The sequence below is a fragment of the Pseudomonas sp. p50(2008) genome, from assembly GCF_015351605.1.
GTDB lineage: Bacteria > Pseudomonadota > Gammaproteobacteria > Pseudomonadales > Pseudomonadaceae > Aquipseudomonas.
Map to the genome: position 1 here is coordinate 56528 of NZ_JACMYF010000006.1, position 57671 is coordinate 114198.

General features: G+C 59.3%; 54 protein-coding genes (2 of these 54 running past the window's edge). 19 read left to right on the top strand and 35 right to left on the bottom strand.

What is annotated here, in order from left to right:
* The 5 genes from phnE to phnX all read left to right on the top strand — a co-directional run.
* Positions 1–490: the 3' portion of a phosphonate ABC transporter, permease protein PhnE gene (phnE, locus tag H7698_RS17480; RefSeq protein WP_194692273.1), read on the top strand. The gene continues 329 nt to the left of window position 1, outside the view; 490 of the gene's 819 nt are visible here — the last part of the coding sequence; its start codon lies off the left edge, out of view; its stop codon occupies positions 488–490.
* 136 nt (positions 491–626) lie between these two features.
* Positions 627–1718, top strand: coding sequence for an iron-containing alcohol dehydrogenase PsrA (gene psrA / locus H7698_RS17485; RefSeq protein WP_194692274.1), 1092 nt, complete (start codon positions 627–629; stop codon positions 1716–1718).
* 134 nt (positions 1719–1852) lie between these two features.
* Entirely contained in the window at positions 1853–3148 is a 1296-nt protein-coding gene (locus H7698_RS17490; RefSeq protein WP_194692275.1) for an MFS transporter, read from the top strand.
* Between the two features lie 33 nt (positions 3149–3181).
* Positions 3182–4054 carry a LysR substrate-binding domain-containing protein gene (locus H7698_RS17495; RefSeq protein ID WP_194692276.1) on the top strand — a complete coding sequence of 291 codons (873 nt, stop codon included), beginning with the start codon at positions 3182–3184 and terminating at the stop codon, positions 4052–4054.
* Between the two features lie 86 nt (positions 4055–4140).
* Complete coding sequence (gene phnX / locus H7698_RS17500; protein WP_194692277.1) at positions 4141–4968, top strand: phosphonoacetaldehyde hydrolase; 828 nt, start codon at positions 4141–4143, stop codon at positions 4966–4968.
* A gap of 67 nt (positions 4969–5035) precedes the next feature.
* Here the strand turns inward: phnX and uraH are convergent, their stop codons facing one another.
* The gene (gene uraH / locus H7698_RS17505) at positions 5036–5446 is read right to left on the bottom strand and encodes a hydroxyisourate hydrolase (RefSeq protein ID WP_194692278.1); all 411 of its coding nucleotides are present in this window, start codon (positions 5444–5446) and stop codon (positions 5036–5038) included.
* A 10-nt stretch (positions 5447–5456) separates the two neighbouring features.
* Entirely contained in the window at positions 5457–5960 is a 504-nt protein-coding gene (locus tag H7698_RS17510) for a GlcG/HbpS family heme-binding protein (RefSeq protein ID WP_194692279.1), read from the bottom strand.
* Between the two features lie 147 nt (positions 5961–6107).
* Between H7698_RS17510 and H7698_RS17515 the strand changes: the two genes are divergently transcribed.
* A complete protein-coding gene (locus H7698_RS17515; RefSeq protein ID WP_194692280.1) occupies positions 6108–6779 on the top strand; it encodes a heavy metal response regulator transcription factor in 672 nt (223 codons plus the stop codon).
* The gene (locus H7698_RS17520; protein ID WP_194692281.1) at positions 6776–8158 is read left to right on the top strand and encodes a heavy metal sensor histidine kinase; all 1383 of its coding nucleotides are present in this window, start codon (positions 6776–6778) and stop codon (positions 8156–8158) included. The genes H7698_RS17515 and H7698_RS17520 overlap by 4 nt, the downstream gene beginning before the upstream one ends.
* On the opposite strand, the gene H7698_RS17525 is transcribed toward H7698_RS17520, so the two are convergent.
* The 3 genes from H7698_RS17525 to H7698_RS17535 all read right to left on the bottom strand — a co-directional run bounded on the left by H7698_RS17525 (position 8155) and on the right by H7698_RS17535 (position 9935).
* Positions 8155–8460, bottom strand: a complete 306-nt coding sequence (locus H7698_RS17525) for an antibiotic biosynthesis monooxygenase family protein (RefSeq protein ID WP_194692282.1) — start codon at positions 8458–8460, stop codon at positions 8155–8157. The two genes, H7698_RS17520 and H7698_RS17525, sit on opposite strands and share 4 nt — an antisense overlap.
* 54 nt (positions 8461–8514) lie before the next feature.
* Positions 8515–9477, bottom strand: coding sequence for a zinc-dependent alcohol dehydrogenase family protein (locus tag H7698_RS17530; RefSeq protein ID WP_194692283.1), 963 nt, complete (start codon positions 9475–9477; stop codon positions 8515–8517).
* Between the two features lie 155 nt (positions 9478–9632).
* Positions 9633–9935 (bottom strand): ArsR/SmtB family transcription factor, encoded by a 303-nt coding sequence (locus tag H7698_RS17535; RefSeq protein ID WP_162439784.1) that lies wholly within the window; start codon positions 9933–9935, stop codon positions 9633–9635.
* 289 nt (positions 9936–10224) lie between these two features.
* On the opposite strand from H7698_RS17535, the gene H7698_RS17540 reads away from it, so the two are divergent.
* The 6 genes from H7698_RS17540 to H7698_RS17565 all read left to right on the top strand — a co-directional run bounded on the left by H7698_RS17540 (position 10225) and on the right by H7698_RS17565 (position 19043).
* Positions 10225–12054, top strand: coding sequence for a DUF1302 domain-containing protein (locus H7698_RS17540; RefSeq protein WP_194692284.1), 1830 nt, complete (start codon positions 10225–10227; stop codon positions 12052–12054).
* Positions 12055–12065: 11 nt separating this feature from the next.
* A complete protein-coding gene (locus tag H7698_RS17545; RefSeq protein ID WP_235992899.1) occupies positions 12066–13442 on the top strand; it encodes a DUF1329 domain-containing protein in 1377 nt (458 codons plus the stop codon).
* Between the two features lie 161 nt (positions 13443–13603).
* On the top strand, positions 13604–14524 hold the full coding sequence (locus tag H7698_RS17550; protein WP_194692285.1) for a LysR family transcriptional regulator: 921 nt from the start codon (positions 13604–13606) through the stop codon (positions 14522–14524).
* Between the two features lie 172 nt (positions 14525–14696).
* Complete coding sequence (locus tag H7698_RS17555; protein ID WP_194692286.1) at positions 14697–15995, top strand: MFS transporter; 1299 nt, start codon at positions 14697–14699, stop codon at positions 15993–15995.
* A gap of 193 nt (positions 15996–16188) precedes the next feature.
* Entirely contained in the window at positions 16189–17277 is a 1089-nt protein-coding gene (locus H7698_RS17560) for a M14 family metallopeptidase (protein WP_194692287.1), read from the top strand.
* Positions 17278–17396: 119 nt separating this feature from the next.
* Positions 17397–19043, top strand: coding sequence for a CapA family protein (locus H7698_RS17565; RefSeq protein ID WP_194692288.1), 1647 nt, complete (start codon positions 17397–17399; stop codon positions 19041–19043).
* A gap of 209 nt (positions 19044–19252) precedes the next feature.
* On the opposite strand, the gene H7698_RS17570 is transcribed toward H7698_RS17565, so the two are convergent.
* Positions 19253–20737: an MFS transporter gene (locus H7698_RS17570; protein WP_194692289.1), complete on the bottom strand. Its 1485-nt coding sequence runs from the start codon at positions 20735–20737 to the stop codon at positions 19253–19255.
* A gap of 230 nt (positions 20738–20967) precedes the next feature.
* Here H7698_RS17570 and H7698_RS17575 point away from each other — a divergent pair, with 230 nt between their 5' ends.
* Complete coding sequence (locus tag H7698_RS17575; RefSeq protein WP_442966301.1) at positions 20968–21513, top strand: GNAT family N-acetyltransferase; 546 nt, start codon at positions 20968–20970, stop codon at positions 21511–21513.
* Between the two features lie 32 nt (positions 21514–21545).
* Here H7698_RS17575 and H7698_RS17580 read toward each other — a convergent pair whose 3' ends face one another.
* Positions 21546–21881 carry a hypothetical protein gene (locus H7698_RS17580; RefSeq protein ID WP_162439785.1) on the bottom strand — a complete coding sequence of 112 codons (336 nt, stop codon included), beginning with the start codon at positions 21879–21881 and terminating at the stop codon, positions 21546–21548.
* Positions 21882–21957: 76 nt separating this feature from the next.
* On the bottom strand, positions 21958–22935 hold the full coding sequence (locus H7698_RS17585) for a DMT family transporter (protein ID WP_194692290.1): 978 nt from the start codon (positions 22933–22935) through the stop codon (positions 21958–21960).
* Between the two features lie 92 nt (positions 22936–23027).
* On the opposite strand from H7698_RS17585, the gene H7698_RS17590 reads away from it, so the two are divergent.
* Positions 23028–23936: a LysR substrate-binding domain-containing protein gene (locus tag H7698_RS17590; RefSeq protein WP_194692291.1), complete on the top strand. Its 909-nt coding sequence runs from the start codon at positions 23028–23030 to the stop codon at positions 23934–23936.
* Positions 23937–23965: 29 nt separating this feature from the next.
* Here the strand turns inward: H7698_RS17590 and H7698_RS17595 are convergent, their stop codons facing one another.
* The 12 genes from H7698_RS17595 to H7698_RS17650 all read right to left on the bottom strand — a co-directional run bounded on the left by H7698_RS17595 (position 23966) and on the right by H7698_RS17650 (position 38306).
* Complete coding sequence (locus H7698_RS17595) at positions 23966–24793, bottom strand: DMT family transporter (protein ID WP_194692292.1); 828 nt, start codon at positions 24791–24793, stop codon at positions 23966–23968.
* 170 nt (positions 24794–24963) lie between these two features.
* Complete coding sequence (locus H7698_RS17600; RefSeq protein WP_328803749.1) at positions 24964–25659, bottom strand: tRNA (adenine(22)-N(1))-methyltransferase; 696 nt, start codon at positions 25657–25659, stop codon at positions 24964–24966.
* 156 nt (positions 25660–25815) lie between these two features.
* Positions 25816–26457, bottom strand: coding sequence for a LysE family translocator (locus tag H7698_RS17605; RefSeq protein WP_194692294.1), 642 nt, complete (start codon positions 26455–26457; stop codon positions 25816–25818).
* Positions 26458–26519: 62 nt separating this feature from the next.
* Positions 26520–27404, bottom strand: a complete 885-nt coding sequence (locus H7698_RS17610; RefSeq protein WP_194692295.1) for a sugar phosphate isomerase/epimerase family protein — start codon at positions 27402–27404, stop codon at positions 26520–26522.
* 14 nt (positions 27405–27418) lie between these two features.
* Positions 27419–28117: a hypothetical protein gene (locus tag H7698_RS17615; RefSeq protein WP_194692296.1), complete on the bottom strand. Its 699-nt coding sequence runs from the start codon at positions 28115–28117 to the stop codon at positions 27419–27421.
* A 73-nt stretch (positions 28118–28190) separates the two neighbouring features.
* Entirely contained in the window at positions 28191–29996 is a 1806-nt protein-coding gene (locus H7698_RS17620; RefSeq protein ID WP_194692297.1) for a thiamine pyrophosphate-binding protein, read from the bottom strand.
* 18 nt (positions 29997–30014) lie between these two features.
* Positions 30015–31544 (bottom strand): GMC family oxidoreductase, encoded by a 1530-nt coding sequence (locus H7698_RS17625; protein ID WP_194692298.1) that lies wholly within the window; start codon positions 31542–31544, stop codon positions 30015–30017.
* Between the two features lie 415 nt (positions 31545–31959).
* Positions 31960–33129, bottom strand: a complete 1170-nt coding sequence (locus H7698_RS17630; RefSeq protein ID WP_194692299.1) for a Gfo/Idh/MocA family protein — start codon at positions 33127–33129, stop codon at positions 31960–31962.
* A 49-nt stretch (positions 33130–33178) separates the two neighbouring features.
* A complete protein-coding gene (locus tag H7698_RS17635; RefSeq protein WP_194692300.1) occupies positions 33179–34429 on the bottom strand; it encodes an MFS transporter in 1251 nt (416 codons plus the stop codon).
* A gap of 261 nt (positions 34430–34690) precedes the next feature.
* Entirely contained in the window at positions 34691–36181 is a 1491-nt protein-coding gene (locus H7698_RS17640; RefSeq protein WP_194692301.1) for a CoA-acylating methylmalonate-semialdehyde dehydrogenase, read from the bottom strand.
* Positions 36182–36224: 43 nt separating this feature from the next.
* Complete coding sequence (locus H7698_RS17645; RefSeq protein ID WP_194692302.1) at positions 36225–37385, bottom strand: iron-containing alcohol dehydrogenase; 1161 nt, start codon at positions 37383–37385, stop codon at positions 36225–36227.
* 135 nt (positions 37386–37520) lie between these two features.
* Positions 37521–38306, bottom strand: coding sequence for an IclR family transcriptional regulator (locus tag H7698_RS17650; protein ID WP_194692303.1), 786 nt, complete (start codon positions 38304–38306; stop codon positions 37521–37523).
* A 235-nt stretch (positions 38307–38541) separates the two neighbouring features.
* On the opposite strand from H7698_RS17650, the gene H7698_RS17655 reads away from it, so the two are divergent.
* A complete protein-coding gene (locus tag H7698_RS17655) occupies positions 38542–39408 on the top strand; it encodes a helix-turn-helix transcriptional regulator (protein ID WP_194692304.1) in 867 nt (288 codons plus the stop codon).
* 126 nt (positions 39409–39534) lie between these two features.
* Here H7698_RS17655 and H7698_RS17660 read toward each other — a convergent pair whose 3' ends face one another.
* The 14 genes from H7698_RS17660 to H7698_RS17725 all read right to left on the bottom strand — a co-directional run bounded on the left by H7698_RS17660 (position 39535) and on the right by H7698_RS17725 (position 56253).
* Positions 39535–41175, bottom strand: a complete 1641-nt coding sequence (locus H7698_RS17660) for a GMC family oxidoreductase (protein WP_194692305.1) — start codon at positions 41173–41175, stop codon at positions 39535–39537.
* 93 nt (positions 41176–41268) lie between these two features.
* Entirely contained in the window at positions 41269–42564 is a 1296-nt protein-coding gene (locus H7698_RS17665) for an ABC transporter substrate-binding protein (protein WP_208525754.1), read from the bottom strand.
* Positions 42565–42685: 121 nt separating this feature from the next.
* On the bottom strand, positions 42686–43789 hold the full coding sequence (locus H7698_RS17670; RefSeq protein ID WP_194692306.1) for an ABC transporter ATP-binding protein: 1104 nt from the start codon (positions 43787–43789) through the stop codon (positions 42686–42688).
* Positions 43790–43794: 5 nt separating this feature from the next.
* Positions 43795–44634, bottom strand: coding sequence for a carbohydrate ABC transporter permease (locus tag H7698_RS17675; protein WP_208525765.1), 840 nt, complete (start codon positions 44632–44634; stop codon positions 43795–43797).
* Positions 44635–44686: 52 nt separating this feature from the next.
* Complete coding sequence (locus H7698_RS17680; protein WP_194692553.1) at positions 44687–45604, bottom strand: carbohydrate ABC transporter permease; 918 nt, start codon at positions 45602–45604, stop codon at positions 44687–44689.
* 107 nt (positions 45605–45711) lie between these two features.
* Positions 45712–47220 (bottom strand): thiamine pyrophosphate-binding protein, encoded by a 1509-nt coding sequence (locus H7698_RS31735; RefSeq protein ID WP_235992907.1) that lies wholly within the window; start codon positions 47218–47220, stop codon positions 45712–45714.
* A 54-nt stretch (positions 47221–47274) separates the two neighbouring features.
* Positions 47275–47418, bottom strand: a complete 144-nt coding sequence (locus H7698_RS17690) for a hypothetical protein (protein WP_194692309.1) — start codon at positions 47416–47418, stop codon at positions 47275–47277.
* A 476-nt stretch (positions 47419–47894) separates the two neighbouring features.
* Positions 47895–49178: a histidinol dehydrogenase gene (gene hisD / locus H7698_RS17695; RefSeq protein ID WP_194692310.1), complete on the bottom strand. Its 1284-nt coding sequence runs from the start codon at positions 49176–49178 to the stop codon at positions 47895–47897.
* 211 nt (positions 49179–49389) lie between these two features.
* A complete protein-coding gene (locus H7698_RS17700; RefSeq protein ID WP_194692311.1) occupies positions 49390–50388 on the bottom strand; it encodes a 3-hydroxybutyryl-CoA dehydrogenase in 999 nt (332 codons plus the stop codon).
* Complete coding sequence (locus H7698_RS17705) at positions 50388–51494, bottom strand: NAD/NADP-dependent octopine/nopaline dehydrogenase family protein (RefSeq protein WP_194692312.1); 1107 nt, start codon at positions 51492–51494, stop codon at positions 50388–50390. Before H7698_RS17705 ends, H7698_RS17700 begins: the two co-directional genes overlap by 1 nt.
* Positions 51495–51589: 95 nt before the next feature.
* Positions 51590–52564: an AraC family transcriptional regulator gene (locus H7698_RS17710; protein ID WP_194692313.1), complete on the bottom strand. Its 975-nt coding sequence runs from the start codon at positions 52562–52564 to the stop codon at positions 51590–51592.
* An 85-nt stretch (positions 52565–52649) separates the two neighbouring features.
* Positions 52650–54005, bottom strand: coding sequence for a spinster family MFS transporter (locus H7698_RS17715; protein WP_194692554.1), 1356 nt, complete (start codon positions 54003–54005; stop codon positions 52650–52652).
* Positions 54006–54165: 160 nt separating this feature from the next.
* A complete protein-coding gene (locus tag H7698_RS17720) occupies positions 54166–55413 on the bottom strand; it encodes an OprD family outer membrane porin (protein WP_194692314.1) in 1248 nt (415 codons plus the stop codon).
* A gap of 498 nt (positions 55414–55911) precedes the next feature.
* A complete protein-coding gene (locus H7698_RS17725) occupies positions 55912–56253 on the bottom strand; it encodes a hypothetical protein (protein ID WP_194692315.1) in 342 nt (113 codons plus the stop codon).
* Between the two features lie 215 nt (positions 56254–56468).
* On the opposite strand from H7698_RS17725, the gene H7698_RS17730 reads away from it, so the two are divergent.
* The 3 genes from H7698_RS17730 (at position 56469) to H7698_RS17740 (ending at position 57527) form a co-directional block, all read left to right on the top strand.
* A complete protein-coding gene (locus H7698_RS17730; RefSeq protein ID WP_162439796.1) occupies positions 56469–56726 on the top strand; it encodes a hypothetical protein in 258 nt (85 codons plus the stop codon).
* A gap of 87 nt (positions 56727–56813) precedes the next feature.
* Positions 56814–57113, top strand: coding sequence for a hypothetical protein (locus H7698_RS17735; RefSeq protein ID WP_194692316.1), 300 nt, complete (start codon positions 56814–56816; stop codon positions 57111–57113).
* Positions 57114–57206: 93 nt separating this feature from the next.
* Positions 57207–57527, top strand: a complete 321-nt coding sequence (locus H7698_RS17740) for an isochorismate lyase (protein ID WP_194692317.1) — start codon at positions 57207–57209, stop codon at positions 57525–57527.
* 46 nt (positions 57528–57573) lie between these two features.
* Here the strand turns inward: H7698_RS17740 and gstA are convergent, their stop codons facing one another.
* Positions 57574–57671, bottom strand: the final stretch of a protein-coding gene (gstA, locus tag H7698_RS17745; RefSeq protein WP_162439799.1) for a glutathione transferase GstA. Its footprint extends 532 nt past the window's final position; 98 of the gene's 630 nt are visible here — the last part of the coding sequence; its start codon lies off the right edge, out of view — the gene reads right to left on this strand; it ends in the stop codon at positions 57574–57576.

Below are 57671 nucleotides of genomic sequence, written 5' to 3' on the forward strand. Positions count from 1 at the left end.
GGTCTTCCATACAACCCGGCAATTTCTGAATTTCACTCGCAGCATCAATGAACTGATTCTGGCCCTGATTTTTGTCTCGGCAGTAGGCCTTGGGCCTTTCCCCGGCGTGCTGGCGCTGGCGTTGCATGGCGTGGGCATGCTCGGAAAATTCTTTGCCGAGAGCATCGAAGAGATCGACCAAGGCCCGATCGAAGCGCTTCAGGCGACCGGTGCACGGCCATTGCAGGTCATCGTTTTTGGGGTTCTGCCGCAGGTCATCACCGCCTGGATTGCAGTGGTGCTGTACCGCTTCGAAGTCAATTTACGTTCGGCAACGGTACTCGGCATGGTCGGTGCCGGCGGGCTCGGATTCGAGCTGGTGAGCAGCCTGAAGCTTTTCAAGTATCAGGAAACGGCCACCTGCATCATCGTCATCACGCTCATGGTGATTGTCGCTGACGCAGTGTCGGGGCGATTGCGCAACGCGATCCAGCGTGGCGCTCACAGCTGAACACTTGCCCGGCAAACACGCACATTGAATCCAGTATCGGCTCAGCCGATTAACGCCTGCGAATTATCGATTTGAGCTGTTGTTGAAGCGCCCCGAGTATGGGGCCACTTCCAACAACAAAAACCAAGGACCCGCCATGATCGCCCGATTCCACAATCCAGTTGATACCCGATTCGGCTGGGGCAGCCTGCATCAACTTGCCGACATCACTGAACACCAGACAGTCGCCCTTGTGACCTTCCCCGAAGCGCGTGGGCTGGGTTTGGTCGATCGCATCCAGGACCTGCTGGGCGACCGCCTGGTGTATGTGATCGAAGATGTCCAGCCTAACCCTGACGTGGCCCAGCTGCGTGATACCTATGAACGTTTCTGGCAGGAAGCCGGCGACTGCCACGCGGTCATCGCCGTCGGTGGCGGCAGTGCCATCGATACCGCCAAGGCGTTGATCGTGGGCACTGAGTCGGGGCACTTTGATGAGTTGCTCGCGTTGCTGGCCACCGGCAAACCCTTCGTCCCGGCGCGCAGCAAAATACTGATCGCGGCGCCTACTACGGCGGGTACCGGCAGCGAAGTGACACCTTGGGCGACGATCTGGGATTCGGCCAGCCACAAAAAATACTCGCTGCACCTTGATTGCACCTGGCCCACAGTCGCGATTGTCGACCCGCAGCTGATGCTGACCGTGCCTGGCGGCGTCACCGTCTCTACCGGGCTGGATGCCTTGTCGCATGCGCTGGAATCGGTCTGGAACATCAATGCCAATCCGGTTTCGGACACCTTCGCCATCTCCGCCATTGCGGACATCCTCGAATGCCTGCCGCTCCTGCGTCGTGATCTGTCCAACAAGGAGCTGCGTTCTCGCATGGCTTTGGCCGCCCTCAAGGCAGGCTTGGCGTTTTCCAACACCAAGACCGCCCTCGCCCACTCCATCTCCTACGAGATGACGCTGCATTACGGCCTGCCGCACGGCATCGCCTGCTCCTTCACATTGCCGCTGGTGCTGGGCCTGGCCTGGGGTCACGACGCTGCACGCGACCGCACCCTGCAACGAATCTTCGGTGACAACCTGGACAAAGCCCAGGATCAGCTGCGTGAATTCCTGCACAGCCTGGGCGTGAAAACCGAGTTTTCCGACTATGGCGTAACGGCAGAGCAAGCCGAGCAAATGATTCTCTTCGCCATGCAAGGTGCTCGGGGCAAAAACTTTATCGGCTCTAAAGCCGCGTAGAGCCCACCCGGCACCGAACACCCGACAAGCACTGTCAGCGGCATGACGAGCCGCGACGATTTCCTGCACCCCTCAGAAAAGAGTGCATCCGCCGACACCAATAGGTGAGAGCGAACAATAATAAGGAAAAGATCATGAATCGTGCTCAAACCATGCCTGCTCTCGCTGAACGCACCGCCTCATTCCGAGTCGCTCAATGGCGCATGTTGCTGGCGGCGATGTTCTGCTATCTGTTTTTCTACACCGGTCGGCAAACCTTCGGCTTCGCCATTCCGGGCATTCAGGCCGAATTCGGTTTTACCAAGGAACACCTCGGATGGGCATCGGCCGCCATGCTGTGGGCGTATGCCATCGGTCAGGCCATCAACGGTAACCTGGCCGATAAATATGGCGGTCGCCGCATCATGACCGCCGGTGCCGTGTTGTCCTGCGCCGCCAACTGGGTGACCAGCTTCGCCAGCAATTTCGCCGCACTGATCCTGCCCTGGGGCATCAACGGTTATTTCCAGGCATTGGGGTGGGCACCGGGCAGTCGACTGATCTCCAACTGGTGGAGTGCCGGTGAGCGCGGCAAGGTGTATGGCTTGTATGTGTTCGCCGCCGGGTGCGCCTCGGTCCTGTCCTATGTGACCTCGATCGTAGTGCTCGAGGTGATGCACCTGGAGTGGCGCTGGATCTTTCGGCTGCCCGTGCTGTTGATGCTGGCGGGCGGGATCATCTTCTATCTGGTGGCACGGGAACGTCCGCAGGACATGGGCTTCGAGCCACCCGCAGACACCGGGGTCGCTAACGCCGATGACAAGAACCACGAAGTGGCCCATGGCGAAGTCGAGACCTCTGCCCAACGCTACAAAGCCGTCCTGAAAAACTTCCGCCTGATCATTGCCGCGGTGTCCCTGGGTTTCCAGAACGCCGCTCGCTATGGCCTGATCGTCTGGGTACCGGTGCACTTTCTGGGTGCCGACTGGAAGACCGGCGACAGCATGATCGATCCGAAGTGGATCACCGTTGCCCTGCCGGTCGGCATGGCCATCGGCGCGCTGAGCAATGGCTGGATTTCGGACAAGCTGTTCGGCTCCAAACGCTACCTGGCAATCATGCTCTACATGGTGCTTGGCGCCGCCACTAGCCTGTGGATGTGGACCCTTGCACCGCACAGCGCCACTGGACTTATCGCGTTGTTCCTCTGCGGCTTCTTTGTCTATGGCCCGGCATCGAGTTTCTGGGCGCTCTGCCCTGACCTGGTCGGAGCCAAGCGTGCCGGCACGGCAACTGGCGTGATGAACTTTTCGTCCTATCTGTTCGCCGGCCTGGCGGAACCCCTGATCGGCAGTATGCTCGACAGTACGGGCAATACGTCGTTGATCTTCGTCGTGGTCACGACCGCCTGCCTTTGCAGCGCAGTGGTCGCGCTGTTCATCCGGCGTTGAGCACAGGTTTGCGGCTCAGGAACAGGAACTTTTATGTACCAGTACCACAAGTGGCTACGTTCTTTTCATGCGGTAGCGAAGACCGGCAGTTTCACCCTCGCCGCCGAGTACCTGAGCGTCGGCCAGCCGACAGTCAGCGAGCAGGTCAACGCGCTGGAAAAGAAATTTTCCGTAGAACTGTTCCACCGTCGCGGCCGCTATATCGAAATGAGTTCGGCGGGCCACAAGCTGTATGCGATCACCCAGGGCCTGTTCGGCCAAGAGGATGAAGCCGTGCAACTTTTACAAAGCTTCAAGCTACGCAAGACAGGCATGTTGCGCTTGGGGGCCGTGTCCCCGCCCATCGCCATGAACCTGACGTATGAACTGATGCAGCGCCACCCCGACATCGAACTCGAGACCTCGTTTTCACCTGAAAAGGAGACGCTGGACCGGCTCTTCAACTTCGACATTGATGTGGCAATTCTGGCGTTGTCCGAATTTGATGAGCGTTTTGATACGCAGCTTTATCGGCGCTACCCGATCATTGCCGTCGTGCGCGAAGACCACCCCTGGGCCAGTCAGAAAGAGGTGCACGTCGAGCAGATCAGCAACGAGAAATGGGTGCTTCGGGAGAAAAGCTCACGCACTCGTCAGCTGGTGGAAGAAAGCTGCAAGCGCCTCGACGTTTCGCTCAACTGCGTGATGCAGTTGAACAGCCGCGAAGCCATCGTGCACGCCATCGCCAAGGGCATCGGCATCGGGTTTGTCTCTGCCGTCGAGTACACCGAAACCCCCGGTACAAAACCGATCACGTTTGTAAATCACCCGCTTTCCATCGACTACCACCTGTGCTGCCTCGGTATTCGCAGAAACCGGCCAATGATTTCGGAGTTGTTCGACGCGGGTTCAACCGTCGTTATTTGATTCTGTAAGGCACTTCAGCACTCGATACGCCTACTTCTCACTGTTGAGAGGGACGGCCTTCCCCTACCCAAACGTGGAGATTCACCATGCATTACCAACAACCTGCACAACTGCAAGCCGTGGTCCTGGACTGGGCAGGCACCGTCGTCGATTTCGGTTCCTTCGCCCCTACGCAAATCTTCGTCGAAGCCTTCGCTGAGTTTGGCGTCGCGGTTTCGCTTGAGGAAGCGCGCGGCCCCATGGGCATGGGTAAGTGGGACCACATCCGCACGCTGTGCAACCAGCCACAGATCGCCGAACGCTACCGCGCGGCGTTTGATCGCCTGCCGACCGATGAAGACGTCACCGCACTGTATGAACGATTCATGCCGCTGCAAATCGAGAAGATCGCGCTGCATTCGGCGCTGATTCCCGGTGCTTTGAACACCATCGATGCGCTGCGCGAACAGGGTTTGAAAATCGGTTCCTGCTCGGGTTATCCGGCGGTCGTCATGGAAAAAGTGGTGGAACTGGCGCGCCACAATGGCTACGTCGCCGACCACGTGGTAGCGACCGACGAAGTGCCTAATGGCCGCCCACACCCGGCCCAGGCCCTGGATAACGTGATCGCCCTGGGCATCAGCGACGTCGCCGCTTGCGTCAAGGTCGATGACACCTGGCCCGGCATCCTCGAAGGCCGCAGCGCCGGCATGTGGACCGTGGCGCTGACGTGCTCGGGCAATGCCCTGGGTTTAACCTACGAACAGTACAAGGCATTGCCCGCCGACCAACTGGCAGAAGAACGCAACCGCATCATCAAGATGTTCGAAGGCGCTCGCCCGCACTACCTGATCGACACCATCGTCGATTTACCGGCGGTCATCGAAGACATCAACTCGCGTCTGGCGCGCGGTGAAACCCCTCAAGGTTCCTGAGCCTGCCAGGGCAATGACAGTGGCCGTCCCGGCGGACGGCCACGACTCAAAACCTGTCGCCAGCCCCTCAATTCCCACGGTAAGTGGAAAAGCCATACGGGCTAAGCAGCAACGGAATGTGGTAGTGCGGGACCGTGCCGTCTACTTCGAAAATGACCGGGACTTCCGGAAAGAAGCTGGCGATCTTGTGGGCGGTGAACCACTCACCGGTTTTGAACGTAACGCGGTAAATGCCTTTCTCCAGCGCCCTGCCCTCTGGATAGAACGCCGGGATACGGCCTTGCTCGTTGGTGGATGCGGTATTGAGCATCTCCCAGCCCTGGCCATTCTTCTTTTCCAGGGTCACGTTAACGTCCGGGGATGGCAGTCCGTCCTGCAGGTTCAGCACGTGAACGCTCAGGGGATTGGCCGCTGCCGATGCCAGCGAGGACAGAACGCTCAATACGGCGCCTGCAAAAAACAACTTCAATACGTTCATGTTCATCTCTTCAGTGAGTGGTCGGTAGGATTTTTGCAATGGCGGCCAGTGCGCAGCCTTCGTCGAATGCAGCTCCGCCGGCACCCGCGACACCGAGCGCGCCGATAACTTCTCCCTCGAACAGCAACGGCACACCGCCGCCGAGCAGCAGTAGCTCACTTACTGTGTTGAGGTTTTCGGCGTCCGCCGTACTGCGGGCACGCTCGGCCAGTAGCCGGGTGGGCGTCTTGGTCGACAGGGCGGTATAGGCCTTGCGTTGTGCCGCCAGGGTGTTGTGCGGGCCGACGTTGTCGTCGCGTTGCAGGGCGACCAGATTGCCGCCACGGTCGACGACCGCCACCACACCTGTTCTCCCCTGCGCATGGCAGGCCGACAACGCCGCATTGGCCAGATTATTGGCCGTCGCCAGCGTGACATCCTTGCGCTGCGCAACCTGAGCATCGGTGGCCGCAACGGCAAACGTAGAGCTCATCGCCAATGCGAGCAGCCATGGGGTTGATCCGGTGATACGCATGTTTTTTCCCTTGTCTGAGCCTGACTGGCCAACAGGCCGGGATAATGAACCGCTTGTTCCGTCAGAATGATTGCCTGCGGATTACCAATTTGTAATGTGCAAACACGGCAGATCGGCCTAGCCTGTATCCCGGTTCCGGAGGAAAAAATGCGTATCCTTGTCGTTGAAGATGAAGCGAAAACTGCCGACTATCTGCACAAAGCGTTGAGTGAGTCCGGCTATGGGGTGGAGATCGCCCTGAATGGTGTGGATGGCCAGCATCTGGTACAGGAAAGTGAATACGACCTGATCATTCTTGACGTGATGCTGCCTGGCCTGGACGGTTGGCAATTGCTGCAGATCATCCGGCGCAAATGGCAGACGCCGGTGTTGTTTCTCACCGCTCGCGATGCCATCGATGATCGGGTCAAGGGGCTTGAACTGGGCGCCGATGATTACCTGGTCAAACCCTTCTCCTACGCAGAGCTCCTGGCCCGCGTGCGTACCTTGCTGCGCCGGGGTCCGCCTCGGGAGGTCGAGCAGTTTCAGGTGGCCGATCTGAGTCTGGATCTGTTGCGGCGCAAGGTCACTCGCAACGGCCAGCGCCTCACCCTGACCAACAAAGAATTTGCACTGCTGCATCTGCTGCTCAATCGCGAGGGAGAGGTGCTCTCGCGCTCGCTGATCGCCTCGCAGATTTGGCAGATGAACTTCGACAGCGACACCAACGTGGTGGACGTGGCCATCCGCCGACTGCGGGCCAAGGTCGACGACCCTTTCCAGCTCAAGCTGATCCATACCGTTCGCGGTATTGGCTACCTGCTTGAGGTGCAATCTTGAAACTAATGCCCCGCGCCCTGAGTCTGCGCCTGGCCGCCATGTTCGCCCTGGTCAGCATGTTGTTGATGGGCGCTATCGGGTTCTACCTTTATCAATCGTTGCAGCGCGAAATTGCATGGCGCGATGACCAGGCTTTGCTCGGACGCTTGCAACGCATGCAAGCGTTGATCAGCGACAGCGACAGTATCGAAGCGCTGCGCGGCCGGCCCAAGCTCTACGAAAACATGCTGGGCAATCGTGACAACCTGCTGTGGATTGTCGATGACGCTGGCAAGGTGTTGATCGAAATCAACCCTGCCCATTTGCCCCTGCCCTCCTTGCAGGCGGCCCCTGTGGCGCAACTGGGTGACGGTCCCTACGCTGAGCCCGTCCGGCTTGCCTGGCTGAATGTGGTCAACGGCGACCGCCCTCTGACCCTGATTGCCGCCAAGCTGCTGAGTGAGCGAGAACAGATGCTTGGCGCTTACCGACTCAAACTTTGGCTGGCCCTGTCCGTCGGCGCCCTGCTCGCCTTTGCGCTCGGTGGCTGGGTGAGTCAGCGCGGCTTGCGCCCGGTGCGCCAACTGGCTGCGCGGGCGGCTGGTATTGATGTTCAGCATCTGCATCTGCGGCTGGATGACTTCAATGAAGTGAGCGAGCTGCGAGTGCTCAGCAAAGCCCTCAATCAGATGCTGGCGCGCCTGGAAGACGGGTTTGCCCAGCTCTCCCGCTTCTCGGAAGACCTTGCCCATGAGATGCGCACGCCGTTGAGCAACCTGATGGGGCATACCCAACAGACCCTCAGGCACGGTCGCACGATTGAGGAGTATCAGAACCTGCTGGTGTCCAATCAGGAAGAGTACGAACGTCTGGCGCGGATGATCGACAGCATGTTGTTTCTCGCACGTACCGAGCAGTCGCATATTTCGATCAAGCCCGAACAGTTCGACCTGCACGATCTCAGCACGCAGTTGTGCGACTACTTCGAAGGCGTGGCGCAGGAGCGCGACATTCAGATTATCGACCACACCTGTGGTGAGTTGATGGCCGATCCGATCCTGGTCCGCCGAGCAATGGCCAACCTGCTTGCCAACGCCCTGCGCCATGCTACACCCGGTACTGAAGTGACCCTTGCAAGCGTCACATGGGAAGACCGGCTCGAGCTCAGCGTGCACAACCAGGGCGAGCCGATTGCCCCGCAACACCTGCCGCGTTTGTTCGAGCGCTTTTACCGGTGTGATCCATCGCGTAATCAACCGGACGATTCCGGTGGCCTGGGCCTGGCAATCGTCCGCTCGATCATGCACATACACGGTGGCGGCGTGAGCGTTGACAGCGCTGAAAGTGGCACTCGCTTTTGCCTGGAATTTCCGCTGAAAAAAGGCTCGTCCGGATCTTAGGCACCTGCAGGAAACCCGGCGCCCTCAATGTGATAAACCATCGGCTCACTGGAAAAATAATCCTCCAGTCCCATCATAAACAGCCGATGGTCTTCACTCGCTTCGAAGCCCGGTGTGTGATCCTCGAGTGATTGCCATTGCACGATCAGGTTGAATTGCTCGGGCGTTTCGATCCCTTGCGCGAGCATGTGGCCGCCGTAACCCTTTGCGCGGCAGAGCAGCGGCGCGACCTCGGCAAATGCCCGTCTGAAGGCTTCAATGTGTTCTTTGTGAACGGGGAGCAGCGCGATTTCATAAATCATGGCGTTCCTTGAATTCAGGTTTAACGATTGAAAAAACACAGGGTCGAGGTGAGCCTAGGGCGCGATTGAAATCGCGATCTTCCCCTGGATACCGTTGTTGGGAGTCTCCAGCCGGGCATGGGCGAGCGGAATATCGGCAAGCGAATAGACCGCGCCAACGTGTGGCCGCAACTGACCGCGCTCAATCAACGCGCTCAACTCATCCAGCTTGCCGCGGTTCTGTCGGGTGAACACGAAGTGATAACTCGCGTTCTTGCCCCAGGCCTGAACGACGTTTTGTGGCTGTGCGATGTCCACAATCGAGACCACGCGGCCCAGTTGTGCGAGCACGTCGGGGCTGCGCGACAACGTGTTGCCGCCAATGGTGTCGAACACCACATTGACGCCGTGGCCACCGGTCTCCCGATTGATGGCGTCGACATAATCTTCCTTCTCATAGTCGATGATCACGTCAGCACCTAACCCTCGTACGAACTCGGCGTTCGCGTCGCGCACGGTCGTGAACACCCTGGCGCCCATGGCTTTGGCCAGCTGGATCGCCACATGACCGACGCCTCCCGCGCCGCCGTGCACCAGGATGCTCTCCCCTACCCTGAGCGCCGCTCGCACGACCAATGCTTCCCACGCCGTCCCGCCCACCAGGGTCAGGCTCGCCGCATCGAGATGGCTCAGCGAAGGGGGCTTCTTCCCGACAATGCTTTGGTCAGCAACGTGGTACTCGGCATAGCTCCCCGGGCCGTCGAATATTTGCGGGGTGTACCAGACTTCGTCGCCTGGAACGAAACTCGTCACACCCGGGCCGACGGCTTCGACAACGCCCGAGACGTCATGCCCGGTAATGGCCGGCAGTTGCACCAGGTCAGGGTAATCGCCTCGTCGAACCTGGAAATCCAAAGGATTGATGGAGGTGGCGTGGACCCGCACCAGGACTTGTCCCGCGTGAGGTACTGGTTTTGGCACGTCGCGCAGTTCGAACGATTCCGGGCCACCAAATGATGTAAGTATCAGCGCTTTCATTGTGCATCCTCGTTTCGACAAAAAGGGATATCGAGATTTTTCGATATACCAGGGTAAAAAAACGGGCCGTTCTTTCCCTATGGTTTCAGCATCTTGTGCGTCCTTGTTTCGATAAAACGGGATATCGGGATTTACCGATTTATTAGCGTAAAAAATTACAGCTCCTTCCCGATGATCTCGGCAAGCAAACGGATGGTCGCTTCATTGCGCTTGTAGTACGTCCACTGACCGATGCGCCTGACTTCGACCAGGCCCGCTCGTTGCAGGGTCGCCAGATAGTCAGACACCGTCGACTGCGACAGCCCGACGCCTTCCTGAATACTGCTGACGCAGACGCCCACCGTATGAACGTCACCTTCGTCCTGAGGAGGAAAGTGCTTCACGGGGTCCTTCAAACCTTTGAGGATTTCAAGTCGCGTACGGTTTGAGAGGGCTTTGAATATTTCGAGTAATTCCATGGGGCGATAATATCGAGATTTACCGATATGTCAATGCGGAAAATCAAGCTACGCGACGAACAACATGCGGGGTCGCATGACGCCGAGCCGGTAGCGACCGGATTGACGCGCGCGCCTAAAAGTTATCCCGGCCTCACCTTTGGCTATAGCCATAAGTTTTTTTCAGAAGGCAGAACGCCGGATGCGCCCTAGGATGCCAACGCAATTGTCCTCGGACAGTTACCCAGTGATGAGCCGTGTGGCGACAGTCCCGGCCTTCCTTGCACAGCATGTTCAGGCGGAGAGCCTTATGAATAAAACAACAAAAGGCGCAGGGGATTTTCGCCCTCATGCCCTGGCACTGGCGGGTGCCCTTTTCGCACTACCGGCACAGGCCGCCAGCTTCAATATCGGGGAAATCGAGGGGCGTTTCGACTCGTCACTGTCCATCGGGTCCAGTTGGGCCATGGACGACGCCGACGCGAAGTTCATCGGCAAAGCCAACGGCGGTCGCGCGTCCACACGCACGAGTGACGACGGTCGCCTCAACTTCAAAAAGGGCGAGACGTTCTCGAAGATCTTCAAGGGCGTACATGACCTGCAGCTGAGCTATGGCGAAACCGGCGTGTTCCTGCGCGGCAAGTACTGGTACGACTTCGAGCTCAAAGATGAGCACCGTCCGCTGTACGACATCGATGACAGCGGACGTGACCGTGCGGCCAAGGGATCAGGATTCGAATTGCTGGATGCCTTCGTTTACCACAACTACTTGTTGGGCGATTTGCCCGGCAGTGTGCGCGCCGGCAAACAGGTGGTGAGCTGGGGCGAGAGCACCTTTATCGGCAACAGCATCAACGCGATCAACCCCGCCGACGCGGCCTCGCTGCGCCGTCCCGGTTCGGAGATCAAGGAAGGCCTGATCCCGGTGAATATGCTGTACGTCACCCAGAGCCTGACGGAAAACCTGTCGGTGGAAGCCTTCTACCAACTGGAATGGGAAAAGACCGTTCTCGATAACTGCGGCACCTTCTTCGGCGGCGATACCGCGCCCAAGGGCTGCGACTACGGTATGACCACAAACGGCAGCGACTTTGACCGCGATGGCCCCGCGTATGGCTGGGTACCCCGTGGCGCGGATCAGGACGCTCGTGACAGTGGCCAGTTCGGCGTGGCGCTGCGCTGGATGGTGCCGGAGCTCAACGACACCGAGTTCGGTTTCTATGCCCTGAACTATCACAGCCGCACACCGGAAAGCATGTGGACCGCCAGCAATGCCACCGGCGTCGGTGCCATTCTTGGCGCCCCGGGCCCTTCCACCGCCAGCTACTACCTGAAGTACCCGGAAGATATCCGTCTGTTCGGCATCAGCTTCGCCACCACCACCCCCGACGGCACCGCGTTGTCCGGTGAGATCAGCCACCGGCCAAACATGCCAATGGCACTCAACGGCACCGATACTTCCACAGCGGCGAGCATCGGCCAGCTCTACACCTTGGGCAACATGAACGGCCTGGCCATCTTTGACACCGACTGGGCAGACAACCGCTATAGCAGCCTGGTCCAGGGTTACAAGCGCATGCCTTTCACCCAGGCCCAGATCAGTGGTGTACACACATTCGATCAGGTGCTGGGGAGCGACCGTCTGACGCTGATCGGCGAAGTCGGCTACAGCCATATCGGCAACCTCGGTTCGGCCGACGGCTCTGACCTGCGTTTCGGTCGCAGCAGCGTCTACGGCATGGGTGCGCTGCCCTCTTCTGCCTCTGCCAGCCTCCCCGGCGTTGGCACGATACGCGGCGAAAGTCTGTGCAAGGCCGTGCTCAATTCCGCCAATCCCGACCAGTGCACCGACAAGGGGTTCTACACCCAGAACTCCTGGGGCTACCGGCTGCGCGCCGTGCTGGATTTCAACAACGCCATCGCCGGCATCAACCTCAAGCCGAACCTGGCGTTCGCCCATGACGTCGAGGGCTACGGCCCGACTTTCACCGAGGGCAACAAGTCGGTAAGCGTGGGTCTGGATGCCGACTACCTGTCCAAGTACACCGCGAGCCTGAGCTACACCGACTATTTCGGTGGTGACTTCAACACGAACACTGACCGCGATTTCCTCGCCTTAAGTGCCGGCATGAATTTCTGAGGGGTATGCACATGATGTTTTTCCTTTCCAAGACCCAACGCCTGAGTGCCGGCAGTCTGTGCCTGGGCCTGCTGCTGACCCATCAGGCACTGGCGGCAGTCCCGCAAGAGCAGATCGCCCGACTGGGCAAGGACCTGACGCCCATCGGTGCGGAGCGGGCCGGCAATGCCGATGGCAGTATTCCTGCGTGGACCGGCGGCATCGGCCCGGACGCCGGCCGGCGTGACGCCAGCGGTTTCCTCAGTGATCCCTTTGCTGCAGACAAACCGCTGTTCACCATCACCGCCGCCAACGTTGCGCAATACCAGGACAAGCTGACCCCCGGCCAGCTCGCCCTCTTCAAGCGCTATCCGGATACCTACCGCATCCCGGTCTATCCGACCCGGCGTTCGGTCAGCCTGCCCCAGGATTTTCTCGACACCAGCCGCCTCAACGCCGCCAACACTCAACTGGCTGAAGGCGGTAACGGTCTGCAGAATTTCCGCAGCGGCGGACTGCCTTTTGCCGTACCGCAGAACGGTATGGAAGTGATCTGGAACCACATCGGTCGCTACCGCGGCCTGGCCTTCGAGCGGATGGTCGTGCAGGCGTCGCCGCAAACCAATGGCAGCTTTACCCCGAGCCAGATCAAGCAGCAACTGGCCTACCCCGCCGGCCTGACTGACTACTCCCCACAGGAGATGGCCAACGTCCTCTACTTCTACCGCGAAGAGTTCCTCTCCCCGGCGCGCATGGCCGGTGGGGTGTTGCTGGTGCACGAGACCATCAATCAGGTCAGCGAACCGCGTATGGCCTGGCAGTACAACGCCGGTCAACGCCGTGTACGCCGCGCGCCGCAGATTGCGTATGACAGCCCGGGCGCCGAAGGCATGCGGACCATGGACGACTTCGACATGTTCAATGGCTCGCCGGATCGCTTCGATTGGGAGTTGGTGGGCAAGAAGGAAATGTACATCCCCTACAACAGCAACAAGATGGGTTCGCCTACGTTGAAGTACAGCGACATCATCCAGGCGGGTCACCTCAACCCCGAGCATGCACGCTACGAGCTGCACCGGGTCTGGCATGTCAGGGGCACGCTCAAGGAAGGCCAGCGCCACATCTATTCGCGTCGGGATCTGTTCATCGACGAGGACAGCTGGCAAGCCGCCGAAGCGGATGCCTATGACGGCCGCGGGCAGTTGTGGCGCGTCTCTGAAGGGCACGGCATTTTCTTCTATGACCAGAAGATCCCGCAGTTCAGCGCCGAAACCCACTACGACGTTCTGTCCGGTCGATACGCGGTGGGTGCGCTGTACAACGAACAGCAAAATGCCTACCAGTTCGGCATGCCCTACAGCCGCAAACAGTTCACCCCCAATGCCTTGCGCGCTGCGGGTATTCGTTGATCAAACCCCCTTCGCGCTCCACCCTTTGCGGCGGTCTTTTGACCGCCGCTTTTTTTACCTGGCCACTCTTCGATAACCCTCACCGAAGTCACATTGCCACCACTCTGTGGGGTTTTTCCTTTAGATTCCGTCTTTTACCTTGAGCAGACGAGGCTTTTGCCATGAAGTTTCACCAACTGCGCGCCATCGTCGCCATCTGTGAAAGCGGCAGCATCCAGGAAGCTTCGCGCCAGCTGCATATTTCTCAACCCGCGCTTTCCAAGGCGATAAAGGAGCTTGAGGCCGAGCTCGGCGTGCCGCTGCTGGTGCGTTCCAACCGCGGCATCACGGTCACCGAGTACGGCGAACGCCTGGTGAAACGCGCGCGCATGGTCCTCGAAGAAGTACGCCGCGCACGCGAAGAGATCGACACGCTTAAAGGCGTGATGGATGGCAAGCTCGCGATCGGCGTGTCTTCGGTCACACCTAGCCATCAGTTTGTGACCAGCCTCAACCGCTACCGCAAACGCTTCCCCAAGGTTCAGGTGCAGATTATTGAACTGCGGCCCTCCAAGCTGTTGGAAGGACTGCGTGAAGGACAACTTGATCTGGTGCTGACGTCCCTGCCGGAAGCCCGCAGCTCGGACGGTTTTCACTGGGTCGCGCTGTATGAACAAGCCACGGTACTGGCCGTGCGTAAAGATCACCCGATGCGTCTCGCCCGCTCGTTGAGCGAACTGAAAGGTCAGGACTGGTTGCTGCAGGAGTCACTGGAGCAATCGAAGGTTGGCCAGATGCTCAACGAGCACGGCATCGTCTTGCCGGAAAACGTCATCGAATGCGCCTCGGTGGTGTTGTACGCAGAGCTCGCCGCCAGCAGCGACGCGATCAGCTACTGGTCGATCCGCGTGCTGGAAATGGCCCAGAGCCTGCTGAATCTTGAACGCCTGCAGATTGCCGAATCGCTTCCCTCGATGAACATCTCTCTGGGCTGCCGAGATCAGGAACTGATGACCCGCGAAGCCAAGGCGATGGCCGATGAACTGGTGTACGCCTACACCAACCCGCATGCGTGCGGCAGTCATGGACTGTTTAGCGGCTGACGCCGGCATCGGCGCCAGCGTGCAATTGCTCGCCGCCAAGGCGGTACCCAGCCGCTTCACGCAGGTGCATAACCAAACCCGATACACATGCACAGAGGTGATTATTCATCGCTCGGTGCCTGCGGCATGCTGCAACCCACTTAACGTGTTTACCTTTGCGAGGCTTGAGCCCATGCAGCCCCCTTCCAACACACATCGCACCCTGATCGTCGTGATGCTCATGGCGGTGATGGTCATCAGCGTATTGGACAAGACCATCTTCGCTTTCGCCGGGCCGCAGATCATCGATGAACTGCAGTTATCGCCGGAGCAGTTCGGCTTTATCGGCAGTGCGTTCTTTTTCCTCTACTCGGTCTCTGGCGTGCTGGTGGGCTTTCTCGCCAACCGCCTGCCGAGTCGCTGGATTCTCTCCGGCATGTCGGTGGTCTGGATGGCCGCCCAGATCCTCACCGCCATCAGCACCAGTTTCTATGCCCTGGTCGCCAGCCGCATGCTTCTGGGGGCTGGCTGTGGCCCTGGCACGGCGGTGACTCAGCACGCGTGCTTCAAGTGGTTTTCACCGCGGGAGCGCGTGCAGCCTGCGGCGTGGATTCAGGTCGCGATCATGGTCGGCGCCATTGCGGGAGCACTGTCGCTACCCGTGCTGATCCAGCACACGGGCTGGCGTGTTGGCTATCTGATCCTGGCGGGCATCGGCCTGATCTGGCTGGTCATCTGGCTGTTGATCGGTCGCGAAGGACAGCATGACGATACGGTCGCCGAGGGCGGCAACGGGACCGTGCCTTACCGCCACTTGCTGCTCAACCGCACGTTTATCTTCATCACTTTGGCCGGCTTCTGCACTTACCTGCCCACTGCGCTGATCTACAGCTGGGTGCCGACTTACCTGCAAAAGGGCCTGCTGATGACGCCGATGCAATCCGGCTATGTGGTGATGGCGGCCACGGTCGGCGTGATCTTTCTCAACCTGGCGATCTCAAGCCTGTCGCAACGCGCGCTCAAACGCGGCGCCAGCATCCGCATGGCAATGGCCGTGCCGCCGGCAATCGCGTGCCTGATCGGCGGTGCAGCGCTGAGCCTGATGGGTTTTCTCGAGCAGGACTTGTACAGCACCATGGCCCTGTACCTGGTGGGCGGCGTCGTGGTGAACCTGGTGCCAGCCTTCGCCAACTCCATCGTCGCTTACATTGCCCCGCCCAAGCAGCGCGGCAGCATGCTGGCCATTCACATCGGCCTGATGACCACTGCCGGCATGCTCGCCCCGCACATGGTCGGCCAGACCATTGGCTGGGAAGGTGGCGATCTGGTCAAAGGCTTCGAACTCAGTATCGGCCTGTTCGGTATTGCCCTGCTGGTCGGCGGTCTGCTGGCGCTACGTCTGGTCGACCCCGAGCGCAGTCGCCAGGCGCTGACGTTGATCACCTCAAACGCTGCTTCGTCCCACCACGAACCGTCTGCCAGCCAGGCCTGAATCAGGAAACCGCGTTATGCATCAACGATGCCCCCTGTGCGCACGATGAACGCTAGCTAATTCGGCGGCCCGACAAGCGCACGGGCTCTCCTCCTTTTGTATTTCCCCGCCACCGGTGCAAGCAGCAAGCCTGCGCCGCAGGCCCGGCCACGCCCAAAAAAGACGCGGGCACTTCAACGTCACAAGGACCGATATGGATCTTTCCAGTTTCTCGCAACACTACGCCGAAGCCCGGCAGAAATTCCTCGACGCCAGCCTGGCCGCCGGGCTGCTCGTCGAATCCTGGGTCCACCCTCTGCCCGGTCGCGACGGAGAAGAGCTGGCACTGGACGTCGCCCGCCTTGGTGCACCGGACGCCGCCAACCTGCTGGTCATCAGCAGCGGCTGCCACGGCGCGGAGGGGTTCTGTGGCTCAGGCCTGCAGGTCGATCTGCTGCGCGATGCTGCCTGGTTCAAACGTTGCAAACGCGATGATCTGGCCGTGCTGTTCCTGCACGCCCTTAACCCTCATGGCTTTTCCTGGCTGCGCCGGGTCAACGAGGACAATGTCGATCTGAACCGGAACTTCCTCGATTTCACCCAGCCACTGCCGGACAACCCGGACTACCGCGCCCTCGTCCACCTGCTGCTGCCCAAACGCCAGCCACCGACTTTGTCGAGCACGCTCGGACTGATCGGCTACGCCCTGCGCAACGGCCGTATGGCCCTGCAGAGCGGCATTTCCCGCGGCCAGCACAGCGATCCGCGCGGCTTGTTCTTCGCCGGCACGGCGCCGGTCTGGAGCAACCTGACCTTGCGCCGGATTCTTCAACAGCATGGACAGCACTGCCAGCGTATCGGCTGGATCGACGTGCACACCGGCCTCGGCCCGACCGGTGTCGGCGAATACATATACAAGGGGCGCCAGGAACCGGAAGATATCGCCCGTGGGAGAAGTTGGTGGGGTGAAAAGATGACCAACAGCACCGAAGGCAACTCGGTATCCGCCGAGCTGAACGGCACCATCGACCTGATGGTGTTGGAGACCTGCCCGCAGGCCCAGTACAACGGACTCACCCTGGAGTACGGCACCCTGTCGGGTATAAAAGTGCTCAATGCGTTGCGCGCCGACCATTGGCTGTACTGCAACCCTCAGGCACCCGACGCTCAGATTCAACGCATTAAAAGCCAACTGCGCGATGCGTTTTATGTGGATACCGATGCCTGGAAGCGCGCAGTACTGCAACAGGGCCGCAAGGTGCTGGATCTGACTGTTTTCAACCTCACCAGGCCCTTGCTTTGAATCAGGCGCAATACTGTGAAAATGGCCGTTAATAGCGTTCTGAGTCCCTGCACCTCTAGGGTCTGGCGCCGATGCTTACCGGCCATAGACCCAGCAATACAGTTAAAAGGATGTTCAAAATGGACAGGTATCTGATTGAAGGTTTAAGCGAGATTCTGCACAGGCTCGAGCAGCATCTTGATGATCATAGGGATGAGGTCGTGACCACGCTGGAGCGCGTGGCGAGGGGCGAATTGAAGATGCCCGAGACGATCAGCCCCGAGGAGGCAAAGTACGCCAGGGCGCTGTTCGGTCAGGTTGCACAAGTGGGCCCGCAACACGTCTGCGCGACGCTTCAATCCGTGCTGAAGAACCCGGCCACGCTGGAGAGTGCGTTTGCGTTCGATAACATTCTGCTTGAGCTTGGGATTGCATCAAACCTGCCGCCGCTGGGTGAGCTGGTGAACAAGCGTCTCCAGGCCAAGCTCGCGGTTCTCCTGATGAGCTACCTGTTCTATGAAGAGTTCCACTACCCACAGCCAGAGACTGGCGTGTATGACATCTCGGGGAGTAGCTTCCAGAAACTCAAGTGGCTCTACCGTTACTGGTTCAATCAGCTCGAAGTGGCCGAGAAAGGGTCGGGCCTGGAAGCGTTCTTCGCGTCGCAGTCTCTTAAATTCCGTAAAGAGGATGAATGTTCCCCGGTCCCCGAAAATCCGCTCCCTGTGCCCTTCATCTCTGTGTCGTGTGCAGGCGATTTACTCGCGGTCGATGTCCTGACGCCGCAAAACACGCCGCACCTGTTCGACGAGATCACTGACTTCTACAGCACCGCTGACATTGTCAGCGCCAACCTGGAATCAACCGTCGACAAGAACCGGCCCGTGGGGCGAACTCAGAGACAGGGTCAACCGGCGCAAATGAATACCTCTGAGGCGATGTTCCAGAAGTTTCGCGACGAGGCGAAGATCAATTACTTCAGCACCGCGACCAACCACGCGATGGACTGGGGCGAACAAGGTCTGCTCGCCACACTCGAGGTTCTCAGGAAATCGGGTGCCTACCACTCAGGCACGGCCGCGAGCCAGGCCGAGCAGGATGACGTGATCGTTGTCGAGAAGGACGGTATCAAGGTCGCCCTGCTGTCCTACACCTTTGACCTCAATGGCTACAAGGTTCCCGCCGACAAGCCTTACCTCGCCAATGAGGTGCGATTCAACGACGTCGAACCGCCACCCGATTATTCATTGATCAAGAAGCAGGTGGCCGCGGCAAAAGCGAAGGGCGCGCAGTGGATCATTGCCTATTGCCACTGGGGATGGGAGTTCGAGATGTACCCCCACGACAACATCGTTGCAGCCGCGCGCAAGGTGATTGATTGCGGGGTCGACACCATCCTCGGCAATCACGCGCACGTCAGTCAGCCTGCAGAACTTATTCCACGCCCCGGCCAGCAGGATGCGCTGGTCGTTTACGCGTTCGGCGACTTCGTCAGTTACCACCCGGAAAGCCGCAACTCAAAACTGGCCTACGCCATAAAGTTCAACATCGGGAAGCTACGCGGATCTGTCCGGCTGTTTGGCCTTGAAGCGCTGCCGATGTACATCGTGAACGAGCAACGTACAGATGGCAGCTTCGACTGTCGTATCGTCAAGTTTTTGGATGTCATGGAACACCCGGACAACTACGGCCTGACCGACCTGGAGAAGCGTCAACTTCCACATCTGCATGCCAAGGTGTGGAAGGACATTCTGTCGCCCATTTCACGTATGCCGAAGTGGGATTAGTTAGTCAGACCGTTCCGATCCTGCTCCTGATCCATGCTGTAGGACGTTTCCTCAACAGCCAGAACGCCCCGGCAGGAGCAGTTTAAAAAGCGATCCTGAGCAACCTAGGCGTACGGCCGATGATGCGCGGCTCGACCCAGAAAGAAGCGAAGAAAAAGACGATGGTTGTTCTTTAGAAGGCGACGAAAAAAAATCCGTCGCCTTTTTTCTTACGCAGTTTTTGAGTAACCCCTGACAACGCGCACTGCGGTGAAGACGGCGAGGATTGGCGCGAAGGCGAACAGGCCAAAGAGCCAGACCGCAGCATTAGCAGTGCCCGCGATGCCTCCGGGATCCGTGAGGCCGGCGACGTTTGCCACCATGCCTGCGAGTGCTGCGCCGAGCGCGGTGGCGAATAGCTGCACCGTAGTGATAGACGCCGCTGCCATGCCCTGCTCGCCCGTTGGCGCGACCTGAAACACCCGGGTGAGCAGGTGCGGCCATGCCATCCCCACGCCCAATCCGATTGCCACCAGCGCCACGCATATCGGCATGAGCGCGGGCCAGCCGCCGGCACTTTCGCCGGGCATCAAAACGGCCAGCGCGACCATGCCCGCCATGCCAAGCATCGGGCCGGCGAGAATTGCGCAGGTGATGCCTTTGCCGCTCGCCCCTGCGCTGGCAATTGACCCCAGCGTCCACCCGGCCGCCATCAGCGCTGCGAGGTAGCCAGCAATGAGCGGGGATTGTTGATGAAGAACCTGGAGGAACAGCGGCACGAATATTTCGCCACTGGTCACAGCGACCGCCAGCAGCGACATCGTTGCGTACAGAGCTCCCAACGCTGTTGTGATGCGCAGGGCACCGGCGGGCAGCAGCCGATGGCGTGCGCGGCTTTCTGTGCCGATCAGCAGGGCAGTCAGAATGACGGCGGCAACCAGTCCCGCGATATTCCAGAGGAGGACAGAGGAGACGCTGCCGAACGAAACGGCGAGCACTGCCGACGTCAACAGGACGAGTTGGGCAAGTGGCAGCGGCGAGCGTTCGATTTCATCCGTGCTGCGTTTGGGCAGTACGATCACAGCCAGCACGGCAAACAGCAGGGCGACGGGAATGAGCGACCAGAACGCTGCCCGCCAAACGCCCAGTTGCGCATAAATGCCACCGACGGCCGGACCGACCAGAGTGGCCACACCCCACATACCGGAAACCAGTGCCATCGCCCGTGGCCATAAAGTTTCATCGAACACCAGCCGGATCATCGCGTAGGAAAGCGCGAACAAAAAACCGCCGCCCAAGCCCTGGACAAGGCGACCGGCGAGCATGACCGGCATTGACGGGGCAACGGCACAGATGAACGTGCCGACTACGAACACCAACGTGGCGATCACATACGCGCTACGCGGCCCTGCACGGGCGAGCAACCTCGCCGACAAAGCGGAACCCAGAATGGAGGCGGCGACGAACAACGTGGTGTTCCAGGCGTAGTAGTCGATACCGCCGATGTCCCTGACGACCGATGGCAGAATCGTGGTGGCGATATAAACATTGATCGCATGCAGGACGACGCCCCCGGCAAGGGCGAGCGAGCGCACACCATTCCTGCCGGACAACAAGGCGGCCCAACCACTTTTTGGCGGATTGATATCCCTGAGGGCGACGGCCTCTGCCGACGATGGCGAAGGCTGGCCCGATGTAACGTGACGCTTATCCATGTGTGCTCCCTTTCCCGATGTCACCGCTGCGGCGAATGAAAGCTGCCAAGGCAACGCGACACTCTTTATAAAACCTCATGTATGGATGAGGTCAATAGACGTGTTGCGCACACAAACGATTGCTCTTGTTTGCGATGGCCCCATCAACAACCGTCGTATTGGATCTTTCCTTGCCGATTGACCGCTCTACACTCCATTCCCACGACTCACCCGAAAAGGAATCCATGCTCGTGCGCGATTTCGACTGCCAACCCGTTATGTGTGGGAGCACGCTGAGGCTCAGGCCTTTGGCCGAAAGTGATTTTGAAGGGCTGTATCTGGCGGCCAGTGACCCACACATCTGGGCCGACCATCCCGCCAATAACCGCTATAAAAGGGAGGTATTTGAGGCGTACTTCGCCTCTCGCCTGGCCACGGGTAAAGCGCTCGTCGTTATCGATATCGACTCGGGGCAGATTGTGGGTACTTCAAGCTATTACACACCGCCTGATCTGCCGGACAGTATCGCCATCGGGTTTACCTTTTTGCTGCGTGCGAAATGGGGTGGCGATAGCAACCGCGAGCTGAAGCGTCTGATGGTGGAGCATGCATTCAAGGCGTACGACACCGTATATTTCCACATCGCGCCCGGGAACATTCGCTCGCAGAAAGCCGCCATGAAAATTGGCGCAGTGCACCTTTATGACGCCGAGCTGAACCTGTCCACTGCGCCTGCCTTGTGCAAGTGCTATGGACTTTCCAGAGCGCAATGGGCTGCGTCTCAACCAATCGCTTAAGGCGCCACTGTTCAGGCGATGTTTTTTAATCGCTACGTAAACGTCATCGCCCATGTAATGAAGCCTGCAACCCCCGTCGTCCAGGTCAGCGCGGCCAGGAAAAGTCCGTCGGTAAATTTTTCCAGCAGGTGATTTCGGCTGAATTGTCGGGTTCGCAATGACCAGTAGGACAGAATCGTTGTGAGCAGGTAGAAGATGGCGTTGATCGCAAGCAGGTCATCCCCCAGGGTCCCCTCCTTTCTCAACGTGCTCACCACTTGAAAAATACCGATCACCGTCAGGCAGACGCCCACCATGGCGGATGAGGCGACGAAGATATGGACGCAGATGTCTTCATTCAAACGGATGGATGACTTGGTTTCGCTCATGGCGGTTGCCCTCGCGGGGGTTAAAAACCTGATCTCCGAGACGCCAAGGCCCATCCATCTGGCCGAGACAGATCAGTCAGGCCGGCGCATCAGCCAGTGTAGCGACTCCTTTATCAATCGAAGTCAGAATGATCCGAACAGCCATCACCACCCCGGCGAGAACGGCGGCAAGACCCGCTGCTTCCAAAGCGGTCGGCAGCCGACCATGAAACAACAGGCCGAGTAATGTCGCGAACAGCGATTCAAGGGCTATCAGTTGCCCTGAAAGCACCATGGGCAGGCGATGGGACGCTGCGTTCCACGCCCAGGCTCCGACGAGTGAGGACATCACGGCAATCCCCAGCGCCCAGGCATACAAATGTCCTGCCATGGAAAAACCGAAACCGAGAACAGGCAGCTTCAGAAGGTCGAGCGCCTGCATGACCGGTAACAAGCACAAGGCGCCCATTCCGGCACCGGCCATCATGAGGCCTGTCCAGACACCGGACACATTCGCCGGGAGTTTTTCCAGGGCACGCTGATTCAGCAGGCTGAACACAAGCCACAAGACAACGGCACAGACTGAAAATATCAATCCCATCAGCCACGACCCTTGTCCCGCAACGGGTTGATCGATACTGCTGAGGTTCGTCAGCACAAGCCCGCCCATCAACAAGGTCAGCGGCAGTACCAGTCGGCGCCATGGAAGCGTTTTTTGTGTGGCGTTGCTGAGCACGGCCAGCAAGACCGGCACCATGCCAATAAACGCCGGAGTCAGCACAGGGCCACCAAACACCACGCCGGCGGCAATGCAGGTGCTGTACCCGAGGTATCCGGTCACGCCGAGACCCGCAGCGAGCAATTGCTGTTTGCGACGCAGGCACCTTAGCCGGGCGCTACAAAGCACCATGATCACCGCACCCAGTGCACCCGCAATCAGAAAGCGAAGAACCATCAAGTCATAGAGGCTATAGGCGCCAGTGACATAGGGCGCTATGAAATTCAGCGCCCAGCTCAGGGTCGCGACCACAGCAAGGGTCACTCCGGCGATGATGTTTGAGTGAGCAATCGTCATCAGGCATATCCATGAGGTATTCAACTCATGTTGCACAGGGCCAAGGGTATGCTACAAACGAGTTCTCGGTCCTGGATGCATAACGCCTGATTATGAATACGCTTGGAAAGTCATTACCGCCGCTTGCCAGTTTGCTGCCCTTTGAAGCAGCAGCGCGCCTGGAAAGTTTCTCGAAGGCTGCTGATGAATTGCACATCACTCAAGCGGCGGTCAGCCGTCAGATCCGCGCGCTCGAAGAGAATCTTGGACTGAAGCTTTTTGACCGCCGCAACCGCGCAGTCTTCCTGACACAGGAGGGGCGTGAGCTAGGGCGCGTCGTGACCAGCGCATTGCAAAGCATCGGCGACAGCGCCGTTACCCTTCGTGAATCACCCCACAAAAACCGGGTCGTTTTACTGTGTCAGTTGTGTGAAGCGTTTTATTGGTTGATGCCACGCCTTTCAACGTTTCACCAGCTACACCCGGAAATCGAAATCCAGGTAGCGACATCCACTCGACCGTTGACTGAATTCAATGACCATTTTGATGTTGCCTTGCAAAGCACCGGACGCCCCAGCGGCTCGCATGCCCTGGCGTTCACCGCCGCTGATGAAGTGTTTCCTGTGTGCAGCCCTCACTACCTGACTGCCGGACAGTCACTTCCGATTACCGACCTTCGCCGCCATACGCTTCTGCACCATCGCGCCACGCCACCGCACTTGATGGAATGGGATACGTGGCTGAACGCCTTTGGGCAGACGTTAGAGGGTTATCCTCAGGGCTCCGTATTTGATAGCTACCCTTTGATGCTCCAGGCCGCCGTCGAGGGGCACGGGATTGCAATGGGTTGGCGCCGAACCGCCGGCAGGCTGATTGACAGCGGTGCTCTGGTGAGACCTTGTGTTGAAAGTGTCTCTTTGCCTGAAGCCATTTCCGTTTTCAGACGATATGGCGCAGAGGACCGGATAGAGGTGCACGCGCTGGTTGAGTGGCTTGCAGAGGAATTACGTGATGGCAGTTGAAAGCGTTATCGAGGGCGGTCCGGGCGCCGTCAGCCGATGAGAATCGTGCCGGCGGCAATCACCACGCACGCCAGCACCTTGCGGACAGTCAGGGTCTCGCCCAGGAAGAAATAACCGATCAATGCCGCGAACAATACGCTGGTTTCGCGTAATGCCGAGACCGCTCCCATGGGTGCGTGGGACATGGCGTAGATGACGATTCCATAGGCCAGCAGCGAGACCAGTCCGCCGAAGAATGCCGTGAAAAAACCGGGACGCAACGTAAACAGACTGCGAGCGCCGCGCAGACCGATATACACCAGTGGCATCATTACGCCCCACAAGGCGCACATCCATACCGTGTAGGCGATCGGTGCGCCGGACAGGCGTGCGCCAATCCCGTCGGTGACGCTGTAAGCGGCAATGAAACAGCCGGTGCCCAAAGCGTAAGGCAGGCTTGGTACCGCAAGCCTGCGCCCTTTGAAAGCCAGGGAAATAATCCCGCCCGACACCAATGCAATGCCCAGCAGCGCGGCTGCCCCGATGCTTTCTCCGGCAAAAACCGATGCTCCGAGGGTGATCAGGATGGGCGAAGAGCCTCGCGAGATCGGATAGGTTTGCCCCAGGTCTCCGACCTTGTAGCTCCTGACGAGAAACAGGTTGTAGCCCACATGCAGGACCGCTGAAAGCACGACATAAAACCAGCTGGCTGGCGCCGGTGGCGCGAGGAACAAGGCCGCCGTTGCGCTGACGATGGCGACCGCCAGGCACATGACCGTCATCGACCAGAGTCTGTCGGCACCGCCACGCAGCAGCGCATTCCAGCTGGCGTGCAGGAGTGCGGCGAAGAGTATGAGCAGGATGATGTGTAAGGACATGCGTCATCCTAATCATCTCGGCGTTTTGAGGAAAGCAAAGTCCCCTCCCCGATCGTGCCAGCTCGACAGTCATGATGGGGCCAGCGAATCTGAATGGTCACATCGAAGGGTGAACCGCGTACGTCATGCTGACGACCCGTTACGACGTTTAAAAAGCTGCCGCCTCGCGCTCAAACCAACAGTTCGGTGATCCATCGAGCCTGCTGGGCGACTTCCTGAGTCTTCTCCTCGGGTACGGCCTGCCGTGCCCGGGTGAAGTGCCTCAGAGTTTGCTGCTTGTGGCGCAGTATGTGCTGCCACTTCAGTAGAAATGTCGGGCTGCGTGCCTGCATCTGCAACGGCCCGAAGTACAGTTCCTCGGCGCTGTACCGCACTGGCCCGGAGCGTTCGGCAACAATGATTTCGTAGTAGAAACGGTTCTCCCGCAGCAGCTCCTCACAGACGATGCAGTAGCCGTTCTCCATCAGCCATTGGCGCAGTGGCTGTTCGCCGCCGTTGGGCTGCAGGATCAGGCGCTCCTTTCCGGTCAAATGCGCCTTGCCGCTGAAGAGGATGTCGCGAATCGTCTCACCGCCCATGCCGCAGACCGTGATCGCCGTGATCCCGTCTCCCGGCTCGATCGCCGCCAGGCCATTGGCCAGGCGCACGGTGATCTGCTGCTCAAAGCCATTCTCGCGTACGGTACGTTGGGCCGAGCGGAATGGCGTCATCGCCACCTCGCCAGCCACCGCTGCCACGATCGCACCTCGGCGCATCAATGCCACCGGCAGATAGCCGTGATCCGAGCCGATATCGGCCAGGCGCGCATCGGCGGGCACATGCGCCGCCACGCGTTCCAGGCGCATGGACAATGTGTGTTCGTTCAACTGCAGTTCCTTCTCACCACGAATGCCCGGCACCTTCGGCCGGATCGGGACGCGATTGTGTCGGGCATTGTCGTGCAATTCAAATTCAGTCGACCACGGCCATGGCAATACCGTTGCTGACAGGGCGCAATCGGCCGCAGCAGATCGTCATGGCATTTATGCAGTCTGTCGACGCATGGTCAGGATGGCCGCGCCGAAAAAGATGAATGTCGACCCCACGACCCGACTGACCCAACGGGACAGCTCGGGCCGCGTCAACACGCCCTTGGCCCGGGAAGCCAGCGCGGCGTACAGGCTCAGGGAGACCACCGACAACGCCATGAAGATCGAGGTGAGGATGAAGAACTGCGGCAGCAGCGTTGCGCTCTGATCGATGAATTGCGGGAAAAGCGCGGTGTAAAACATGGTCGCCTTCGGGTTGGTGACCGCCGTCAGGAAGGCCGACTTGTACAGTTTGAAAGGCGTGGGCCTGCTCTTCTTCGAGTCATCCCGGACACCGTCCGCCAGCATCGGGCTCTTGTTGAACAACTGCCGGGCCCCCAGGTAAAACAGATACCCCGCCCCCAGGATTTTCACCGCGTTGAACAGCCACTCGGAACTGGCCAGCAACGCCCCCAGCCCCAACATCGCGGCAGCCGACAGGCAGAACAGGCCACTCGCGTTACCCAGGGATGACCACACCGCACTGCGTTGCCCGTAAGCCAGGCTGTTGTTGATCGCCATCAAGGTCGCGGGTCCAGGACTGGCGATGGCAATGGCGGCGACGAGGGTGTAGGTAAAGATCGAGTGAGAATCCATTTTCAATGCTCGTGACGGTGGGAGGGGTACATCTTACAGATGTAACCAGGCTAAACGGCGCCTCAACCATTGACCAGCGCATCAAGCTGACCATAAAGCTGTTTCGCCACCCCGTAACCATTGCTCTGCTGTTGCGCTCGACAGAATGTCTCGCTGCACCACCAGCCCTCATATCCAGTCGCCTTGACGGCCTGTGTCCACGCGTGCAGATCGAGTATTCCGTGCCCGGTGGCCACATCACGCAGCACCGTTTCATCCGGCACACCCCCAAGGAACGGCAACGAATCGCAGACATGAATCCCATAGAGATGGCGTTTGTCGATGTTGGCGACGTCCTCCGGACTGGCGCCACTGGTGTAGCAGTGCCAGTAATCGATCACGATTTTCAGGTTGTCCCGATCGGCTCGTTCCAGAATCCTGACCTGTTGCTCAAGTGTCGCTACCGGCGTCCAGGACAAGGCCTCCACATAAACAATCAGACCCACCTCCTGGGCTCGATCCGCCAGGCGCTGCAAATTGATCGCGGTCCGGGCAATCTGTTCCTCTTCGGAGCAGCCTGACACGCCGCTGTAACGTGAAGTGCGACCGTCACGTCGATACTCGACCACGGCCCGGTAATCCAATGGACCGGTGACCAACTGCACGCCCTTCGCGCCCACCACGGTTGCGAGTGCGTACAGCTCTTCGGCCTGGCCCATCATTTCTTGTCCCAGCTCCCCTGTGCGCTCAATATCCAGCAACGCGCCGATGCCCTGAACCTGTAAACCGTGCAGTGCCACCTTGAGGTCCTTGTGGCTGTAACCGGCTTCGAGATAGGCCCGTACCGGTTCACTGGTCAGTTCGACCGAGTCGAATCCGGCATGGCGTGCGATGTCCATCTGCATGATGAAATTGCAGTGCCGGGCGGCGGTGGTGTTGAACGTCAGCCTGTTTTTCAGCAGCGCCATGGATCACGTCCTGATCAAAGAGGATGGAATTCGATCGCCAGCCAGATCGCATCCGAATCGGACCAATAGCGGTGCCACGGATAAGTCGGGTTGCCGTCCTGATCAACTTTTGCGAACGGATCGTGGGTGTAGCCGGGCGCCATATGGATCTGCCGGTAAAGCGTGGTGTCGTCTCGCTCCAGGAATGTCTGGATGCGTCCCGTGCCGTAGATTTGCGTATGGATTTCCAGGAACGGATGTTCGTTATGCAGGTAGCAGTCCGTGTTGGTGGGCGCCCACCAAAGGTTCAGGCGGATGCCGTACTGTCGCAGGTCGGTGGCCTCCTCGCGTTGATGTGCGAAGGCGAAAGGGTCGAGTGTGACTGCGCCGATCTCGTCGTACCGTGAAATGTAAAGCGGTGTGGTTCGCGGAAACTTGGCGAAGCGGTTGCCAAACCAGTCCCACTCACCAAACACCAGACCACCCAGGTTGACTTCGCTACGTACGCGAAAAACCGCAATACGAGCGGCCTTCACGATGACCGCCTCAAACACCTCGGTCGATTTCCACCCGGGTACAACCGTTGGCACCGGTCCGCCGAGGCTCATGGGGCTGTGGTCCAGGTTCAGCACTACACCCCCTGGCACGTTAAAGTTGTCGACGTTCTCGACGAGGTAACACTCCACAAATTGATCCGAAAATTGCAGTTCCCGCTTCTGATTGGTTTGCGCCATGGTTGCGCCTCCCTTGCTGAATCAGTGGATGCAACACACCGCCCAACAAGGCGGTGTGTTTTCTGGGGTGCGCTTAGAACCCGCGATTTTTCACGTATTCGTCACGCAGATCACCTAGATAGGCCGGGACAGTAATGTCCCACCAGCCGGTCGGGTGCATGTTGCTCCATGGACGCTCGATCGACGTGATTGCCTCGATGACATAAGGCCGGCCAGACGCCAGCGCACGCTCGACGGCAGCGCCAATCTGCAATGGATCCGTCACACGTTCCGACGCGGCACCCAGCGACTTGGCGAAGTCGGCGATGTGCGCTTCCCACGATGCGCCGTCAGGGGTGCGGAAGTCGGTGATCATTTCGCGGTCTTCACCGAACATGTTCAGTTGCAGGTTGCGAATCGCGGCCCATCCACCGTTGTTCATGATCAGGAAGATCGCCGGTACGCCCATCATTACCGCTGTCGCCAGTTCCTGCCCGGTCTGCAAGAAGGCACCATCACCGCAAATGGCGACTACAGCCTGGTTGGGCGCGCCCATCTTGGCACCGATCGCGGCCGGCACAGCGAAACCAATGCCGGAAAAGCCGCCCGGTGTGATGTGCTGTTTGGGGCCATAGACCGGGAACTCGTTGAACACCTGGTTCTGCGGGTTGCTGGAATCGGTGACGACAATAGTGTCCCGTGGCAGTACCTTGCGGGCCTCGAACAGCACTTGAGAAACCGTCATCGGCGACTGGTTGCAGGTGCGCAACGGGTGCAGGTGTTCTTCCCATTTGCCTTTCAATGCCTGCAAGCGCTGGAACATGTGCGACTTGCTGTAATCCGCGGCCGGGGCCGCTGCGCGCAATTGCTCCAGCAAGGCGGCAAGAATCGGGCCCGCATCACCGACAATGCCGATTTCCGCCGGGTAGTTCTTGCCGATTTCAAAGCCGTCGATATCGATCTGGATCAGCTTGGTCTTCGGAATATCGAACGTGACACCGGGACGATAGGACGAAGTGATACGGTCACTGAAACGACAGCCGATGGCCAGGATGACGTCAGCTTCTCGGGTCATGGCATTGCCCGGAATGGACCCCAGGTCACCGCAAGGCCACGCGTAAAGCGGGTGATCTTCCGGGATCGAGCCCTTGCCCATGAAGGAGGTCGTTACCGCCGCACCGATGTGTTCGGCGATCCCCACCAGGTCGTCGCTGGCGTTGGCCGCGATCACGCCGCCACCGGCCATGATCACCGGGCGCTCGGCGGACAACAACAACTCGACCGCACGGGCAATGTCCACCGGATCGCCGTGCAGGCGACCGTGGCTGCGATGTGCTTGAGGCGCAGGCAGCGGCACTTCGGCGTACTCGGCTTGCAGGTCTTGCGGCAGGTTGATCAGCGCCGGTCCGCGACGTCCTTCCAGCATGACGTTGAACGCCTGGGTCATGACGCCTGGCAGTTGCTCGACATGGCTCGGTTGCCACCAGCGCTTCACAACGGGTTCGGCCATGCGCGGGAAGTTGTCACCGTGAGGACGATCAAGTTCCTGCAAAACGCCTTTGCCCATCATGTAGGTGTGCACACCACCGCTGATCACCAACTGAGGGATCGAGTCGGCGAACGCCGTAGCAATACCAGTCAGCGTGTTGGTGGCGCCAGGACCGATGGAGGCACACACCGCGGCAATCTGGCCGCTGGCTCGATAGAACCCGTCAGCCATGTGTGAGGCGCCCTGCTCATGCATCGCAGGCACCAGGGTGATTTCCTCCTTGCGATCCACGAACGCATCAAGCAACGCCGTGTTGCCGTGACCTGGAATGCCAAAGACGTAGGGGACTTTCTCACGGATCAGGTACTCGACCACGATCTGGCCGCCTGTCATTTTTTTTGTATCAGTCATGTCCTGCTCCTGCTTTGCCTAGAGGGTTACTGAGTCAGCGCCGATAGAGAAATCGTGCGCGAGAATGTGGTCCGCTGCCCGCAGCGCTTGCGCCACGATGGTCAGTGCGGGGTTGACGGCCGCGGATGACGGCATGAAAGACGCGTCGATCACGAACAGATTCGCGTGATCGTGGCTGCGGCAATAGCTGTCCAAAGCTGAGGTGCGCGGATCATTGCCAAAGCGTACGGTGCCGCACTGGTGTGCCGTGGAATGCTTGAGCAACGGCTTGGTCAGCACGATCGGGTAGCCGGCACCGCGCAACAGTGCTGCCAGGCGTTTAACCAGTTCTTTATGGGGGGCAAGGTTGTTACGGTGAATAGCCAGCTGAACCTTGCCGTCCTTGATCAACACTCGACTGTCCGGGTCGGGCAGGTCTTCGGAAAACGCGATCCAGTCAATACTGTGCCGGGCCATGCTGCTGCCCACGGCTTTTGGCAGGAAAGGCACGTTGGCGGACAACATCCCACCCTGCAGCTTGCCGAGCATTTGGGCGTGCCCCAGCGGAAACGGATAGTCCGACGCGCCGAAGTAAAACTCGTTCATCGCCAGGGTTTTCTGGAACGTCGTGGTGTTTTCCCGAAACGAGAGACCCATCAATGCTGTCTGGTTGTGCGCCATGTAGTGCCGACCTACAACATCGGAACTGTTGGCCACGCCGTTGGGCGCCGCCGGGCATGCCGAGCGCAATAACAACGCGGCACTGTTGACGGCGCCACACGCCACGACAATGAGCCTGGCCGTCAGTGTCTGGGGTTCGCCATCGATATCCACCTCCACGCCCGTCACGGTTGAGCCGTCGGCGCTTAGCACCAGACGTTTGACCAATGCGTGGGTCTGCAAGGTGACATTCCCTGTGGCCAGCGCGGGGCGCACCAGAGCGGTCTCGGCTTCGAGCTTGGCTGCCACTTTGCAGGGAAAGCCATCGCAGGTCTTGCACAGGATGCAGCTGCCCGACGAGGTATAGTCAACCGCCAACGGCAGTGCCGAAGTGCGGGCACCGGCACGACGCATGGCCGACGCCATATCGGCGACGATCGGCTCGTCCGCTACCCGTGGATAAGGATACGGATGGCTGCGCCAAGGCGCTGTCGGATCGTCGGTGTCATCGCCATGCACCTTGAACATCTTTTCGGCTTCGTAGTAATAGGGTTCAAGCTGCGCATAACTGATCGGCCACGCGGGGGCGACCCCTGCTTCGTGCTCGAGCGCTTCGAAATCACGTTCGCGAAAACGGATCATCGAGCCCCCATAGAATTTTGTGCAGCCACCTACGTTGTAGTAAATGCTGGGGCGAAACTCAGCACCGCTGGCATCCAGCCAGCTGTCGTGGGCCGTGTAACGCTTGTCGAAGAATACGGACGCCACGCTCCAGTTTTCCTCTTCACGAGGGACCCAATCGCCGCGCTCGAGCATCAGCACGTTCACCCCGTTTTCAGCGAGGCGTCGGGCAGTGGTCGCACCACCGATTCCGCTGCCAATCACAATGACGTCGGGTTGTACTTTCATCTAAGCCTTCGCCTCTTTGTTTTTTGGGTCATGAGCTTTTGCTGTCACGGTTGCGTTGAACGCCATGGAATTATTCGCCGCCGCGCACTTGCACTCAATTTCGCAACCGTTGAAAAAGCCGACGCACACTGACGCACTTTCATTCGTGATCGCGTACCGGCGCGGGCTTTCAGCGAGACGTGGCCGGGCATAGCGCGGCACCCGGGTTGTCTGTCGGGGTGCTAGCTATGGTTTTGAGGGGGGATTTTTGTTGAAAATTCAGGGGGACAGCGATCAACGGTGGCGAGGGAGTTCACTCCCGCCGGGTCGCGCAGCGGCCCCCTGTGTCCCGGCAGCAAGATAGTAACCACAGGTTTTACGACTGCTGCGCAGCCGAACGGGAGCAAGCTCCCTCGCCACAACTACCGGGGGTTGCTCAGTCGTTGGTGAAGTCGACCCAGCAACGGCGCTCATGGGAAGCGACGCACAGTTGTGATAACAGAACCCCTCGCACGCCCTGGGTAATATCGGGAATCGGCACCGATGTGCTGTTGCGCCATCCTGCGCCGGCGTCCAGCGCCTGGGCAAAGTCGGCGTAGAGCACGGCCAATGCCTCGAGATAACCCTCGCTATTGCCCGCTGGCAGGCTCGAATCCGCAAGTGTCTGGGGTCTGTTATCGGACTGGCCGCGCCGATAGATTCGGTCCGCTTCGTCGATGGGCGTGAACAACAACGTTTCTGGCGCTTCCTGGCGCCACTCGACCGACGCCTTGCTGCCAATGATCTTGAAGCGCAAGCCATTGCGATGCCCTGGCGCCGCCAGACTGGCCCAAAGCAAACCGTCGACGCCGCCTTCGAATTCAAGCTGAACCACGTCGGTATCGTCCATCGTCCAGCCCGGCACCGTCGATGTGAGCTTGGCGCTCAGGGCAGTGCAGCGCAGTCCGCTCAGAAACTCCAACATGTTGAAGGCATGGGTGCCGATATCGCCGAGCGCGGCGGTCGGGCCGACTTTGGCCGGATCACCGCGCCAGGCCAGGCTCTTGCCTAGCTCCGCCGTGCCTGCTGCCAGCCACTCAAGCAGGTACTCGACGTACATGAAACGAATGTCGCCCAACTCGCCGGCCTGAATACGGCTGCGAGCGTCACGGACCATCGGGTAGCCCTGGTAGGTATAGGTCAGCGCGAGGAACGTATCGTGCCTGGCGGCAATGCGCTGCAGCTCGCGCGCTTCAGGTTCGGTATTGACCAGCGGCTTGTCACAGATAACCGGAATCCCGGCCTCTAGAAATAGCTTGCAAGGCAGGAAGTGCAGATGGTTTGGCGTAACGATAATGACGGCCTCCAGGCGGTCCGCTCGCGCAGACTCCACCCGTGCCATTTGCTCGATGCTTTCATAGACTCGGTCCGGCTCGACACCCAAGGCCTCCCCCGCCTCGCGCGCCGTGGCCGGATCCGAGGAAAAAGCGCCGGCGACAATCTGATATCGATCGCACAGCCGCATGGCTGCACGATGATAACTGGCGAAATACGCGCCCTTCCCGCCGCCCACCATGCCGACCTTGATCTTGCGCTTGCCAGGGATGTCGCCAGTTAATCTGGGCATTGGTAATGCTCCTTATTGTGCGATGAATGGGATGGTGGGAACCGCGGACTCAGCGAGTAACCGCTAGCGTCTGCACAGGGCGTTCCTTGCGTCGACTGTTCATCAGCATCGGGCCGAACACTGTCAACAAGACCGATAACACCAGGGGGACGTAGAACAATGCACCAATACCGAAGACAGTCACCACATAGGAATAGGCCGCCGGCCCCCCCAATAATCCGGCAAACCCGACGCCATTGACGATGCCGACGTTGCGTCCGGCATTTTCGGGGTCCTTGCTTCCTGCTGCGGACACCAGCAGCGGGGCCACACAGGCCAGCCCGAGTCCGAGCAAGGCGAATCCGGCCATTGCCACGTGTCCGTCATGGCTCAAGGTTGAGAGTCCAACGCCCACAATCGACGTCGCACCGCAGAAGAACATCATGCGTGCGCGGCCAATCCGCTCCGCTAGCCAATCTCCGGTCATGCGCCCCACAAAACCCGCCCCGGTGAACAGGCTGATGCCCAGTCCCGCCGTAGAGATCCCAAGGCCAGACTCACGCATCAAAAATTCCTGCCCCCAATCACTGACGGCACTCTCGCTGATCATGCCCGCGATCATCAGGGCGCCCAGCCCCACCATCAGCGCGGTAATGCGAATGTCTACCGGCGTTTGCCGCTCCGGCTTTTTTGACGTATCGGTGGTGGTCAGTAGTTCGTCCTTGGCCAACAGAAAATGACTCATGACCAGGCTCAACGCCGCCAGACTTAAACCCGCGACGGTAAAAGGAATAATCGCGCTTTCTTCAGACAGACCCGCCAAATAGCTGGCAAGGATCCCGAACACAAAGCCTCCGAGCGAAAAACAGGCATGAAACGACGACATGATGGGACGCTGATAGAAGCGCTCGATTTGTACGCCGTGCGCATTCAACGCAGTGTCGGTGGCACCACGCAGCGTTCCTAGAACGATCCCGAACATCATCGCAAACCAGTACTGGTCCGCGAGACCGAGGCCGATCAACGACAACGGGTAAGCCAACAATGTGCAGCGGATTACGGTGCGAGGGCCAAACTGATCGACCAACCGGCCAACGACAAACGCGCCTACCGTGGCGCCGATGGCGATGCCCAATGCAACCATCCCGAAGTCCAGGTCGCCTAACGCACCTTGCATGCCCAACCGGTTCCTGAAGGCGCTGACGCCGACGGACCAGGTATAGAACAAGGCGCCAATAATCATGAAGCCGGCAAAATTCGCCCAACGCGCCTTGCGAATGCGCGGGGTGACCAGGGAGTTGTCGCGTTTATTGGTAAACATCAATCACCTGTCGAGGGCGCTCATACTCGCCCCTTAGTTATTGGTATATATGGCTGGTCGCCATAGACAGTGATGTTGCAAAAAACCCGTACTGACGGGTAATAACTGAAGTATCCGCAGGCAAATACGTTTTCTCAATTTCGCACTTGCCCGCGGAGTGACGCACATTGACGCACTTGCAACCCAACGCCTTTTACGTCGAAGGCTCGGTTCACCACCGCCTGATGTCAGACGGTTTGGCGTGAATCAAAGCGCGACTGTTCACGCAGGCATTGAAAACGATGCACCTTCACGCACGTTCGCCGACGGCCAGCGCTGAGTGATGGTCTTGCGTCGTGTGTAGAACCGCACGCCATCGGGACCGTAAGCATGCAGGTCGCCAAACAGCGAACGCTTCCACCCGCCAAAACTGTGCGAAGCCACGGGCACCGGCAAGGGAACGTTGATACCGACCATGCCCACTTGAATTCGATCGCTGAAGTAACGGGCGGCCTCACCGTCGCGGGTATAGATACAGGTACCGTTGCCGTACTCATGGTCGTTGATCAGTTGCATGGCCTCATCCATGGTTTTCACCCGGATAATCTGCAGTACCGGCCCGAAGATTTCTTCACGATAGCTGTGCATGTCTGCCGTCACCGCGTCAATCAAAGTAGCCCCGACAAAGAAGCCGCTCTCATGCCCTGGCACCCGCGCGTCACGACCATCGACTACGATGCGTGCACCTTGCTCCTGGGCGCTGCTGATATAGCCGACTACCTTGTCGCGATGTTGAGCGGTAATCAGAGGGCCAAAATCATTACTGGCGTCGCTGTGCACGCCGAATGTGAGACCTTGCATGGCTTCGGCCAGCTTGCCGATCAACGCGTCGGCAACGGCGTCGCCCACAGCTACGGCCACCGACAGCGCCATGCAGCGCTCTCCGGAAGACCCGAACGCGGCGCCAAGCAACGAGTTGACGGCATTGTCGAGGTCGGCATCGGGCATCACGATTGCGTGGTTCTTGGCACCGCCCAGAGCCTGGCAACGTTTCCCTTGCGCGGTGGCCGTGCGGTAGATGTATTCGGCGATGGGCGTCGACCCCACGAAACTCATGGCCTGTACTCGCGGGTCGAACAACAGCGCGTCAACTGCCTCTTTGTCGCCATTGACGACGTTGAGGACGCCTGGTGGCAGACCGGCTTCATGCAACAGCTGGGCGATATAGAGGGTCGCGCTCGGATCGCGCTCGGAGGGTTTCAATACAAAGCAGTTACCGCACACCAGTGCCATAGGCACCATCCACAACGGCACCATGACCGGGAAGTTGAAGGGCGTAACGCCTGCCACGACGCCCAACGGCTGAAACTCGCTCCACGAATCGATGTTCGGCCCGACGTTACGGCTGTGCTCCCCTTTGAGCAACTCTGGAGCACCGCAAGCGTATTCGACGTTTTCAATCCCGCGCTGCAATTCACCGGCGGCGTCATGGCTTATCTTGCCGTGCTCTTCACCAATCAATTCGCAAATGTGCGCCGCATTCTGCTCCAGCAGTTCCTTGAAGCGAAACATGATCCGCGCGCGCTTGGCGGGCGGTGTATCGCGCCAGGCGGGGAATGCCGCGTCTGCCGCTTCGATGGCGGCCTGAACGGTAGCGGTGGTGGCCAGGGAAACCTGGCGCTGCACCTGCCCCGTGGCAGGGTTGTATACCGCCTGGGTTCGGCCCGTGGTTGTAACCATTTCGCCGTTGATCAAATGTCCGATGGTGCTCATGAAAAATCTCCGAAACGAGGTAATAGGTCTGACGCAGCGATGGCTAATCCCACAGCGCGCGGTAAAGCCCGATCATTTGATCGACGTCGGGTACTTGCGGGTTGTTGCCGGGTGAGCCGGAAGCCAGTGCCTGCTCGGCCATCGTGGCAACCACTTGATCGAAACGCGCGCGATCGACCCCAAACCCGGCCAGCGTTGGCACGGCCAGTTCGGCATTGACCCTTTGCAGAAACTCGATGAGCCGCCGGCCCGCCAAGGCATCGTCGTCGCCCGCCTGGGCCGCGCCCATTGCGCGTGCACACTCGGCATAACGTGCCAAGGCCGAGGGCAGCGACCACGCCGTGACCGAGGGCAGCAACATGGCGTTGGAAAGCCCGTGAGGCACATGAAAGAACGCACCAATCGGTCGGCTCATACCGTGCACGAGTGCGACGGACGCATTGGAAAAGGCAATACCGGCCAGAGTCGCGCCCATCATCATGGCCTCGCGCGCAGGCTCATCCTGGCCATCGCGATAGGCCCTGATCAGGTTCGGCCCCAGATACGTCATCGCCGCGAGTGCCTGGCTATCGCTGTACGGATTGGCCTTGCGGCTGACATACGCCTCGATGGCATGGGTCAGGGCGTCGATGCCGGTGTCGGCGGTCGTCCGCGCGGGCAGGCTCAGTGTGAGTCTGTAATCGATCAGCGCTGCCACGGGCATGAAGCCGATGCCCGCGCAAAGCAATTTTTCGTCGGTCGTCTCGTCGGTGATGATCGTGAAGCGTGTCACCTCCGACCCGGTGCCTGCGGTAGTGGGAATGGCGATCAAGGGCAGGCCTGCTTCGTTGACCTGGCGCGGAAAACGGTAGTCACGGATCTGGCCACCGTATCTGGCGAGAATCGCCATCGCCTTGGCGCTATCGATGGGGCTGCCACCTCCCAGCGCGACGATCGCATCGAAATCGCCCTCACGAAGACGCGCAACGCCCGCCTGAATCGAGGCGGCTGTCGGTTCCGGAACCGTCTCGGCAAAGACCTCGCTGTCGATACCTCGCTTCGCAAGAATGTCGTGCAGGCGTTGCGCCTGACCCAGCTTGACCATCACCTGATCGGTCACGATCAAGGGTCGACGGCAACCCAATGTGCTGAGCACATCGGGCAGGCGCAGGCTTGCATCGGCGCCAATTTCCATGATGCGGGGCAGGATGACAGGGACTGACATATGACCACCTAAATTTGATTTATTGTTCAATACCGATATGAAATGTATCGTTATAAGAATATTATGTCGATAGAAAGACAAAAAAAAGGAGCACCGTAAGTCGGTGCTCCTTTTGAGGAGGGGTGAAATGAAGGGTCAATCCTGCTCGGCAGGCTCCTCGACCAATATGCGCAGTTGTTCTGCCGCATGGCGAAGCGCGGGCTCAAACGTCAACAGTTGTTCGAGGCTTTTGCGGATGGTCGGCGCATGGGTAAACAGACAGGCGATCAAGCGCCCGTCATGGTCCTTGACCGGCACCGCGCAGGCGACCATGCCATCGACGAACTCTTCGTTGTCCACCCCAAGATCGCGAAGGCGAGTTTGCTTGAGTTCCTCCTCCAATTGCCCGGCATCGGTGATGGTATTGCTCGCCATACGCTTGAGCGCGAGGCTATCGATAATCTGCCCGCGTCGGGCCTTGGAAAAGCTGCTCAGGTACAACTTGCCACTGGCCGTGCACCACATCGGCACATGAGCCCCCACGGGAAGGTGCAACTGCAGCGGCCAGCTGCTTTGAACGCGATCGTAATACACCATGTCGATGCCATCGGGCATCGCAATACCGCAGGTCTCATCGAGGGTATCGCACAACTGCCGCAGAATCGCCTGACGCTGAGCCTTGTGACGGCCGGCGTAAATCACGCCCACGGCAATCTGATGCAATCGATCGCTGGGCACGATGCCGCCGCGCATGTTGGTTTGCAAATAGCCTTCTGCCTGAATCTGCTGCAGCAGGCGATGCACACTGGGCTTGGGAATGTCGAGCAGATAGGCCAGGTCTGCAGGTGAAAGTGCATGATCGGCCTGAACCACCGCTTCAATGATGTCCAGCGCACGGGTGATGGAGGAGCCTTTGTTACGGGAGTTCGGACTATCGGTCATAGGGCAAAGGCCTGAGTTCGGGATGCGGCAATTCTTGCGCAGCATGGCCCGGATGTCTAACCGCGCTGAAGTGAGGGTGTGGCGTAGAATGTGCTTGAATTCTGCGGTAAGCACCATTGATAACGACTTCGCGTATTGCAAGGAAGCCCTGAACATTAGAGGGTGATTGCTTCCCACAATTGTTGATGGCGAGATTGCCATTACCTGACACACCGGTTGAGGAGACTTATTGATCATGCCTGTAGATACCGCCCTTTCACATGGCGAGCGCAACCAAGTGCGCAACGACCTGCAGGGCAACGTACAGAAAAATCTCGCGACGCTGGTGGAATCTTGCAGGTCGGTTGCCGACATGTGCCGCAAGGTCGACGTCAACCGCCAGCAATTCAACAAATACCTGGCGGGCCAGCACGTGCCCTCGCAGAAGATCCTGCAGAAAATCGCTCGGTATTTCATGATGGAGGCGGAGGATCTTTTCCGCCCGCCGGCCGACTTCAAGAAATTCTATGAAGGCTTCGAGAACGAATTACCCATCGGGCTCAGGGCGTCGTCGCAGTTCAATCATTTCCTGCCGCTGGCCAAGCAGTCCGCCGAGTTGCTCGACGACTACCTGGGCGTTTACTACCGCTACCACAACTCCTCCATTTACAAAGGCCGGATCCTGCGCTCCGTGACCTGCCTGTACCGGGCAGAATCGATGGTGCAATACGTCACCGTAGAGCGCTTTCCGCTGCTCGACGGCAGCGGCAAGATCGGTTATTCGTTCACCTACCATGGCTTCTGCCTGCTGCTAGGCGATCGCCTGTTTCTGGTGGACTTTGAGGGCAAGCAACGCAACGAAATCACCTTCTCCATCCTGACGCCCCAGCACCGCAGACCGATCCGCTTTCTGTACGGCCTGATCACGGGTGTCGCCTCCAGCTCCTTCCGCCAGCCGTTTTCGACGCGCATGGCGTTGGGTTTTGCGAGCAAGGGGAGGATCACCCGACAGCATCTGCGCAATGCCACGGTGCTCCTGCCCAGCGATCTGTCGCTGCCTCTGGAAGTCCGTGAATACATGACCGGTGATAACTCGACCATTGTCTGGGGCGGCCAGGACTGATTTTCCGACCAATACCGCCCGGACGTACCCCGCTCAACTGTGGGAGCTGGCTTGCCAGCGATGGCGATCCTGGATACGCCATCGTTGGCAAGCCTTGCTCCCGCAGATGATCCTGTTCTCACACTTTCATGCAGAAACCGCTCGCTTCGACACGCTGGTTGACTCACTCAGCGCGGGCAAACCGCGAATGATGTCCGATGCCCGCTCGCCGATCATTGTGCAGGCTGCGTTGGTGTTGCCCGACACAATGTTGGGCATGATCGAGGCATCGGCTACCCGCAGGTTTTCGATGCCCCTGACGCGCAGTTCCGGGTCGACGACGCTCATGAAATCCGTGCCCATTTTGCACGTGCCCACCGGGTGCAATGCCGCACGGGCGTTGCGTCTCAGGTAAGCGCCCAACTCCGCGCGATCGACGAAGGTGCGCCCTGGGTAATGCTGAGCGGCAACGTAGGCGCTGAAGGCTGGCTGACTCATGATGTCCTGGCCAATCAGATAACCTTCGACCAGACGCTCCAGATCATAGGGATCGGTCATGTAGTTGGGTGCGATGCGGGGCAGTTGCGACGGCTCGGCGCTGCGCAGCGTGACGCTGCCGCGTGAGCGCGGTCGCACGTGCTCAAAGTTGAGGGTACAACCGGTGCCGCCCGGCACGCTGTCGGTACCCTCCTCGATGCCCGCGCCCACCAGGAAAAAATACTGCAGGTCAGGCATCTGATCGGTTTGCGAGCCACGCGCGAACAAACCTCCCTCGATCAGGTTCGAAGCGATCGGACCGCTGCGTGCCACCAGGTACTGCAAGGCTGCCCAGGCTTTCCAATGGTTTTTTTTGTAGCGGTCATAGCTGTGCACATTCTTGAGTTGGTAAACCTGCGACATCTCAAGATGGTCCTGCAGGTTCTCCCCTACGCCCGGCACATCGGCCTGCACCTTGATGCCCAACGCAGTGAGTGCGTCTGCCTGGCCAATGCCCGACACCATCAAGAGCTTGGGTGAATTGATTGCACCGGCCGACACGATCACTTCCCCGCTCGCCTTTATTGTCAGCAGGTCGCGGCCGACGCTGTATTCCACCCCGATCGCCCGACCTCGCTCAATCAGAATGCGTGAAACCCTGGCGCCCGTGATCACTTTCAGATTGCTTCGATGCAGGGCCGGCCGAAGGTATGCACTGACGGAGCTGACGCGCAGCCCGTTCCTGGCCGCTACCTGGTAGTAGCCACATCCGTCTGGCGTTCCGGAATTGAAATCCGCGTTGAACGCGAATCCTGCCTGCTGGCAGGCCTGCAACCATTTGCGCGTCAGGGGATGCACATGGTTGTTGAAAGACACCCCCAACGGCCCGCCCATACCGTGTGCTTCGTTGCAGAAATCAGAGTTGTCTTCACTGCGCCGGTAGTACGGCAATATATCTGCGTAGCCCCAGCCAGTGGCGCCACTGCTTGCCCACTCATCGTAGTCGGCAGGGTTGCCGCGGGCATACACCATGCCATTGATGGAGCTGCCGCCGCCCAGCACACTGGCCTGGATCATCGAGTCCCCCGGCGCGCGGTCGAAATCGGCTGGCGATTCCCAGGGGTATCGTTTCAGTAAAGGGCCCTGACAGGTTTTGTAGTAGGTGCCTGGAAACCGGATCCAGGGATTGCGGTCCGCCGGCCCTTCTTCAAGCAACACAACCTGCACGGCCGGATCTTCAGACAACTTTGCCGCCAGAATACAACCGGTAGTACCGCCGCCGACGATGACATAGGTGGGATGCCGAGACATATCGCACTTCCATTTTCATGAGACAAAAAAGGGTGTCGATACCCGTCCGACACCCGAAAACCGGGCGCCACAGCGCCCGGCACATCCGTTGGGCTACAGGTTCTGAAGGTCCTTGACGATGCGGTCTGCGGCCTGTTGAGAGGTCATCGACGGAGTGTTGGCAAAATGGGTAATCACATCCATCAACACGCCGCGGACGTCACGGTCCACCGCAATGTTTTCGATGAAGGACGGCAACATGCCGCCATTGGCCTGGTTGGCCTTTCGATCCGCCAGGTTGATCTGGGCGCAGCTGTCGAACTGGTCTGCCGGCACGTCGGTGATGGTCGGAATCGAGCCTTTGCGACGACTGAATTCAATCTGCACCGCCGGGTCGATGACCAATCCAGCGAAAATCTTTTGCGTGGCTTGACGTTGAGGATCGCTCTGGGTGAAGAACGCCAGTTCGTCAGTCAAGTAAACAAAGTTCTGACCGGTACCTGGCGAACTGGCACACAGGAAATCCTCTCCAGGTTGCTTGCCAGCGCGCAGAAATTCGGCCTTGGCAAAGTCACCGATGAACTGAAAAGCGGCTTTGCCATCGATCACCATCTGCGTGGCCGCATTCCAGTCCCTACCGATGCGATTCTTGTCGGAGAAGTTGATGAGCTTGCGGAACTGATCGAACACTTTAACCATCGTGGGGCTTTTGATGGCTTGGGGATCATGCTCGACGATGGCCTTGTTGTAGAAATCCTTGCCACCGACGCCCAGGATCACCGACGTGAACATCTGGCCTTCCTGCCAGTCTTCGCCGCCCAACGCCAATGGAATGACACCGTCTTTCTGCATGCGCTCAGCCAGCGTGTTGAACGCCTCCCATGTCGTTGGCAGTTCACCGCCATACTTGGCCAATAACGCTTTGTTGGCCCACATCATGTTTTCCCGATGCTCAACCAGCGGGATCGCGTAATAGGACCCTTTGTACATCGCCACCTTGCGCATTTCCGGCGACAGTTTCTGGTCCCAGCCCTGCTCTTTCGCCTGGGCATCCAGGTTGCTCAAGACGTTCTGCTCGACGTAAGCGTGCATGAGATTGGGGACTGTCTGGGTGACGTCAGGCAGATTACCCGCTGACAACCGGGCTTGAAGTGCTTGCTGCTGATTGTTGCTGTTATTGCCGGCGATGGCGGAGTCTTGCCACTCGAGCCCGGCCTTTTTGACCGCGTCTTTCAATGCGTCCAACGCATAGGCCTCACCCGCTGAAGACCAGGGGTGAACGACTTCGACCTTTGGCTGCGCGGCGATCACGAACTGAGTGGTGAGCAAGCACCCCAGCACAGTGCTGACCATCACATTGCGTTTGCAGCCCAGTGAACGGATACCTTGAAAACTCGTTGTGTTTTTCATCACATATCTCTTCTTTTTTTGGACAGGGAGAGGGCAGTTGATAAAGCAGCAGGCGTCCTTTTACCGCCTGGCCAGACAACCACTCGGGCCAGGTTGTAAACACGGTTTTTTTATTGGAAAGTCAGCGGCAAATCCGTTGCTCGGTCGAGGCATCGAACAGCAAGGCCTTGCGTATATCGACGGCCAGGCTGACCCGTTGCCCGGGCGTGCCGACGCCAGGCGCGAACCGGGCCATCAGGGTTTCGCCGCTGGCTTGGACCAACACGAAATTGTCCGAGCCCGTCGGTTCGACAACGTCCACCACGGCGTCGATCAGCGCCGACGCAGCGCCTTGCTCGGCATAGGCGAGCCATTCCGGGCGAACCCCCAACACCACCTTGGCGCCCAGGTAGACCTTGAGATTTTCGGTGAGCGGGCCCAGGTTGATGCGCAAGCCGGATGGGGTCTGGGCGCTCCCTCGAAAAACCGCATCCGGGCCCTCGGCCACCAGGATGCCCTCCAGACAGTTCATGGACGGCGAGCCGATAAAACGCGCCACGAACAGATTGGCCGGTTGCTCGTAAATCGTCTGTGGCGAACCGATCTGCTGAACTTCACCCCCCTTCATCACCACAATCCGCGTAGCAAGGGTCATCGCTTCAATCTGATCGTGAGTCACATACACCGTGGTGGTCTGTTCGCGCTGGTGCAGCTTCTTGATTTCAGCGCGCATGTCGGTGCGCAACTTGGCGTCCAGGTTCGACAGTGGTTCATCGAACAGAAAGATCTTCGGTTGGCGCACCATCGCCCTTCCCATGGCGACTCGCTGACGCTGACCGCCGGAAAGCTGTGACGGCTTACGATCAAGCAATTGGTCCAGCTGCAAAACCCCCGCCACACGCTTGACGGCCTCGTCCTGCTCCTGGCGCGACGCACCGCGCACCCGCATGCCAAAGGTCAGGTTACGACGCACGGTCATGGTGGGGTACAGCGCGTAGGACTGAAACACCATGGCAATGTCCCGGTCTGCCGACTCGATGTCATTGACGACCACCCCGTCGATCATGATCTCCCCACTGCTGACCGGCGCCAGACCCGCAATGGCACTCAACAGGGTGGACTTGCCACAACCCGAAGGCCCCAGCAACACCAGAAACTCCCCGTCCTCAACATCAATGTTGATGCCCTTGAGGGTGCGCAGATCACCGTAGTGCTTTTCCACGTTTCGAATATTCAGAGATGCCATTTCACTTACCCCTTGACCGCGCCAGCCATGAGGCCGCGAACGAAATATTTGCCAGCCAGCAGGTACACCACCAGGGTCGGCAATGCCGACAGCAGCGCGCCAGCCATGTGAATGTTGTAGGGGCGCTCACCGGCAGCAGAGCTCACCATATTGTTCAGCGCGACCATGATTGGACTGTTTGCACCGCTCGTGAACGAGACGCCGAACAGGAAGTCATTCCAGATACTGGTGAACTGCCAGATCACCGTGACCACGATCATCGGCGTGGACATCGGCAGCACGATCAGCACGAACGTGGTCCAGAACCCGGCACCGTCGACCTTCGCGGCCTTTATCAGATCCTGTGGCACCGTCATGAAATAATTGCGGAAAAACATGGTGGTCATCGGCAACCCGTAAAGGGTATGCAGCAAGATCAGACCGCCGATGCCGTTGGAAAGACCGAGCAAACCGAGCATTTTGGAAATCGGTACTAGCATCACCTGATACGGTGCGAAGGTGCCGAACAGGATCAGGCCGTACACCAGGTTCGCCCCGCGGAAGCGAAACTTCGACAATGCGTAGCCGTTCACCGCGCCGACCAGAGCCGAAATCAGCACGGCAGGCACCACCAGCAATATCGTATTGAGGTAATAGCCACGCAGGCCCACGCAAAGGGTGCCAATGCAGGCACTGGACCAGGCCTCCCGCCAGGGTTGCAGGGTCGGATGGGTGGGCAACGCCAGAATCGAGGAATGAAGGATTGCATCCATGTCCTTGAAGGAGGCAAAAACCATCACCAGCAGCGGCAGCAGGAAGAAAGCCGCGAAACCGATCAGCACCGCATATACCGCCGCGCGGCGCATGAATCTGTTGGCCTGACGACCAAGGTTACGCTGACGGACCAATGGGCGGATCTCAGTGGCTGCTGTCATTGTGTTCATGTTTGAACTCCGCATACAGGTAAGGGACAACGATGACAACCACCACCAACAGGATCATCACGGCACTTGCGGACCCTTGGGCCATCTGCCCGCACAGGAACGTCGAGTTGTACATAAACGTCGTGGGCAAATCGCTGGAGTAACCCGGACCTCCATTGGTCATCGCCACCACCAGGTCGAACGAACGCACGGCCTGGTAAACCAGAATGACAATCGCGGAGAACATGGAGGTGCGCAGCATCGGGATGATGATGCAGGTGTAGATCCTGAAGGCACCGGCGCCTTCCAGTTGAGCCGCCTTCACGATCTCGGAATCGACGCCGCGCAGCCCGGCCAGAAAGATCGCCATGACGAAACCGGCGGTTTGCCAGACGGCCGCAATCACCAGTGTGTAAACGGCCATTTTCGGGTCAACAAGCCAATTGAAACTGGCACCCTCCCAGCCCCAACTGCGTAACAGGTGCTCAATACCGGTACCCGGATTGAGAATCCATTTCCAGGCGATACCCGTCACAATCAGGGAAATCGCCATCGGGTACAGGTAGATCATGCGCAGGGTGCTTTCACCCCGGATTTTCTGGTCCAGGAAGATCGCAATGATCAAGCCGAGCAACAGCGAGATCAGCGCGAAACCGACCGAAAACAACACCAGATTGATGACCGAGGTATTCCAGCGGTCCGACTCCCACAATCGGACGTATTGGCTGAATCCGACGAAGTCGTACTGGGGGAAATACTTCGAGCTGGTGAAGGAAATGACCGTCGACCAGCCGATGAATCCGTAAACACTGATCGCCACCAGAATAAACGTCGGCGCGACCGCTAAAGCCGCCGGACTCCAGCGTCGTTTTCCAGGCCGCCGCAGCGGTGCTGCATCGGCCGCCTGATGCAGCCTTGATAGGGTTGGACTCACGGTGTCTCTCCTCGGTGGCAGTCTTGTTAGGGCACTTTTGGGGCGTGCGCTGCTCTATGGGCGGCACTACGGATCAGGGAACGGGATCAGGGAACTTCGTCGGAAAATGCGTCGAGGGCACCTCGGCTCTCGCGTGAAATCATCACTTCGACCAATGCAGGGCCTTTGCTGTTGAGCGCTTTGTGCAGCGCCGGGCCGAGCTGATACGGATGCTCGATACGCCACGACTCAAGGCCGAAGCTGCGCGCTACTTCCGCGAACTCCGGAGAGTAAGGTTTGCCATCCGGGAGATTGAATTCACTGCGCGCGTAGCGGCCCGAGTGTTGCGTGCGGGCATCGCGTAACGACGAATACCCGCTGTTGTTGAACACCATGAAAAGCACCGGGATGCAGTGCATGACGCACACCGCCATTTCCTGCATCGATTGCAAGAAATCACCGTCGCCCACCACACACACCACCTGGCGTGCAGGCATCGCCAGTTTCGCGCCAATGGCCGCCGGCACCGCCCATCCCTGTGCACCGAAGACAGTGGAAGACAGGTAAGTACGCGGGGAAAATACAGGGAACATCTGCACCATGGCGTCACCGACATTGCCGGTGCCAACGACCACGATCGCGTCTCGCTCGAGCACCGCCCGCAACTCGGCCATGGGCCGCTGTACGATGAAGGGTGAGGACTCGTCGGCTCGTTCTTTGTCCAAGCGCGCTTCCCAGTTGGCTCGAAGCTCGGACAGATGCTTGAGGTAGGCCGAACGTTGCAGTGAGATTGCGTGATATTGCGCGGTCGAGACCAGCGCCGCCAATGCCGCCAGGGCGCTGCAGGTATCGCCTTGCATACCCAGCTCAACCTGACCGACCCGGCTCGAGTCAGCGAGATCGGCATCGATCCAAATCACCGGAGCCCGGCACTCTATGTCGGTCAGCTTGCTGTCCAGCAACAAGATGAGGTCAGCCTCCGCCAGGAGACGGTTGGCACAAGCGCTCCCCGACTGACCCACGCAGCCTCCTGCCAGCGGGTGATCCTCGGCAATCGCGCCTTTGCCATTGGCCGAGGTCAGTACCGGGATGCAAAAACGCTCGGCGACTGTGAGTAACTCCTTGCACGCTTCGCCAATCAGTACTCCGGCACCCGCCACAATGACGGGGCGAGCAGCCTTGGCCAACCATTCAGCCGCTTGAGCAACCTGGCCCGCCGGGACGGCAGATCGCTCGGTAGACGCGCGAACCGAGACCGCCGCAAAATCGACACTTTGCCCTTGAACTGCAACCGGTATTTCAATACTGACAGGCCCGGGACAAGGACCGGCCATCGTGGAAAAAGCCGTGCGCATCAACGTCGGCAAAGCAGTCGCCGACTCGGTGACCAACCGGGCTTTCAGGGTTTTGCGCGGGTGATTTCGCTCTGCGCCTGCCAGGTCCGGTGCCGTGTCGATACCGGGCAAATGCGACAGCTGCCCCCCACTGATCACCAGCATCGCACTGCCTTCGGCATAGGCGCACGCCAGGCCTCCCAACGCCTTGGAGACACCGGTAGCGGTCGGCAACAAGGCGGCCATCGGCCGACCGCAAGCACGGTAATAACCATCGGCCATGTGCACGCAGCTTTGTTCCTGCATGACTTGAATGAAAGGAATGCCGTGTGTCGACTACAAGGCATCGACAATGGCCCAGGAACCGTAACCCGGAATTCCGGCGACGTATTCCACACCATGTGCTTTGAGCAATCTTGCAAGGGTTTGGCTGCCGGTGAGCTTCACTGTGAACTCCAAACGGACCTGAGCGAGTGTCACCAGCGTGTCCCCTGTGGGGAGTCGCTGGCCTGACGTTGGACTCGAGTATTGGCCGCGTCGCCCTGACACTCAATTTCGCAGACTGCGCAAAAGCGACGCACTTTGACGCAGCGTGCACCCCCCTGTTCCAGACGACTCCTGCCCCTGTGAAAGCGGCAAGCAGGCCGCTTCCTCAGCGCTTTTGAGCACGCTCGCAAGCGCCAAGGGGAAAAGTGCGTCGTGTTGCGTCGGCAGCGGGAAGATGTCGAAAACAAAAGGAGGGAAACCCACGATGGAAAACCTGCGACCCGCAACGTTCCCCTGAAAAAACAGAGGAACGCCAAGGGGCACGCGGCCTGAGTGAACCAGGTGACCAACCTGAACCGGCATCACGACCTGTGAATGCCGGCCTCACTCTTGGCCGGGACAGCCTCAGGCTGCCTATTTGGCCAACTGCTCGGCAACACGGTGCGCATTGCACGCACGCGCGCGGATTTTCATACGGTTTTCTTGTAGCGGCGAATACGAATGTCTGCCTGCTCCTTGTGACCGGCAAAGCCTTCCATCGCACAAAGGCGTGAACAGTATTCGCCCACCATCACAGAGGCCTCGTCGGTCAGGACACGCTGGTAAGTGCACGTCTTGATGAACTTGCCCACCCAGAGCCCGCCGGTATAGCGCGCTGATTTGGTGGTCGGTAGTGTGTGGTTGGTGCCAATCACCTTGTCGCCGTACGACACGTTGGTGCGCTCGCCGAGAAACAGCGCACCATAGTTCGTCATGTGTTCAAGGAAATACAAAGGATCGCGGGTCATCACCTGAACGTGTTCCGAGGCGATACGGTCGGCCTCCTCCACCAACTCCTCCACGGTATCGCACAAGATGATTTCACCGTAGTCACGCCACGCCACACTGGCGACCGCGGCCGTTGGAAGCACCGCCAACTGGCGTTCGATTTCAGCGGGAATCGCCTCGGCGAGCGTGGCGCAATTGGTCAGGAAAACCGCTGGGGAGTTCACCCCGTGCTCGGCCTGGCCCAGCAGGTCTGCTACCACGATTTCAGCGTCGCTGGAGTCATCGGCAATCACCAGCGTCTCGGTAGGGCCGGCGATTAAATCGATCCCGATCTTGCCAAACAACTGACGTTTGGCCTCCGCCACATAGGCATTACCCGGCCCGACCACCATGTCCACGGGCGCAAACTGCTCTGTGCCCAAGGCCAGCGCTGCGATCGCCTGCACGCCACCGACACAATAAATTTCATCCGCGCCAGCCAGGTGCATGGCCGTCACGATAGCAGGGTGTGGCTTGCCATCAAAAGGTGGTGCCACAGCGACAACACGCTTCACCCCCGCCACCTTGGCAGTGAGCACGCTCATATGAGCGGATGCCAGCAGCGGATACTTCCCGCCCGGTATGTAACACCCGACCGAGTTAACCGGAATGTTCTTGTGCCCAAGAATGACCCCCGGCAGCGTCTCGACCTCCACATCGATCAATGCCGACTTTTGTACTTCAGCGAACCGGCGTACCTGAGCCTGAGCGAAGGTGATGTCATCCAGCTCCTGTTTCGACAGGCTGGCCACACAGGCGGCAACTTCTTCATCGCTCAGGCGAAAGTCCGCCGGCGACCAGTTGTCGAACTTCTGGGAGTACTCACGCACCGCAGCGTCACCCTTGCGCCCGACATTGGCGATGATGTCTGCAACGACGTCGCGAACCTGGCCCGCGATTTCCGCCTGTGCTTCCACCGGTTTACTTGTTTTCAGGTATCGAATCATCTCTAACTCCGGTTCAAATCACGAGAAGGCGCCGTGCACTGCATTGCGTGAAACAGCGGGCAGTGACGCGACGGTTGTTCGAGGTGATTTTCCCGGCATGGGCAAGTGCTCACAATTTCGCACTGAATGTATAGGTGACGCAGGGTGACGCACCTCGAACGCTGCAGGTGCGATCATTTGGACAACGGGCCCGGCATCCGGGCCGAGTTACTCAGGCCTGCCTCAAAGCCCCCTCGAACGCCGGCGTCAGCCCCGACAACTCCAGCTTGCGCACGAAGTCGCCGAGACGCTGTTGCTTGTAGGCGTCGACATCCATGTCGCGGTAGTCGTAAAAGCCCTGGCCGTCTCGCAGGCCATTGCGCCCGTTTTGCATATTGTCGGCGATCACTTGTGGCGACTCGAAACGCGGTGCCAGCGCGCCGCTCAGGTAACGCGATGCGTAGTAGAGAATGTCGCCTCCACCCCAGTCGATGAACTCGAGCAGGCCCAGCACCGAGAAGCGCAGGCCGAAACCCACGCGCACCGCCGTGTCGATGTCTTCCGCGCTTGCCACGCCCTCCTCGACCATCCGTGCGGCTTCGTTCATCGCCAGTGCCTGGATGCGCGGGACGATGTAGCCGGCGACCGGATTGCACACCACCGCCACCTTGCCGATGCGCTTGAGCAGTTGCAGCAGCCGCTCGACCACGTGCGGGCACGTCGTTTCGCTGCGACTGACTTCCACCAGCGGCATCAGGTACGCCGGATTCAGCCAGTGCGCGTTCACGAAACGCTTCGGCTCACTGACCATTCCACTCAGCTCGGTGACCAGAAAGGTCGAGGTCGTCGAGGCAATGATGGTCGAGGCCGGAACATGCTCGCTGACCCAGGCGAAGGTCTCCTGCTTCACCGCAATGACTTCCGGCACGGCTTCGAACACCAGGTCGCACTCGCTCAGTGTCGCTGCAGCGCGGGATCTGGCTTGCAGCGTCAACCGTGACATCGCGGTGTCCGCCTGGTCCGGCAGGAGCACACCGAGGCGGACAAGCATCTGCAGTTCGCCGCGAACATTGTTTTGCACACGCTCGAAGTAGGCGCGCCGCTCATCCTCGGCGCGCTCCTTGATGTCGATGAGGGTGACTGGCAGGCCCGCGTGGATGAACGCCAGCGCAATGCCCTCGCCCATCCGGCCGGCACCGACCACGCTGACTGACGGCAGCGCCGCGTTCATCAGTTGTAGCCCCGGGTCAGGAGCTCGGTCATTTGCGCCCGGTCAAGACTGGCCAGCCCCAGGTTCTCCAGGGTGCGGCCTTCGGCGTAGAGGTCGCGTGCCGCCACCACCGAGGCGATGCTCAGCAGGCCTTGCGCCACGGGGGTCGGGACACCGGCCCAGCGCCCCACGGAAACCAGGAAGGACAGGCCCAGGCGGGTGTCTTCGAGCATGTATCTATGGGTCTGCAAGTCGATGTCTTCGCGCCAATCGCCGCTGTCGGTCAGCTTGCCGTGGGCACCCCGTCCGTACATCCACTCTTCGCCGTCGCTAGTGTTGTAGTGATCAGCCAGCGGAAAGTGCGGTGCGCCATAGGTCAGTGCTTCGCGCACGGCCATGCGTTCGGCATCCAGCTGGTTGGTCACCCGGCGAATCGACGGCTGGGTGCCCTCGTTGTGAATGTCCCAGGCGTCGAAATGCTCAAGCGGACCGGCGTTCATCATGATCAGCGGCGGATGAATGATGGGGCCCGCGTTCATCAGCGCACCGCTCAAGGCGTCTTCAATCGGTTCGACACTCGGGTAGGCTTCGCGCAGCACAGCGAAGGCGTGGTCGGACAGGTTGCTGGGGAATACGCCGGTCGGCAGGCGGGTGGCGTAGCCGCTGATCACCAGGTCGCTGGCGCCGTGCTTGCGCACCAGATACGGCAGCGTACCGGTTTCAGCGAAGGCGACTTTGCTCTGGTTGCCCGCATCGGCCATGGCCTTGGCAAACACGTAGCTGCCGAAGGTACCCGGTGGCAGGAACACCACTTGACCCTCTTGCAGGTGCGGCGCGACGTGTTTGGCGAGGTCTTCGTGGGAGGTCGACGGCAGCGGGATGATGACCAGTTGCGCGTCACTCAGGGCTTCGGCGAGGTCGTCGGTCAACGACAGTTTGTCTCCCTGCTGACCGACAGACAACTGACGCGTGCCACGGTAGTCCCTGATCGTCAGCGCGCCGATGGCCAGCAATTCCTTGAGCGCTGCGCCATCGCGACGCCACAGGCGAGTCAGGTAGCCTTTCTCAGCCATTTCGACAGCAGCGGCGTAACAGCCGTGACCACCACCCAGCACGGTAATATTCATCGAGATGCTCCTTTGATAAGAGACTCGATCCTATCGAGCCACGCCGCCAGCGACTTATCCGATTGCGCAACCGACTGACCCATTACGCAGAAGTCTCAATGCCTGTGCCGTCGCAGGGTGTCTGACGGCAGGCAGCCGTAGCGTTGCCGGTAGCCGCTGGAGAAATGCCCGAAGCTGTTGATGCCATGACGCAACAGGATATCGGTGACGGTTTCCCCGACCCTGGCCTGCTTCAGTGATTCGTGGATCAGCGCAAGCCGGCGATCGCGAATGTAGTCGACCGGCGCCTGCTGGAGGAACTGGTTGAAGCCGTTCTGCAAGGTGCGCACCGAGACGCCACAGAGTTCGCTCAAGGTCGCCAGGCTGATCGGCTCGTCGAGGTGTTCCTCGATGTAGTCACGGGCTTTTTTCACGTGATGCGGCAGCGGTGCGCGGGCGTCGTTCAACAGATCCGCGGAGTAGTTGTGCGGCAGCTGGGTCAGCAGCAATTGCATCAGGTATTCGGACAGGCTGCTGGCGATGCGCGAGCCGTCGACGCCGCTGCCGTACAGCCGGCAGATATAGTCCAGGGTGTGATAAAGGCTGACGGCACCGGCGCTCAGATGATCGACCATGACATCAAAGATCACTGATTGTCGCAGGCTGCGATCCAGCAGGCGTTGCAGTTGCATTTCCAGGGCATCACGGTCGACGCGCAGGATCAGGTTGCGGCATTCGCCATCAGTGACGATGCGGCTTTGCGCGAACGGCGAGGAAACGCTCAGGTAGCCCGACTGCATCGCCGCGCTTTGCCGCCCGTGCGCCACTTCGCACTGCCCCTGCAAGGTAATGCGAAACAGGTACTGATCGGCAATGTCGCCGATGGTGATCTCCACCGGGGCGCCGTAACGCAAGTCGAGCAATGCCAGGTCGCCGAAAAATACCCCATTGAGCCGGGTGCAGATGGGTGCGTCACGCAGCACGTTGAAGCTGTGCGGGCACAGGTATTGGCTGACCTTGGCCTTGATCTCACGGTAATCGGTTGAGCTGAGCAGGCTGTGCCGCTCGAGCAGGTGTACGTCATTCAACATCGAGGGCTCTCCTGATCTGGAGCGAATCGGCCCCGCTGCGTTTGCACGAAGCGGGGCCGTGGTGTCGATCATGAACGATCGCACATCACGCCGGGGTCGGGTACTCACGGGCATAGCTTTCGCGGAAATGACGGCAACCTCGCCACAGCAGAACCACCGTCAACACCGACGCACCAGCGATCACCAGGGACATGGACGAGCCCACCGCCGCCGGCGAGCCGAAGTAACGGTCGGTCAACAGCGCCACCAGCGTGGTGCCCACGCCCAGACCGAGCAGATTGCTGATGAGCAGGAACACCGCCGAGACCTGTGCACGCACCTGATTCGGCGCGAGAATCTGCATCGCGGCGGTGGACGCCGGCATCGGAAACGAGGCAAAGAACATCGCCGGCACCAGCAGAGTCACCGACAGCCACAGCTGATCGACTTGCGGGAACAGGATGGCGGGTATCACCATGCCCAGTGCACCGATCACCCCGGTGCGCATCGCGGCGTCCTGATGGCCGCGCTTGGCGAGGAAGTCAGTGAGCCATCCGCCGAACAACACCCCGGTGGTGTTGGCCAGCAACAGCACCGTACCGAGCATGTAGCCCGCCTCGACCGGCGTCAGGCCGAACTTGCGGATGTACAACGCCGGGCTCCAGCTCATCATGCAGAACAGGGCCATGGCGTAGAACGAGAAGCCCAGGTAATGGCAGGTGAAAGTCGCACGGTGACGGCCGAGAAAGCGGATGCCATCGCTCATCGCAACCTTCTTCGGCCGCCCCTGCGCATCAACCTGCAAGCCTTTGCGCGCGGGGTCACGCACGGTGAGCCAGATCAAAATGCCGACCAGGATGCCGGGCAGACCGACAATGAAAAACGCCAGCTGCCAGGCTTTCATGGCACCGAGAAAGGCGACCTCGATGGTGTTCATGTCCTTGAGCAGCGCAATCACATAGCCCCCCACCAGGAAGGCCAGGCCGCCACCGACGAACGAGCCGATCGAGTAGATGCCCACCGCGCGGCCCAGTTTCTCCTTGGGGAACATGTCGCTGAACATCGAATACGCAGAGGGCGACAGGGCCGCTTCGCCGACGCCCACGCCAATGCGGGCGAGGAACATGTGCAGGAAGTTTTTGCTCAGGCCACACGCGGCGGTCATCAGACTCCACACCACCACGCCGACGGCGATGATCTTCGGCCGGGAGAAGCGGTCCGCCAGGTAGGCGATGGGCATGCCCATGAAGGCGTAGAACAACGAAAACGCCAGCCCGTGCAGCAGGCTGAACTGGGTATCGCTGATTTGCAGGTCGGCTTTGATCGGTTCGATCATCAGCGCGAGGATCTGCCGGTCCACGAATGAAAAGATGTAGGCGACCATGCACAGCCCCACCACGTACCACTCGTAAAGGTAAGTCTTCTTCTTTTGCAGGACCGCGTTATTGACCTGGACGTTCACGGGTATTTGCTCCTCTTGGAATACGCTCATGTGCGCAGCGCGCCGGCTAACGGCGCGCAGGACACCGACTGGGTAGTTGCGGGGCAGATGCAAAAGACGATGGGTTCAAACATGGCCGGGCCTCTTATTGTTTTGGGGTGTAACCCTGGTTGGATCGGGCTTACCAGAACTTCCAGGTGTAGGTCGTGGCGACACGGAATTCGTTGTAGTCGTATCCGTACTTCTGCTTCACGTCGATGTTGCGCAGGTCCAGCCCAAGTCCTTGCAGCGGCCCGCTCTGCACCACGTAGTTGAGCCCCAGGTAGCGTTCGCTTTCCTGGTTGTCGCTCAGGTCTGCGCCGCGGTTCCAGTGGGTTCCTTTGGTGTAACGGGTGTAGAACTTCAGCCCCGGCATCCCCATTGCGGCAAAGTCATAGCCGTAGCGCGCCGACCAGGATCGTTCACCCGGGCGAACAAACCCCAGGGACGACCAGTGCACCAGGTACGGTTGCGGGATATAACCGTTCATGGTCGGGAATACGCTGTCACCGAGCATGCGCTGGTAACTGACGCCAAACATATGGGCACTCTTGAGCAGGGTGAACAAGGCGCCGTAGGAGCGGTTGTCGATCTCACCGTTCAACGCCTCGCCCTCTTCGTTGTTATTGAAGTAGCGCAAGTCGGTTTTGAGTTTGTAGCCATTCCCCAGCTCAGCCATATGCATCAGGCCGACGTAGTGCTGCTGATAAATATCATGCAGCACGCCATAGAAATAACTGGCTTGCAGGTTTTTGCTGATGTCGTAAGTGGCGCCGCCGAAGTCCAGGCCATCACTGTCGAGATTATCGGTGGAGCCGTACTTGTACAGTTTCTCGTGGCTGGAAGATTCCCGCGTCACGGCAGACCAGAAACGACCGCCGGTCAGCGTCAACCCATCGATCTCCTTGGACTCCACCACGGCCCCCTGGTAAATGGTGTCCAGCTGGCGACTGGGGTCATCGAACGCAACCGGCAATTGCGGGCGCAGATCACCGACCTTCAACTCGGTCTTGCTGTAGCGCATCTTGAAGGTGGCCCCGGCCCGACTGTAGTCGTCTGCGGTCTGCCCGTCACGAACGCTATAAGGCAGCGAACCGTCATTGCCCGAAGAGTCCAGGCGCACGGCATATTGCGCATCCACATCAAGACCGATGGCCAGGGCGGTGTCGGTGTAGCCGGACGTAAATTGCGCATCGAAACCCTGAGACCAACTGTGCACTTCAGAATCCGGTGCCTGGGTGTTGGTGTAGTTACGGTGCAAGTAGAAGTTGCGCGTATCCACTTTGAAGTGACTGTCTTTAATCACATCAGCTTGTGCGGCCAGTGGAGAACAGATCCCCAACACACTGGCGATACCTATTCCACGGCATGACTGCCTTACTTGATACATCTGACATCTCCACATCTGTATGTGCCTGGGCACTGTTTTTATAGGAGCAGAATCAAACCAAAGACCACCGGGGGTGGTGCGAGCAGGGCTTTTTGTTGTTATGGGGTTAAAACGCCACGCGGTCTCAATGGAACAGCCCGCAACGACGACAACTCGTGTCTGTCCAAGGTAAGTCAGCAAGCGCTGCGCCGATATCAAGAAGAACAGCATCCGAAGGAGGGAAATCTGCCACCCCGCTAAAGGTTTCTCTTAGGCGGCTCTGAAGCGGAAGATGATGGTGCACGTGTTCTGCCTGGCAGCCTCCCCGATTGCGCAGGCAACTCTCCAATTGCGCAACCCGGTGCAGACAACCGGCCGAACGGTCGCTGGCACAAGAATTACGCTGTGTCGGCATTCGCGAAGCAAAAAAAACCCCGCAACCGAATGGGGTGCGGGGTAAAAAATTGGTTGGTTGCGGCCAACCAAAGGAGCTCTGTAGAAAACGTCAAGGCGCCGGGTTCAGATGCAATCCTGGGCAGCGCGTTCAAAACTCGAAGGCAAAAAGTTCGAGGCCAGCAAATGTCGTTCGTAGATGAACACCTTGCCGCCGCTGCCGGCCTTGTACGCCTCCAGCACGTTGTCTGCCGACACCTTGCTCGGCACCACGATCCGGTAGCTGCGCTGGGTTTGCGAAACAGTGGGATTCAACGCGCTGCCCTGCAATTTCGGTACTACGCAGTCGGCGTACTGGGCGGGGGTTTTGCTGGTCTTCAAGGTCATGGTCGGGTCGTTCGGTGCGCTGGCACAACCGGCGAGCAACAACGTGCCAAACGCCATGGCAGACACACAGGTGGGGCGCATCAATCTCATCCTCAACATAAAAATACGGCTTATCAGGCAGCAGAACCGCGTCACGCCGGTCGCCGTCGTCATTCGATGCAGGGGATTGTCCGGCTATTGTCATCAAAGTAGAACTTGCGTTTCGTGATGGTCACTATTACTTCTAACAATAGTTGCGCGACGCGCAGACGGGTAAATACTCAATCACCACTGAAAAGATTGAAGAGGATCTCTCCTTGAGAACTTTTGACTTCATCCGCGACGCTGTTTTGCCCGATTTCCGTGACCGGGTGGCCGAGTACCTGGTCCAGTACGAATCCGTACTGATGGGCGAACAAGCGCCCGACCCCGAGCTTGCACGGGCGACCGCCAATCAGTTGCGCGGTTATTTGCGTGGTTTGAACACTACACGGGTCTTGGGGATGGCGGATTGGGAGGAACTGGATCGGCGAGTGGTGGACCTGTGGCTTGGGCCACCGTCCGCTCAGCAGTAAGTTGGTGGACGGTCCGGGCAAGGTGCAGCAGCGGTCTAGACTAAACAAAGCTACACGCCTCCAGCCTCTTGACTCAGGGGAAACGGGATGACCGGGAAAACAGCGTGCCAATGCTCGTCATGGCTCCTCCCCGCCCTCCTCGCCATCAGCCTGGCGCTGACGACGGGGTGTTCCGGCAAATCAAAAGCGGCGCGTTATTCCACCTCGAACATAGGCTCCAACTGCTATGCAAAAGCACTTCCCACGGCTGGCGAAGGTGGATTGGCCTGGGGCAACACGTTAAGCATGGCCCGCAAAAAATCCATGGATAACTGCATGCGCTATGCCGGCCGCTCCGGTGGCACGCCGAACACCTGTCAGGTGGTGTTATCGGAGTGCCGGCATTGATAGCGCGAGCTACCCCTGTGGCGTAATGACTGCCACCTCATCTTAACAATGAAGATTCAAGTTGTTTTTTCTCAATCAAATGGAATGATCTGAATGGAACTCATCAATCAACTGCAACCCCACGCGTGTGCCGGCATGGAGGACATCAGACGCGAAATCGATGCCCTCGATCAGGCGGTTATCAAGCTGTTGGGCAAGCGTTTTCAATACGTTCTTGCGGCCTCGACGTTCAAGACCTCCGCGGCATCGGTGCGCGCACCGGAACGGTTCAAAGCGATGCTGGCAACACGTCGCGAGTGGGCTGAGGCAGAAGGCCTGAGCCCGGATGCAATCGAAAAGATGTACAGCGACCTGGTGAGCCATTTCATCGCCGAAGAAATGAAACACTGGGCAGCTCACCCGACCAACCCCTGATCAACGCGTGCGGGCTACCCGTTTTAAATCGGAGGCCCTGCCCGGTTCATTCCAGACCCTCTGCCAGCAGTGCCCGTTGTACTGCCGGTCGCTGACGGACACGGCTGTACCACGTCTGAAGATGAGTCAGGTCGTCGAAATATA

What these genes read in the sequence shown, in the direction of transcription:
- H7698_RS17550 (WP_194692285.1), top strand. Translation starts at nt 13,604, where the DNA reads ATGAAGTTTCACCAACTGCGCGCCATCGTCGCCATCTGTGAAAGCGGC.
- H7698_RS17670 (WP_194692306.1), bottom strand. Translation starts at nt 43,789, where the DNA reads ATGGCATCTCTGAATATTCGAAACGTGGAAAAGCACTACGGTGATCTG.
- H7698_RS17620 (WP_194692297.1), bottom strand. Translation starts at nt 29,996, where the DNA reads ATGACTGATACAAAAAAAATGACAGGCGGCCAGATCGTGGTCGAGTAC.
- H7698_RS17545 (WP_235992899.1), top strand. Translation starts at nt 12,066, where the DNA reads ATGATGTTTTTCCTTTCCAAGACCCAACGCCTGAGTGCCGGCAGTCTG.
- H7698_RS17740 (WP_194692317.1), top strand. Translation starts at nt 57,207, where the DNA reads ATGGAACTCATCAATCAACTGCAACCCCACGCGTGTGCCGGCATGGAG.
- H7698_RS17640 (WP_194692301.1), bottom strand. Translation starts at nt 36,181, where the DNA reads ATGAGCACCATCGGACATTTGATCAACGGCGAAATGGTTACAACCACG.
- H7698_RS17655 (WP_194692304.1), top strand. Translation starts at nt 38,542, where the DNA reads ATGCCTGTAGATACCGCCCTTTCACATGGCGAGCGCAACCAAGTGCGC.
- H7698_RS17595 (WP_194692292.1), bottom strand. Translation starts at nt 24,793, where the DNA reads ATGTCCTTACACATCATCCTGCTCATACTCTTCGCCGCACTCCTGCAC.
- H7698_RS17605 (WP_194692294.1), bottom strand. Translation starts at nt 26,457, where the DNA reads ATGGATTCTCACTCGATCTTTACCTACACCCTCGTCGCCGCCATTGCC.
- H7698_RS17610 (WP_194692295.1), bottom strand. Translation starts at nt 27,404, where the DNA reads ATGGCGCTGCTGAAAAACAGGCTGACGTTCAACACCACCGCCGCCCGG.
- H7698_RS17590 (WP_194692291.1), top strand. Translation starts at nt 23,028, where the DNA reads ATGAATACGCTTGGAAAGTCATTACCGCCGCTTGCCAGTTTGCTGCCC.
- H7698_RS17530 (WP_194692283.1), bottom strand. Translation starts at nt 9,477, where the DNA reads ATGAAAGCGCTGATACTTACATCATTTGGTGGCCCGGAATCGTTCGAA.
- H7698_RS17570 (WP_194692289.1), bottom strand. Translation starts at nt 20,737, where the DNA reads ATGGATAAGCGTCACGTTACATCGGGCCAGCCTTCGCCATCGTCGGCA.
- H7698_RS17525 (WP_194692282.1), bottom strand. Translation starts at nt 8,460, where the DNA reads ATGATTTATGAAATCGCGCTGCTCCCCGTTCACAAAGAACACATTGAA.
- H7698_RS17650 (WP_194692303.1), bottom strand. Translation starts at nt 38,306, where the DNA reads ATGACCGATAGTCCGAACTCCCGTAACAAAGGCTCCTCCATCACCCGT.
- H7698_RS17625 (WP_194692298.1), bottom strand. Translation starts at nt 31,544, where the DNA reads ATGAAAGTACAACCCGACGTCATTGTGATTGGCAGCGGAATCGGTGGT.
- H7698_RS17720 (WP_194692314.1), bottom strand. Translation starts at nt 55,413, where the DNA reads ATGTATCAAGTAAGGCAGTCATGCCGTGGAATAGGTATCGCCAGTGTG.
- H7698_RS17585 (WP_194692290.1), bottom strand. Translation starts at nt 22,935, where the DNA reads ATGACGATTGCTCACTCAAACATCATCGCCGGAGTGACCCTTGCTGTG.
- H7698_RS17615 (WP_194692296.1), bottom strand. Translation starts at nt 28,117, where the DNA reads ATGGCGCAAACCAATCAGAAGCGGGAACTGCAATTTTCGGATCAATTT.
- H7698_RS17580 (WP_162439785.1), bottom strand. Translation starts at nt 21,881, where the DNA reads ATGAGCGAAACCAAGTCATCCATCCGTTTGAATGAAGACATCTGCGTC.
- H7698_RS17490 (WP_194692275.1), top strand. Translation starts at nt 1,853, where the DNA reads ATGAATCGTGCTCAAACCATGCCTGCTCTCGCTGAACGCACCGCCTCA.
- H7698_RS17630 (WP_194692299.1), bottom strand. Translation starts at nt 33,129, where the DNA reads ATGCCCAGATTAACTGGCGACATCCCTGGCAAGCGCAAGATCAAGGTC.
- H7698_RS17565 (WP_194692288.1), top strand. Translation starts at nt 17,397, where the DNA reads ATGGACAGGTATCTGATTGAAGGTTTAAGCGAGATTCTGCACAGGCTC.
- H7698_RS17635 (WP_194692300.1), bottom strand. Translation starts at nt 34,429, where the DNA reads ATGTTTACCAATAAACGCGACAACTCCCTGGTCACCCCGCGCATTCGC.
- H7698_RS17660 (WP_194692305.1), bottom strand. Translation starts at nt 41,175, where the DNA reads ATGTCTCGGCATCCCACCTATGTCATCGTCGGCGGCGGTACTACCGGT.
- H7698_RS17555 (WP_194692286.1), top strand. Translation starts at nt 14,697, where the DNA reads ATGCAGCCCCCTTCCAACACACATCGCACCCTGATCGTCGTGATGCTC.
- H7698_RS17540 (WP_194692284.1), top strand. Translation starts at nt 10,225, where the DNA reads ATGAATAAAACAACAAAAGGCGCAGGGGATTTTCGCCCTCATGCCCTG.
- H7698_RS17665 (WP_208525754.1), bottom strand. Translation starts at nt 42,564, where the DNA reads ATGAAAAACACAACGAGTTTTCAAGGTATCCGTTCACTGGGCTGCAAA.
- H7698_RS17510 (WP_194692279.1), bottom strand. Translation starts at nt 5,960, where the DNA reads ATGCGTATCACCGGATCAACCCCATGGCTGCTCGCATTGGCGATGAGC.
- H7698_RS17735 (WP_194692316.1), top strand. Translation starts at nt 56,814, where the DNA reads ATGACCGGGAAAACAGCGTGCCAATGCTCGTCATGGCTCCTCCCCGCC.
- phnX (WP_194692277.1), top strand. Translation starts at nt 4,141, where the DNA reads ATGCATTACCAACAACCTGCACAACTGCAAGCCGTGGTCCTGGACTGG.
- H7698_RS17560 (WP_194692287.1), top strand. Translation starts at nt 16,189, where the DNA reads ATGGATCTTTCCAGTTTCTCGCAACACTACGCCGAAGCCCGGCAGAAA.
- hisD (WP_194692310.1), bottom strand. Translation starts at nt 49,178, where the DNA reads ATGATTCGATACCTGAAAACAAGTAAACCGGTGGAAGCACAGGCGGAA.
- H7698_RS17535 (WP_162439784.1), bottom strand. Translation starts at nt 9,935, where the DNA reads ATGGAATTACTCGAAATATTCAAAGCCCTCTCAAACCGTACGCGACTT.
- H7698_RS17515 (WP_194692280.1), top strand. Translation starts at nt 6,108, where the DNA reads ATGCGTATCCTTGTCGTTGAAGATGAAGCGAAAACTGCCGACTATCTG.
- H7698_RS17710 (WP_194692313.1), bottom strand. Translation starts at nt 52,564, where the DNA reads ATGTTGAATGACGTACACCTGCTCGAGCGGCACAGCCTGCTCAGCTCA.
- H7698_RS17725 (WP_194692315.1), bottom strand. Translation starts at nt 56,253, where the DNA reads ATGCGCCCCACCTGTGTGTCTGCCATGGCGTTTGGCACGTTGTTGCTC.
- H7698_RS17675 (WP_208525765.1), bottom strand. Translation starts at nt 44,634, where the DNA reads ATGCGCCGCGCGGCGGTATATGCGGTGCTGATCGGTTTCGCGGCTTTC.
- psrA (WP_194692274.1), top strand. Translation starts at nt 627, where the DNA reads ATGATCGCCCGATTCCACAATCCAGTTGATACCCGATTCGGCTGGGGC.
- H7698_RS17645 (WP_194692302.1), bottom strand. Translation starts at nt 37,385, where the DNA reads ATGTCAGTCCCTGTCATCCTGCCCCGCATCATGGAAATTGGCGCCGAT.
- H7698_RS17705 (WP_194692312.1), bottom strand. Translation starts at nt 51,494, where the DNA reads ATGAATATTACCGTGCTGGGTGGTGGTCACGGCTGTTACGCCGCTGCT.
- H7698_RS17495 (WP_194692276.1), top strand. Translation starts at nt 3,182, where the DNA reads ATGTACCAGTACCACAAGTGGCTACGTTCTTTTCATGCGGTAGCGAAG.
- uraH (WP_194692278.1), bottom strand. Translation starts at nt 5,446, where the DNA reads ATGAACGTATTGAAGTTGTTTTTTGCAGGCGCCGTATTGAGCGTTCTG.
- H7698_RS17700 (WP_194692311.1), bottom strand. Translation starts at nt 50,388, where the DNA reads ATGAACGCGGCGCTGCCGTCAGTCAGCGTGGTCGGTGCCGGCCGGATG.
- H7698_RS31735 (WP_235992907.1), bottom strand. Translation starts at nt 47,220, where the DNA reads ATGGCCGATGGTTATTACCGTGCTTGCGGTCGGCCGATGGCCGCCTTG.